This is a genomic window from Micropruina sp. (assembly GCF_047606365.1).
Lineage (GTDB): Bacteria > Actinomycetota > Actinomycetes > Propionibacteriales > Propionibacteriaceae > Micropruina.
In genome coordinates this window covers 1-50612 of record NZ_JASGEN010000126.1, presented here as the reverse complement: position 1 = coordinate 50612, position 50612 = coordinate 1, and the positions used below count along the sequence as shown (strand labels likewise).

The window sequence follows — 50612 nt, the reverse complement described above, 5'->3', positions numbered from 1 at the left end:
GCTGGCCGCACTCGGCACCGAACTCGCTCGCGGGCGTCGGGAACGCCGGCTTGCCGCCGAACATGACGGCTCGCTGCCCGACGACACCGCGACGGGCGAGTCCGCTGTCCCCGACAACACGATCAACAAGGAGCACTGATGGATATCGACAGCCAGGTTGCCGGCGTGGAGCGCGCGGTGAGCAGCACCGAACAGGACGGCATCGCGGTCCGCGTCCAGAGCCTCGCGCAGCGCTACCCCTCGCCACTCGACGACGTCTGGGACGCCGTCACGTCCGCCGACCGGATCGGGCGCTGGTTCCTGCCGGTGGAGGGTGACCTTGCCCTGGGCGGGCGGTATCAACTGCAGGGCAACGCCGGCGGCACCGTGCTGGAATGCGAGCCGCCCGGCACCGAACGCGCCCACTTCCGGGTCACCTGGGAGTTCGGCGGCGGGGTCAGCTGGCTGACCGTCCGGCTGCACGCCGAGGACGCGGACTCGACCCGGCTGGAGCTCGAGCATGTTGCGCCCGCCGACTCAGTACCCGAGGAACTTTGGAACCGGTTCGGCCCGGGCGCCACCGGTCTCGGCTGGGACGGCGCGTTGCTCGGCCTCAGCCTGCACTTGACCGCGCCCGAGCAGCGTCCCGAGGACCCGATGGCGTGGCAGCTCGGGCCGGAGGGGAAGCGGTTCAACCGGCTCGCGGCCGACCGCTGGGCACTCGCCCACGCCGCCGACGGCGCCGATCCCGAGGTCGCCCGGGCCGCCGCGGACGCCGTCTATGCGGTTTATGTCGGTGAGGCTCCCTTCGAGATGTGAGCGACGCCCGCGCCGTCCGGACCCGGACGGCGCGGGCGGATGATCGGCGGCGATTCTTGTCGGTGGCGCGACCTATGCTGGCCGCCATGGCTGATCCGGAGTCCTACCGCCCGGCGACCGGCACCATTCCCACCCAGCCGGGCGTCTATCGGTTCAGCGACGCCGCGGGCCGGGTGATCTACGTCGGCAAGGCGGTCAACCTGCGGCAGCGGCTGACCTCCTACTTCGCCGATCCTGCGTTGCTGCATTTCCGCACCCGCACCATGGTGCGCACCGCGGCCAAGGTGGAGTGGACGGTGGTGCGCAACGAACTCGAGGCGTTGCAGCTGGAGTACACCTGGATCAAGCAGCACGACCCGCGGTTCAACGTGAAGTACCGCGACGACAAGTCCTATCCGTGGATGGCGGTGACCTGGTCGGAGGAGTTCCCGCGGGTGTTCGTGGGCCGCGGCAAGAAGCGCAAGGGCACCCGCTATTTCGGCCCCTACGCGCACGCCTGGGCGATCCGCGAAACGCTCGACCCGCTGCTGCGGGCGTTCCCGATGCGGTCCTGCACCAACGGCGTCTTCCGGTCGGCGGCGGCGTCCGGACGGCCCTGTCTGCTCGGCTACATCGGCAAATGCGCCGCACCGTGTGTCGGCCGGATCGGTCCGGACGAGCACCGCGCGCTCGCCCAGGACGTCTGCGATTTCCTCGCCGGCCGCACCAACGTGTTGCTGAAGCGGCTGGAGCGGCAGATGCAGGAGGCGTCCGACAACCTCGAGTTCGAGAAGGCGGCGGTGCTGCGCGACCAGCTGCATGCGTTGCGCCAGGCCACCGACTCGAACGCGATCGTGCTCGGCGACGGCACCGACGCCGATGTGATCGCGCTCGCCGAGGACCCGCTCGAGGTCGCGGTGCAGATCTTCCACGTCCGCGACGGACGGGTCCGCGGCCAGCGCGCCTGGGTGGCCGACCGCACCGACGACACCGAGACCCCCGGGCTGATCGAAACCTTCCTGCTGCAGCTGTACTCCGACGTCGACGGCACCGAGGTGCCGCCGGAGATCCTGGTCCCCGAGGTGCCGTCCACCGCAGGCCTGATCGCCGAGCTGCTGACCGAGTCGCGGGGCTCGCGGGTGATCATCCGCACCCCGCGGCGCGGCGACAAGAAGACCCTGATGGAGACGGTGGCCCGCAATGCGGCCGAGGCGTTGGCGCTGCACAAGACGCGGCGGGCCAGCGACCTGTCCACCCGCAACCAGGCCCTGGAAGAGATCCAGCAGGCACTCGCACTGCCCACCGTGCCGTTGCGGATCGAGTGCTACGACGTGTCGCACCTGCAGGGCACCGAGATCGTGGCGTCCATGGTGGTCTTCGAGGACGGACTGGCCCGCAAGAGCGACTACCGGCGGTTCGTGATCCGCGGCATCGACGGCTCCAACGACGTGGCGGCGATCCACGAAGTGATCACCCGGCGGTTCCGTCGCTACCTCGACGAGCAGACCCCGCCGTCCGAGGAGGGCCCGCTGCTGGTCGACCCGACCACGGGGGCGGCCCGCAAATTCGCCTACGCGCCGGGCCTGGTGGTGGTCGACGGCGGCGCCCCGCAGGTCGCCGCCGCCGTCCGGGCGCTGAATGAACTCGGCATCGACGACGTGGCGGTGATCGGGCTGGCGAAGCGGCTCGAAGAGGTGTGGGTGCCCGACGACGAGTTCCCGCTCATCCTGCCGCGGACCAGCGAGGGCCTCTACCTGCTGCAGCGGGTCCGGGACGAGGCGCACCGGTTCGCCATCACCCACCATCGCGGACGCCGCAGCGCCTCGATGGTCGAGTCGGTGCTGGACGCCGTCCCGGGCCTGGGGGAGGTGCGGCGCAAGACGCTGCTGAAGCACTTCGGTTCGCTGCGGAAGCTGCGTGCGGCGACACCCGAGGAACTGGCGGTGGTTCCGGGCATCGGGCCCCGCCTCGCCGCCGCGATCTTCGAGGCGCTCGCCGGCCCGGTTCCCGAGGCGGTGAACCTCACCACGGGCGAGGTGCTGGACTCAGAACCCGCTGCGGCGCCGTCCGCGGATCGGGGATAATCTCCCACCATGAGCACACCCGCCTCCGCGCTCCGCTTCGTGATCGTCACCGGCATGTCCGGCGCCGGTCGCCGCACGGCGTGCCACACCCTGGAGGATCTGGGCTGGTACGTGGTCGACAACCTGCCGCCCCAGCTGCTGCCCGGCATGGTGCAGATCGCCAAGGAACGCGACTTCACCAAGGTGGCGGTCGGCCTCGACGTGCGCACCAGGTCGGCCTTCCAGCAGATCCCGTCCGTCTTCGACGCCCTGGGTCAGGCGGGTGTGGTGCCTCAGATCCTGTTCCTGGACGCCGACGACGCGGCCATCGTCCGGCGCCAGGAGTCGGTGCGCCGGCCGTTGCCGCTGCAGGGCGAGGGCGGGCTGCTCGACGGTGCCCACAAGGAGCGGCAGCTACTGGCCAGCCTGCGGGCCTCGGCCGACATGGTGATCGACACCTCGAACCTGAACGTGCACCAGCTGTCCGACCGGGTGGCGCACGCGTTCGGTTCCGACGAGAACGCCGACCTGCTGGTCACCGTCATGTCGTTCGGCTTCAAGAACGGCATCCCGATCGACGCCGACATGGTGTTCGACGTGCGCTTCCTACCGAACCCGCATTGGGTGCCCGACCTGCGGCCGCAGACCGGCCTGTCGCAGGCGGTCTCGAGCTACGTGCTCGGCCAGGACGGCGCCGACGACTTCCTCGGCCACGTCACCGACCTGTTGGCCCTGGTGAAGCCCGGTTATCTGCGCGAGGGTAAGCGGCTCGCCACGGTCGGCGTGGGCTGCACCGGCGGCAAGCACCGCAGCACCGCGATGGCCGTGGAACTGTCCCAGCGGCTGCAGCAGCGCGGTGTGGCGAGCCAGGTCATCCACCGAGATCTGGGCAAGGAATGAGCGGCCTGAGGCGGGCGCCGTCCGTGGTCGCCTTCGGCGGCGGGCACGGACTGTACGGCGCACTGAGCGCATTGCGGTACGTGACGCCGCACCTGACCGCGGTGGTCACCGTCGCCGACGACGGCGGCTCGTCCGGACGGCTGCGCGCCGAGTTCGACATCCTGCCGCCGGGCGACCTGCGGATGGCGCTGGCCGCGCTGTGCGCCGACGACGACCTGGGCCGCACTTGGGCCGACGTGCTGCAGTCCCGGTTCAGCGGGGAGGGGCCGCTGGCCGGGCACGCCATCGGCAACCTGCTGATCGCCGGGCTCTGGCAGCGGCTGGAAGACCCGGTCGCCGGCCTCGACATGGTGGGCGCACTGCTGCGGATCCAGGGCCGGGTGCTGCCGATGGCCGCGGTTCCGCTGATGATCGAGGCCGACGTGGTGGGCTCCGACCCCGAGCGTCCGGACGACCTCGCCGTGCTCCGCGGGCAGGCGACGGTGGCCAAGACCCGCGGCGACGTCCGTGCCGTGCGGCTGGTGCCGTCCGATCCGCCGGCCCGGCGGGAATCGGTGCAGAGCGTGCTGGAGGCCGACCACATCGTGCTCGGCCCAGGCTCCTGGTTCACCTCGGTGATTCCGCACCTGCTGGTGCCCGAGCTGGCCGACGCCATCACCTCCACCAGGGCGCAGCGCATCCTGACCATGAATCTGGTGCCCGCCGACGAAACCGACGGCTTCCCCGCGTCCCGGCACCTGGAGGTGCTCGCCGACCACTGCCCGGCGCTGCGGCTCGACGCGGTGATCGTCGACCCGACCTTCGCCGCCGACGATCCGCCGCTGGAACGCTTCGCCCGGTCCCTCGGTGCCCGTCTCGTGGTGGAGAATGTACGGATGCGCGACGGCTCCCCGAGGCACGATCACCATCGGCTGGCCGCCGTCTACGCCGAACTCATGCAGTAGCGACCGACCCGGTCGCACCACCACCCCCGAACCTCAAAGGACGAATCCATGGCAATGACGCAGCAGGTCAAGGCGGAGCTGGCCACGGTGCCGGTGACCAAGCCGGCCTGCCGCCGCGCCGAGGTGGCGGCCATCCTGCGTTTCGCCGGCGGTCTGCACCTGGCCGGCGGCCGGATCGTGGTCGAGGCGGAACTCGACACCGGTGGTGCCGCGCGCCGGCTGCGGACGGCGATCGCCGAGCTGTTCGGTTTCAACTCCGAGTTCGTGGTGGTCACCTCGTCGGGGCTGCGGCGCGGCACCCGCTACATCGTCCGGCTGATCCGTGACGGCGAATCGCTGGCCCGGCAGACCGGCCTGATCGACAATCGCGGACGCCCGGTGCGCGGCCTGCCCGCGGCCATCGTCAGCGGCGGCCTGGACGTCTCGGTGGCCGGCTGGCGCGGCGCCTTCCTGGCCCACGGCTCGCTGACCGAGCCCGGCCGTTCGATGGCGATGGAGATCACCTGCCCCGGCTCGGAGGCGGCGCTGGCACTGGTCGGTGCCGCGCGCAGGCTCGGCATCTCGGCCAAGGCCCGGGAAGTGCGCGGGGTCGACCGGGTGGTGATCCGCGACGGCGACGCGATCGCGGCCATGCTGACCCGGCTGGGTGCCCACCAGTCACTGCTGGCCTGGGAAGAGCGTCGGATCCGGCGCGAGGTGCGGGCCTCTGCCAACCGGCTGGCCAACTTCGACGATGCCAATCTGCGCCGTTCCGCGCGCGCCGCGGTGGCCGCCGGCGCCCGGGTGGAGCGTGCCCTGGAGATTCTCGGCGACGACATTCCGGAGCACCTGAAGGTGGCCGGCCTGCTGCGCCTGGAGAACAAGCAGGCGTCGCTGGAGGAGCTCGGCCAGCTGCATCAGCCACCGCTCACCAAGGACGCGGTCGCCGGCCGCATCCGGCGGCTGCTGGCGACCGCCGACAAGCGCGCCGCTGAACTGGGGATCCCCGGCACCGAGGCCAATCTGTCCCGGGAGATGCTCGAGGACAACGACTGAGTCCACCTCCGGCGCGGCGCGGTCCTGCGTTGAGCGCGACCGGCGTCGGAGATGCGCCCCCATGGGTCCGCGCGCTGGGTGCGGATCGCTGGGGCACACCCTGCGTTCATCCTCCGTTCATATGCTTTGTTCAGCCTCCGATACCCGGTTTCCGGAACTCCTTCCCACGGAGGCCTTTTTCTATAGAGTGGGCCCCGTCCACCCTTGCCTGTGCCTGAGAAGCGGGCAAAAACTCAACGAAGGGGAACCATCACATGACGGTGAAGGTTGGTATCAACGGTTTCGGTCGCATCGGCCGGAACTTCTTCCGTGCGCTGACGGCGTCCGGAGCCGACATCGAGGTCGTCGGCGTCAACGACCTGACCGACAACAAGACGCTGGCCCACCTGCTGAAGTACGACTCGATCCTGGGCCGCTTCCCCGGCGAGATCAGCTACGACGACGAGTCGATCACGGTCGACGGCCACAAGATCATGGCCTACGCCGAGCGTGACCCGAAGAACCTGCCCTGGGGCGCGATCGGCGCCGACGTGGTGATCGAGTCCACCGGCTTCTTCACCGACGCGACCAAGGCGAAGGCGCACATCGAGGCGGGTGCCAAGAAGGTCATCATCTCCGCTCCGGCGAAGAACGAGGACATCACGGTGGTCGTCGGTGTCAACGAGGGTGACTACAACCCCGAGACCGACAACGTCATCTCCAACGCGTCCTGCACCACCAACTGCCTGGCCCCGATGGCCAAGGTGCTGAACGACACCGTCGGCATCGTCCGTGGCCTGATGACCACGGTGCACGCCTACACCGCCGATCAGAACCTGCAGGACGGCCCGCACAGCGACCTGCGTCGCTCGCGCAACGCCGCCCTGAACATCGTGCCGACCAAGACCGGTGCCGCTGCCGCCGTTGCGCTGGTGCTGCCCGAGCTCAAGGGCAAGTTCGACGGCTACGCGCTGCGCGTTCCGACCCCCACCGGCTCGGCCACCGACCTGACCTTCCAGGCCGGCAAGGAGACCTCCGTCGAGGAGATCAACGCCGCCATCAAGGCCGCCGCCGAGGGCCCGCTGAAGGGCATCCTGGCCTACACCGAGGATCCGATCGTGTCCAAGGACATCGAGACCGATCCGCACTCCTGCATCTTCGATGCCGGTCTGACCAAGGTGATCGGCGACCAGGTCAAGGTCGTCGGCTGGTACGACAACGAGTGGGGCTACTCCAACCGCCTCGTCGACCTGACCGTCCTGGTCGGCTCGAAGCTCTGAGTCCGGTAATCACCCGATAGATAGTCACAGGAGAGGCCGAAGGTGAAGTCAGTACAGGATCTTGGTGATCTGAAGGGCAAGCGGGTACTCATCCGCTGCGACTTCAACGTCCCGCTCGACGGCGACACGATCACCGACGACGGTCGGATCCGGGCGGCGCTGCCGACCCTGACCCAACTGAAGGACGCCGGCGCGAAGGTCATCGTGCTGGCTCACCTCGGCCGACCCAAGGGTGCCCCCGAGCCGAAGTACTCGGTGGCCCCCGCGGCGAAGCGGCTCGGCGAGCTGATCGGAGCCGAGGTCAAACTCGCCTCCGACACCGCCGGGCCGGGCGCCGAAGCAACCGTCGCCGGCCTGGCCGACGGCGAGATCGCACTGCTCGAGAACGTCCGCTTCGAGCCGGGGGAGACCTCCAAGGTCGACGCCGAGCGGGAGGCGCTGGCGCAGAAGTGGGCCGCGCTGGCCGACGTCTTCGTCTCCGACGGCTTCGGCGTGGTGCATCGCAAGCAGGCCAGCGTCTACGACGTGGCCAAGCTGCTGCCGCACGCCGCCGGCACCCTGGTGAAGAAGGAGGTCGACGTCTTCTCCAAGGTGCTCTCCGACCCCGACCGGCCGTTCGTGGTCGTGCTGGGCGGCGCGAAGGTGGCCGACAAGCTGGCGGTCATCGAGAACTTGCTGAAGCTGGCCGACACCCTGGTGATCGGCGGCGGCATGGCCTACACGTTCCTGGCGGCCAAGGGCTACCAGATCGGTAAGTCGTTGCTCGACGAGGCCAGCATCGAGACCTGCAAGGGCTACCTGGCCACCGCTGAGGCCGAGGGCAAGCAGATCCTGCTGCCGGTCGACGTCCGGGTGGCCTCCGGCATGGACTTCGCGGCCCGCACCGTCGACGGTGCGGTCGAGGTGGTCGCCGCCGACGCGATCCCCGCAGACAAGATGGGCCTGGACATCGGCCACGAATCCGAGAAGCTGTTCGCCGACGCGATCAAGGCGGCGAAGACGGTGGTCTGGAACGGCCCGATGGGCGTGTTCGAGATCGCCGAACTGGCCGGCGGCACCGCAGCCGTGGCGCAGGCGCTCACCGAGGTCGACGGCCTGAGCGTCGTCGGCGGTGGCGATTCCGCCGCCGCGGTGCGTGAACTCGGTCACGACGACAGTGCCTTCGGGCACATCTCCACGGGCGGTGGCGCTTCGCTGGAGTACCTGGAAGGCAAAGAACTGCCGGGCATCGCGGTGCTCGAGGAAGGCAACTGACATGGCGCGCACGCCCATCATGGCCGGCAACTGGAAGATGAACCTCGACCACGTCGAGGCCACCGGCCTGGTCCAGAAACTCGCTTGGACGCTGGATGACCTGAAGTACGACGCGAGCAAGTCGGAGGCGGCCGTGATCGTGCCGTTCACCGATCTGCGCACCGTGCAGACGCTGATCGAGGGCGACAAGCTGCCGCTGAAGTTCGGCGCCCAGGACGTCTCGGTGCACGCCTCCGGCGCCTACACCGGTGAGATCTCGGCGGCCATGCTGGCCAAGCTGAACTGTGGCTACGTCGTGATCGGGCATTCCGAGCGTCGCGACTACCACGGCGAGACCGACGAGTTGATCAACGAGAAGACCAAGGTCGTGCAGGCCGCCGGGATGACCCCGATCGTCTGCGTCGGCGAGAAGCTCGACGTTCGCAAAGAGGGCAACCAGGTTCCGTTCGTGCTGGCCCAGGTCGACAAGTGCCTGGCCGGGCTGTCCGGCGACGAGGTCGGCGCCCTGGTGATCGCCTACGAGCCGGTCTGGGCGATCGGCACCGGCGAGGTGGCCACCCCTGAGGACGCCCAGGAGGTCTGTGGCGCGATCCGCGTCCGGGTGGCCGAACTGGTCGGCCAGGCCGCAGCGGACGCCGTCCGGATCCAGTACGGCGGCTCGGTCAAGTCGGGCAACACCGTCGACATCATGGCCCAGCCCGATGTGGACGGCGCCCTGGTCGGTGGCGCCAGCCTGGACGCCGCCGAGTTCGCGAAGATCATCACCTTCTACCAGCGGGCCTGATCGCCGATTCGGCGGTGGCCGAGGCGCTCGCGTGGTTAGGTTAGGATTCACCCTGTGATTGTTGTGCCCATGTTGACGTGGCCGATTCTGACCCTGTCGATCGTGCTGATCCTCACCAGCGTCGTGTTGGCCCTGTTCGTGCTGCTGCACAAGGGCCGCGGCGGTGGCATGTCGGATCTGTTCGGCGGTGGCATGTCCACGTCGATGGGTGGCGCGTCGGCCGCCGAGCGCACGCTCGACCGGCTGACGGTGATCATCGGTCTGGTCTGGCTGGCCACGATCTTCGGACTGCTGGTGCTGTACCGGTTCTTCCCGGATTACGGCACGCTCTGATCTTCCCCTGCCCTCGACGTAGGGCTATTCGACAAGGAGAAACACGTGGTTGGTGGTAGCGCGATCCGGGGCAGCCGGGTTGGTGCGGGGCCGATGGGCGAGGCCGAGCGGGGCGATTCCGCGCCGCGGTTGTACGTCTCGTACTTCTGCTCGAACCAGCATGAGACCCGCCCCGCCTTCGCCGCCGATGCGGTCGTCCCCGAGACCTGGGACTGCCCGCGCTGCGGACTCCCGGCGAACCTGGATTCCGAGAACCCGCCGCCTCCGCCGAAGATCCAGCCGTACAAGACGCACCTCGCCTACGTGAAGGAGCGTCGCAGCGACGCCGAGGCGGCAGCGATCCTCACCGAGGCGCTCGAGGGCCTGCGGGCCCGCCGGGCCGCCGGCGAGGTCATCTACTGACCGAACGCTGAACCGAAAAGGAACCGTCCCCGAACTTTCGGGGACGGTTCTTTCGCGTGTGATTTTCGCACGTTGGGGGACGGTTCTTCCAGGTGCGATTTTCGACGATCTGGGGACGGTTCTTCGGAGTGCGAGTTTCGAATGCCGAAGAACCGTCCCCGGAGGTGCGAATTTCGAACGTCGGAGAACCGTCCCCGGAGGTGCGACGACGGCTGGTGGTCGGGCTTGGTGAGAACTGTGCCGGCCGCGTGCCTACAGGGCGCAGCGGAACCAGGGGAGTCCGGCGGCGGCATCGCGGTCGATGAACCACAGGGTGTCGTCGGTGCCCCGGACGACGCCCGCGGGGATCTCCGTGGAGCCGGCGATGGCGCTGGCGGCGACGTCGGCCTTGTCCAGGCCGCTGAGCAGGAACCAGACCTCGTGCGACCGGTTGAGCGCCGGCACGGTCAGCGAGATCCGGTCGTCCTCGCCCTTGGGAGAGTTGGTCAGCCCGATCACGGTTTGGCTGCTCTGCGTGTCGAAGGACGGATGGTCGGGGAAGATGCTGGCCACATGGCCCTCGGGGCCGATACTCAGCAGGCAGATGTCGAAGACGACGTCGCCCAGCTCCTTGGTGTAGGTGGCGGCCGCGGCGTCGGCGTCCGCCACCCCGTCGGCGGCCGGCATCGGGTGCGTCCGGGCCGGGTCGAGGGCGAACTGACCGGCCATCATGGCCAGCGCCACACCGGCATGGCGCGCCGGGTCGTCGGTCGAGGTGAACCGCTCATCGGTCCACCACAGCTCCAGCCGTCCCGGATCGACCCCGGAGCCGTCGACGCGGCGTCCGAAGCCCTCATAGATGCGCTGCGCGATCCGGCCGCCGGTGAGGCACAGCTGGACGACCCGTTCGGGATCGGCCTGGATCGTGACGATCCGCGCGACCAGGAGGGCCGCCGCCTGTTCGGCGAGGTCCTCGGCTCCGGAGAACCGCAGAACCTGATCGTTCACGCGCTCGTCGCCTTCTCCGCATCGCGTCGTTCGCAGCGCTCGACCAGCACCCGCATCGCGGAGGCGAAGATGTCGTCGACATCGAGTCGCCGCAGTTCCTCGGTGATCAATGCGTCGATGTCGCGGCGCCGCAGCGCCACCTGCCGGCGGGGCAGGCCGGGTGCCGAGAAGGTGGCCATCCGGCCGTCCTCGCGGGCGATCACGATGTCGCCCTTGCTGGTGTGCAGGGTGACATTGGTGATGCCGACGCCCTTGCCGCCCTCGCTGCTCTCGACCTTCACCTTCAGCCGATCCTCCAGCCATGCCGCCAGCAGCATGCTGGCCGCATTGTTGGGGCCGGCCTCCACCGACACCGCGGTGATCTTCGCCGGGTAGGAGTCCAGTGCGGACGCCAGCAGCGCCCGCCAGGGGGTCAGCCGGGTCCAGGTCAGGTCGGTGTCGCCGGGGGAGTAGTTGCGGGCCCGCCGCTCGATGGCTGCCAACGGACGGGAGGATCCCATCGCGTCGGTGATCCGGCGGGCGGCCAGCTTGCCCAGCGGGTCCTGTCCGGGCTTGGCCGGGGCACTACCGGGCCACCACGCCACCACCGGCGAGTCGGGCAGCAGCAGCGCCAGCACCACCGACGCGCGATGCTCGGTCAGCTGGCCGTGGAAGCGCAGCGAGATGATCTCGCCCGGCACCTCCTCGCCGAGCCGGATCTCGGCGTCCACATGGTCGCCGTCGGCGTCGCCGTTGGTGACCAGGATGATCCGGGACGGGTGCTCGCGGCCGGCGTCCTCGCACGCCTTCAGGGCGCGGTCGTAGTGGCGTCCGTCGGCGATCACGATCATGGTGAAGACCATGGACGAGGCGACGCCGATGTTGTGCCTGGCCTCGACCAGCGCCATGTGGATGCCGGTGGCGGTGGTGTCGGGAACGTTGATGATCATCGGTCCTCCTAGGGCCGGCGCCAGACGAAGCCGTCGCGGGCGAGCATGGCCTTGCCGCAGGGCGGACCCCACGAGCCGGACTGGTAGCCCTCCGGCTGGGTGTCCTGCTCGGCCCAGAAATCCAGGATCGGATCGAGGATCTTCCACGCCAGTTCGACCTCCTCGTGCTGCGGGAACAGCGGTGGATCGCCCAGCAGGACGTCCAGGATCAGCCGCTCATAGGCTTCCGGGCTGGACTCGGCGAACGAGGTGCCGTAGGCGAAGTCCATGGTGACGTCGCGGATCTCCATCAGCGTGGCCGGCACCTTGGCGCCGAACCGCAGCGTGATGCCCTCGTCGGGCTGGATCCGCATCACCAGGGCGTTGCTGCCGAGCGCCTCGGTGTCGGTGTGGCTGAACGGCAGGTGCGGCGCCGGACGCAGGTTCAACGCGATCTCGGTCACCCGCCGCGGCATCCGCTTGGCTGAGCGCAGATAGAACGGGACGCCGGCCCAGCGCCGGTTGTCGATGTCGACCCGGATCGCCGCATAGGTCTCGGTCTGCGATTTGGGGTCGATGCCGTCCTCTTCGAGGTAGCCCTTGACCAGCTGGCCGCCGGCCCAGCCGCCGAGGTACTGACCCCGGGCGGTGTGCGCGGCGATGTCCCTGGGCGGACGGGCCGCCGCCAACACCTTCTTCTTCTCGGCCCGCAGTTGCTCGGCGTCGAACGAGGTCGGCTCTTCCATCGCGGTCAGCGCCAACAGCTGCAGCAGATGGTTCTGGATCACGTCGCGGGCCGCGCCGACACCGTCGTAGTAGCCCGCCCGGCCGCCGATGCCGATGTCCTCGGCCATTGTGATCTGCACATGGTCGATGTAGTTGCGGTTCCAGATCGGCTCGAACAGCTGGTTGGCGAAACGCAACGCCAGCATGTTCTGCACGGTTTCCTTGCCCAGATAGTGGTCGATCCGGAACACCGACTGGGAGTGGAAGACCGATGAGACCCGCCGCTCCAGCTCGATCGCGCTGGCCAGGTCGTGGCCGAACGGCTTCTCGATCACCACCCGGCTCCAGGCGTCCTTGGTGTCGCGCTTGGCCAGCCCGTGCTTGGACAGCATCGAGACCACCTGGTCGAACGCCTTCGGCGGGATCGACAGGTAGAAGGCGTGGTTGCCGCCAGTGCCCTGGCTCTCGTCGAGCTCCTTCAGGGTCTCCTTCAGCAGCAGGAACGACTCGTCGCTGTCGAAGGTGCCCGAGACGAAGCGGATGCCCTCCAGGAGCTGCTTCCAGACCTCTTCGCGGAACGGCGTCCGGGCCCGCTCCTTGACGGAGTCGTGGACGATCTTGGCGAAGTCCTCGCCGTCCCAGTCACGACGGGCGAAGCCGATCAGGCCGAAGCCGGGCGGCAACAGGCCACGGTTGGCCAGATCATAGACCGCCGGCATCAGCTTCTTGCGAGCCAGGTCGCCGGTCACCCCGAACAGCACCAGGGCACAAGGCCCGGCGATGCGGGGCAACCGGCGATCCTGCGGATCGCGAAGGGGATTGGCGGACGTTGTCGGTTCGCTCACCGGCCCATCGTGGCGCGAATCACTTGACGGAGGCAATTGCCTTCTCGACCGATGCGACGAGTTCGTGCCAGGAAACGATGAACTTCTCCACGCCTTCGTCTTCCAACACCTGGTAGACGTCGTCGAGGTCGACACCGGCGGCGGTGACCTCGTCGAGGACGGCCTGGCCGGCGGCGGCCTGGCCGACGATCGAGGCGCCGAGCTCGCCGTGGTCGCCGAAGGCGTCCATGGTCTTCTCGGGCATGGTGTTGACCACGCCGTCGGCGATCAGGTTGGTGACGTAGAGGGTGTCGGGCAGGTTCGGGTCCTTGGTGCCGGTGGAGGCCCACAACGGCCGCTGCACATTGGCTCCCTTGGCCTGCAACGCCTTGAACCGGTCGGAGCCGAACACCTCTTCGAAGGCGCCGTAGGCGACCAGAGCGTTGGCGATCGCGGTCTTGGACTGCAGATCGGCACGGCCGGCGGCAGCCAGCCGCTTGTCGACCTCGGCGTCCACCCGGGACACGAAGAACGACGCCACCGAATGAATCTTGGACAGATCCTTGCCGGCCTCGGCGGCTTGCTCCAGGCCGGACAGGTAGGCGTCCATCACCTCGCGGTAGCGGGCCTCGGAGAAGATCAGCGTCACGTTGACCGAGATACCGGCCGCGATGGAGGCCTGGATCGCGGGCAGACCCGGCTTGGTGGCCGGAATCTTGATCAGCACGTTCTCCCGACCCACCAGGTCGTGCAACTCGGCAGCCTGGGCGATGGTGCCGTCGGTGTCGTTGGCCAACGTCGGCGCGACCTCGATCGAGACCCGGCCGTCGTAGCCGTTCGAAGCGGCGTACACGTCGGCGAACAGATCGCAGGCGTTACGCACATCGGTGGAACACAGCTGCTTGATCGCGGTGTCGGTGTCGACTTCACCCAGCGAGCGCAACTGCTCGGCGTAGTCGGCGCCGTTGGTCAAAGCGGCGGCAAAGATCGTCGGGTTGGTGGTCACGCCGGACACGGAATCATCGGCGATCTTCTGCGCCAGATTCCCGCTGGTCAGCCGTGCCCGCGAGAGGTCGTCGAGCCAGATGCTCACCCCCGCGTCCGCCAAAGCCTTCAGACGATCATTCATTGTCGATCAACTCCTGTTCGTAGGGTTGTCCCCGGATGCGGTGACGGTTCAGGGGCACTCTAGTCGTGGCCGTGTTCCTGCATGGCGGGGAAGGGCTAGACTGCTCGCGATCCGAGCGAGGAGGAGACGACGGGGATGCACTCATCGGCGCCGACGGTTACAGCCACGGCTTCGGGCTCCCTGCGGGCCTATGTCGCGCTCACCAAACCACGGATCATCGAGCTACTGCTGGTCACCACAGTACCCGCCATGTTCCTGGCCGCAGGCGGTGTGCCGGAATGGCAGAAGGTGGTCTGGACTCTGGTCGGCGGCACTTTGGCTGCCGGTTCCGCGAACGTCTTCAACTCGGTGCTGGACGCCGACATCGATTCGGAGATGCGGCGTACCCGGCGGCGTCCGATGGCGTTGCACAGCGTGCCCCCGGCGCGCGCCTACGTCTTCGGTGCGGTGCTGGGCGTGCTGGCCGCCGTGACGCTCGGGTTCGGAGCGAACTGGCTGTCGGCGTCCCTGGCCATGACGGCCAACGCCTACTACGTGTTCGTCTACACGATGGGCCTGAAGCGGCGCACCTCGCAGAACATCGTCTGGGGCGGGATCGCCGGCTGCTTCCCTCCGTTGATCGGCTGGACGGCGGTGACCGGCAGCATCGACTGGCCGCCGCTGGTGCTGTTCGCGATCGTTTTCTTCTGGACGCCGCCGCACACCTGGGCGCTCGCTTTCCGCTACCAGGAGGACTACCGGCAGGCGCATGTGCCGATGCTGCCGGTGGTGATGGCGCCGCCGGCAGTGGCCTGGCGCATCCTGGTCTACACGGTGATCACCGTGGCCGTCAGCCTGGTGCTCTGGCCCGTGGCGCACACCGGTTGGCTGTACCCGACGGTGGCGCTGATCGGCGGCGTGCTGATGATCATCGAGTCGATCCAGCTACTGCGCCGGGCGCGAGCCGGCATGACGGAGGCCGCGTTGAAGCCGATGCGGCTGTTCCACCTGTCGAACTCCTACCTGGCCATCGTCTTCCTGGCTGCCGCGGTCGATCCGCTGTTCTTCTAGGGGTTATACCCACCCACTCGACGTCACCGTCATCCCGGGCTTGGCCCCGGGACCTCTTCGGCGCGCTCGGTATCATCGTCATCCCGGGCTTGCCTCGGGATCTCCGCAGAGCGCACTCGGTCGGGACGGAGATCCCAGCGTTCGCCGGGATGACGAATTCGGCTCGCCGGAACCCCGGGTCATCCGGTCTCGACAAGCTCGACCAACGGTTCTCGGGTCTCGACCGAGGGGGCGGACTCAACCGGCGGAACTCAGCGAAGCTCTGGCTCCGAGGTGGCGGAGAGCCACAGGTGGCTGATCGCCACCGTGTACAGCGTGGTGCCGATCATGTGGGCGAACACGACGCCCATCGGTAGGTGGTTGAAGTACTGGGTGTAGCCGATGATCGCCTGCAGCACGGCGGTGCCGATCACCCCGAGGGCAGCCCGCTGGAGCCTCCTGACGCCGCGCGCGGCGTAGGCCAGCCAGAGCGTGATCGCCAGGGTGATCCACATCGTCACCGAGTGCAGGCGGGCCACCTCGCTCAGGTCGAAGCCGTTGCGCTGGGCCGCGCCGTCGCCGGAATGCGGTCCGGCGCCGGTGACCACGGTGCCCAGGTACATCATCGCCAGGGACAGCCAGAACACCGCCTGGGTGGGAAGCCGCAACCGCGGGACGGAGACCGGGCGCAGCTCGAAGGCATCGTGCACGACGGTCACGCAGGCCACGATCAGGCCGACCGAGAGCACCATGTGCAACCCGACCACCCATGGGTTGAGTTCGGTGAGCACGGTGATTCCGCCGATCACGCCCTGGAATCCGATGCCCAGGCCGATCACGATTGTCAGCACCCTGATCCGCCGTTCCCTGACCGTGCGGAACGCGGTGATCGCGGTGCCGAGCGCGATGATGATCAGCACGAAGGTGAGGGTCCGGTTGCCGAACTCGATGAACGCGTGCCATTCGGCCTCGGGCTGCGGCACGTACGAGCCGGCGTCGCACTCGGGCCAGGTCGAGCAGCCCAGCCCCGACTTGGTCAGCCGGACCAGCGCGCCCGTCCAGACGATCACCATGTTGGCGATCAGGTTGGCCACCGCCCAACGACGCAGACTCCGCCAGCCGGTCAGGAGGTCCATCGGAACACCTTTCGTGCGATCAGGGTGAGTGCTGCCGCCCAGACGGCCAGGGCCAGCAGTGCGAGCGGGGCGAGGGCGCCCTCGGACGCCGCACGCAGGGCGGTGCCCAGCGCCGCGGTCGGCAACCAGGGTGGCTGGTCGACGATCAGTCCGCCGAGCGCCAGCCCGGCCAGATAGACCAGGTTGGCCAAGGCCAGGGTGACCTCGGCCTTGAGCGTGCCGGCCAGCAGCAACCCGAGCCCGGCGAAGGCGGCGATGGCGAGCACGGTGGCCAGCACCGCGCTCAGCGTGCCGGCCGCCGTCCAGACCGGACGCCAGCCGCAGGCCACCGCGACGACCACCAGCAGTGCTGCCTGGATAGCGACCAGCGCGATGGCTGCCAGCGACTTGCCGGCGATCAGGTCGGCGCGGGTGAGCGGGGTGGCGACCAGCCGTTCCAGGACGCCGTAGCGGCGCTCGAAGCCGGTGGCGACCGCAAGCGACGTGAACGCCGTCGACCAGGTGGCGACCGCCACCACCGAGGCCGGGAACACACCGGCGTCGAGGCCGAAACCACGGCCCCAGGCCAGCCCGCCGAGCAGCAGGCCCAGCGGAATGGCGAAGGCCAGCAGCAGTTGTTCGCCGTTGCGCAGCAGCATCCGCAGCTCCATCGCCGCATGGCGCAGCACCCGGGTCGGGTTCACACTGCACCCCCGGTGTGGCGCAGGAAAACATCCTCCAGGGACGCCTCGGCGGTGAGTTCGGCGACGGTGCCCGAGATGGTGACGCGGCCGGCGTCCATGATCCAGACCCGGTCGGCCAGCCGGGCCGCCTCGTTCATGTCGTGGGTGGTGAGCAGCACCGAGACGCCGCGCTCACGCAGGCCGGCGATGACCTCCCAGGTGCGCCGCCGGGCATGCGGATCCATGCCGGATGTCGGTTCGTCCAGCAGCACCAGGTCGGGGCGTCCGACCAGTGCGCCGGCCAGGTTCACCGCCTGTTGTTCGCCGCCGGAGAGTCGTCGGTACGGACGGTTCAGCAGCGACCCGAGGGCGAGCGCCTCGATGAGTTCGTCCACCGGCACCGGATCGGGGTAGAGGCCGGCCAGGTAGCGCAGCAGTTCGCCGGGCCGCACCGCGGACCAGGCGCCGACCGACTGCGGCATCAGACCCAGCCGTTCGTTGGCGCCGCCGGGCGGCCCGCCCAGCACCCGGACGCGGCCGGCGTCCGGGCGCAGCATGCCGGTGAGACATCGCAGGGTGGTGGTCTTGCCGGCCCCGTTGGGGCCCAGCAGGGCGGTCACCTCGTCGGTCGCCGCCGTCCAGCTCAGCGCGTCGAGCACCCGCCGTCCGCCCAAGCTGACGGTGACCCCGTCCAGCTCCAGGGCGTACGAGGGGATCACCGGGTCAGCATATGCCGCCACGCCGACCGCTACCGCCCGGTTCCCAGCTAGTAGTTGTCGCGTTCGATGCCGACCATCACCGCATGTGAGCCGAGGTTCCGGCCGGAGTCGAGCGCGGCCGGGAGATCGTCGGCGGAAACGCCGTCGACCTCGGGTTCCGCGCCGTCCGGCTGGGCGAGCTCGGCGGCGGTCGGCAGTTCGCGGTCGATCAGCATGGCGTAGAACGACCGCCAGACCATGACGCACAGCGCGACGAAGAAGACCGCGGCCAGCGTCCAGGTGAGCGCCTGGTAGCCCTGGGCGTTCAGGCTGACCGCCAACTCGACGGCCAGCAGACCGAACAGCGTGGTGAATTTGATCACCGGGTTGAGCGCCACCGACGAGGTGTCCTTGTACGGGTCGCCCACCGTGTCGCCAATCACGGACGCGTCATGCAGGGCGGTGCCCTTGGCGGCCAGGTCGGTCTCGACGATCTTCTTGGCGTTGTCCCAGGCGCCGCCGGCGTTGGCCATGAAGATCGCCTGGTACAGCCCGAACAGGGCGATCGAGACCAGGTAGCCGATGAAGAAGTACGGCTCGACGAAGGCGAACGCCAGCGCGGCGAAGAAGATGCCCAGGAAGATGTTCAGCATGCCCTTCTGGGCGTACTGGGTGCAGATCTCGACGACCTTGCGCGAATCGTCCACCGAGGCCTGTGAGGCGCCGTCCAGCTTGATCGTGTCCTTGATGAACTCGACGGCCCGGAACGCGCCGGTGGTGACGGCCTGGATGGACGCCCCGGTGAACCAGTAGATGACCGCGCCGCCGGTGATCAGGCCGAGCAGGAAGGGTGCGTGCAGCAGCGACAACTTGTCCAGGTTGGCGGTCATGCCGTGGGTCAGGCCCATGATGATCGAGAAGATCATGGTGGTCGCGCCGACCACCGCGGTGCCGATCAGCACCGGCTTGGCGGTCGCCTTGAAGGTGTTGCCGGCGCTGTCATTGGCCTCTAGCAGTGCCTTGGCGCGGCCCCAGTGGGGGGTGAAGCCGTGGTCGGCGCGGATCTCATCGGCCGCTCCGGGGCGTTCCTCGATCACGCTGAGTTCGTAGACCGACTGGGCGTTGTCGGTGACCGGGCCGTAGGAGTCGACCGCGATGGTGACCGGGCCCATGCCGAGGAAGCCGAAGGCGACCAGGCCGAACGCGAACACCGCGGGAGCCACCATCAGCGCGCCGATGCCCAGCCCGGAGATCAGGAAAGCCACCGTCATCAGCGCGATGATCGCGATCCCGAGCCAGTAGGCCGAGAAGTTGCCGGCGACCAGCCCGGACAGGATGGTCAACGAGGCGCCGCCCTGGTGCGAACTCTTCACCACCTCTTCGGTGTGCACCGAGTTGGTGGAGGTGAACACCTTGACCAGTTCGGGGATCAGCGCGCCGGCCAGGGTGCCGCACGAGACGATGCTGGCCAGCTTCCACCACAGGGTGCCGTCGCCGAGGTCGGCGATCAGCAGGTACGAGGTCAGGTAGGTGGCGGCGATGGAGGCCACCGAGGTGATCCAGACCAGGTTGGTCAGCGGACGCTCGAAGTCCATCGTGCGCAGATGCCGGTACTTCGCGGTGGTGATCACCGCGTTCACCTCGTACGACGCCGCGGACGCCAACACCATGATCGCCCGGACGAAGAACACCCAGCAGAGCAGCTGCACCTGCACCAGCGGTTCGTGCACCGCCAGCAGGATGAAGGTGACCAGGGCGACGCCGGTGACGCCGTAGGTCTCGAACCCGTCGGCGGACGGACCGACCGAGTCGCCGGCGTTGTCACCGGCACAGTCGGCGATCACGCCCGGGTTGCGGGCGTCGTCCTCTTTGATCCGGAAGACGATCTTCATCAGGTCCGAGCCGACGTCGGCGATCTTGGTGAAGATGCCGCCGGCGATCCGCAGCGCGGAGGCGCCCAGCGACTCGCCGATGGCGAAGCCGATGAAGCACGAGCCGGCGATCTCGCGGGGCAGGAACAGCATGATCGCGAGCATCATGAACAGCTCCACGCTGATCAGCACCATGCCGATGCTCATCCCGGCCTTCATCGGGATCTGATGCAGCGGCAGCGGACGTCCGCGCAGCGCGGCGAACGCCGTCCGGCTGTTGGCGTAGGTGTTCAGCCGGATGCCGAACCAGGCGATGCCGTAGGAACCGGCCATGCCGACGATGCTGAACGCCAGCACGATCGCCACCCGGCCCCAGCTCAGGTCGGCCAGGAACTTGAAGTAGGCCAGGATCACAGCGCCGATGAAGGCCCACAGCACCAGCAGGAATTTGCCCTGCTGGATCAGGTAGGCCTTGCAGGTCTCGTAGATGAGTTCCGAAACCTCGCGCATCGCGGTGTGCACCGGCAGCCGCCGCACCTGGACGAACCGGACGAGGCCGAAGGCCAGGCCGGCCAGCGCGATCAGCAGGCCCAGGCCGAGCAGTTGCTTGCCGGTGATCAGGCCGAGGAAGGTGGCCTGGTCGAGGTCGGGCAGGCTCAGGTTGGCTTCACCGCCGCCTGCCGGCGGGGGAGGCGCGGTGGCGCTGCCGGAGCAGCCGGCCAGGGCCAGGCCGAGCAGTGCGCTGAGCGAGAGCAGAGCGGCGCGCGTCCGCTCGGAAACAGGGTGCGAAGCCGCGGTCACGAGAGATCCTCACGAGATGTCACGGGCGGCCGGCGTTGGCCGTCTACCCGATTCAAACTACTACCGTGCGTCGTAGACGTCCGGGGCTTCGCCGGAAGGGTCACAGGGCGGTCAACGACGTCTCACCGGCCGGGCCTCAACACAGCCCGAGTTCCAGAGCCTTGATGGCCAGGGTCACCCGGTTGGTCGCGCCGAGCTTCTCCATCAGCGCGGCGACGTGATACTTCACCGTCGACGGCGACAGATACACCTCGCGGGCGATCTGCTCGGTGGTGCGGCCCTCGCGGATCAGCAGCAGAATCGTCCGCTCGGTGGGGCTGAGAAGTTCGGCCAGGTCGGTACTGGGCCGCCGGTCCACCAGGCCGGCACCGGCCCCACCGAGCACGGCCAGCCCGTGCCTCGCCGACTGCACCGCGTGGATGATCGCCTCCGGCGCCAGATCCTTGGGCAGGAAGCCGAGGGCTCCGGCGTTGAGCATCGCCGCGGCGGCCTGCGGATCGGTCAATGAGGTGAGCGCCAGCACCTGGGTGCGCGGGGACGCCGCGCGCAGCAGCCGGGTGGTCTCAGGCCCGTCCGGGTCGGGCATGATGATGTCGACCAGTGCGACGTGCGGCTGATCGACGGGCACAGCGGCGACCGCGTCGGTTCCCGACCCATAGGAGCCGCGGACGACCAGGCCGGGTGCCGCGTCCAGGCAGTTGGTCAGCATGGTGCGCACCAGCGGGTCGTCGTCGACCAGGATGACCCGGGTCATGTCCGGCCCGCGATCGGGATCATCACCCGGGTGATCCAGTGGGTGCCTTCCTGGCGGGCCTCCAGTTGGCCGCCGACCAGCGCCAACCGTTCCGCGGCACCGAGCAGTCCCAGCGGACGCGCTGAGCCGTCCGGGCTGCCCGACTCGCGCACCTCATTGATGAACGCGAGATCGACCGCGGTGTCGTCGATGCAGACGGTCAGCACGCACGGCCGGTCGGTCGCACCGTGCCGCTCGACGTTGGCCGTCGCCTCCTGCACGATCTCGCCGAGCACCCGGCCCGGTTCCGGGGGCACGGCGTCCAGGCTGCCGTCGATCGACGTGCTCACCTGGAAGCCATGCGATTGCAGGTGCGCCACGCTGTCGCGAACGGTGCCGGCCAGGGAACTCTGCGCGCCGGTCAGCAGCTCGGCCTCGGAATCGGAGTCGCGTAGGGCGCCGAGCATCCATCGGAGTTGCCCGGCGGTCTCGCTGACCTGGTCGGCGACCGACCGGAGCTGGGTCGGGTCACCCGAGGCCGCCGCCTGATGGATCTGCCGGGAGACCCGGGCGAGGCTGCGGGCCACCGTGTCGTGGAGTTCGCGGGCCAGCACGAGGCGCTGCTGCGCCAGTGCGGCGAGCCGGGCCTGCTCCTGAGCCTTGTCGAACGCCGCGATCGCACTTCCGATCAGCCACATGACCGCGAAGAGGGCAGCCCAGGCCAGGCTGCTCAGGAACGGCTGCACGCCGGTCTGGTAGAGCTGGAACTGCCGAATGACAAGGATCGTCAGGTAGCCGGCGGTGAGCATCGCCCGGGTGCGCCGCTGGCTGCGGATGCCGGTGCCGAGCACCACGATGAGGGCGGCATAGTCGCCCATCTCGGTGAAATCGTACGGCGCTACCAGATAGGTCGTCAGGACCACGCCGAGCGCGGCGCCGGCGACCCGCGGCCAGCGCAGGGTCAGCGCGGCAGCCACGCAGGCCGCCAGATCGACCACCAGGCTCAGCGGATTGCGGGAGTTCAGCCCGATCAACACCGTCAAGACGGCCAGGATGCCCAGCAACGCGAGGTCGAGAGTTCCACCGAGGAGCAGTCGATGTGTTCGCGTGGGCCGCATGTGCCATATCAAACCCTGTCTGTCGGCTCGGGCCAAGCGCGAGGAGAGCGGTGCCCGCCGTCGGACCTTGGTCTGATGGGGTTCCAATCGCTTCGGACAAAAGGTCAGTCGTCGTCTATTTGGACGGCGTGTCGCAGATGGCGGGTGTCATCGTCGGACATGCCAAGAACACCGCTGCGTCACCCCCGCAGCCGCCGCGTGCTTGTCCCACACGTCGTCGCGGCCGTGCTGGTGGCAACGGTGGTGGTGGGATTCGCGTCGAGCCAGTCCACTGATGTGGGCTGGTGCGAGGTCTTCCCGCATTGGCCGGGCTGCCCGCTGGCTAGCCCGGCCAGGCAGTAACGAAGTCGCGATGGCGCCACCAGCGGCATCGGTCGTCCAGGAGGGAAGATGACTGACGCCTGGTTTCTGGCCGGCGCCATCGCGCTCGGCCTCGTCCTGCTGCTGGTCAAAGCAGCGCGTTGCGCACGCTCCGGAGCATTCACGGCGTCCGCACGCTCGTCCGGCATCGCACACCACCCCACGACGCGGACGGGCCGGCGCCGAGGCTGACCCGATGGTCACGCCCGGCGAGGGGCTCGACAGGCTCGACGGCGACGGCTGGCCAGGCTCAACCAAGGGCCCCGTATCACCGTGCGGGACGCGAAACCAGCCCTGCCGCCGTGGCCAGGGTTAGGCGATCCTAAGAAGTTTGACCCTGGCGCGGATTCGACAAGAATGTTCTTGTGAAAAAGGAAGCGGTCACCAAATCCGGCGTTCCGACGCCGGTGGCCGAGTCCGACGCGTCCACCCGGGCTCGCGTCGCCCGGTCCATCCTGCAGCACGGCCCGTCGACGGCGTCCGAACTGGCCCAGCGGCTGCATCTCACTCCCGCGGCCGTCCGGCGGCACCTGTCGGTGCTGATCGGTGTCGGCCACCTGAGTTCCCGCCAGCAGCGGGTCTATGGTGCCCGCGGCCGGGGCCGTCCGGCCATGGTGTTCGAACTCACCGATGCCGGGCGGGCCGAGTTCCCGCACGCCTACGACACGCTGGCCATCGATGCGCTCAACTTCGTCCGCGACTCTCTCGGCCCGGACGGCGTCCAGCGGTTCGCCGAAGAGTTCGTCACCGGCATCGAGACCAGATTCAACGAGCTGCGTGGGGAATACGACAATCCCACCGACGCGTTGGTGAAGGCGTTGAACGATGCCGGCTACGTGGCCTCGGCTCATCCCGTGGCCAGCGGCAAACAGCTGTGCCAGCATCACTGTCCGGTCGCCCTGGTGGCGGCCGAGTTCCCCGAGTTGTGCGAGGCCGAGACCCGTGTCTTCGCCCAACTCCTGGATAGCCATGTCCAGCGGCTGGCGACCATCGCCCACGGCGACGGGGTGTGCACCACCCACGTGCCGCGGCCGGTGAAGCCGTCCGACCATCCGAATAGAAAGGCCGCCTCATGACGACCACTGCACCGCAGGCCCCCGGCCTGGGGGCAACCCAGGAAGAGCACCTGCAGGCGCTCGGCAACTACCAGTGGGGCTGGCACGACTCCGACGTCGCCGGCGCCGCCGCGCAGCGCGGGCTCAACGAAGCCGTCGTGCGCAACATCTCCGCGCTGAAGAACGAGCCCGAGTGGATGCTGAACACCCGGCTGCGCGGGCTGAAGTTGTTCGACCGCAAGCCGATGCCCACCTGGGGTGCCGACCTGAACGAGATCGACTTCGAGAACATCAAGTACTTCGTCCGGTCGACCGAGAAGCAGGCCCAGACCTGGGACGACCTGCCGTCCGACATCAAGGACACCTACGACCGGCTCGGGATTCCCGAGGCCGAGAAGGCCAGGCTGGTGGCCGGCGTGGCCGCTCAGTACGAGTCCGAGGTGGTCTACCACAAGATCAACGAAGAGCTCGAGCGTCAGGGCGTCATCTTCCTCGACACCGACACCGGCCTGAAGGAGTACCCGGAGCTGTTCCAGGAGTACTTCGCCACGGTCATTCCGGTGGGAGACAACAAATTCGCCTCGCTGAACACCGCGGTGTGGTCGGGCGGCTCGTTCGTCTACGTGCCGAAGGGCGTCCACGTCACCATTCCGCTGCAGGCCTACTTCCGGATCAACACCGAGAACATGGGCCAGTTCGAGCGGACGCTGATCATCGCCGACGAGGGCTCCTACGTGCATTACGTCGAGGGCTGCACCGCGCCGATCTACTCCTCGGATTCGCTGCATTCCGCGGTGGTCGAGATCATCGTCAAGAAGAACGCCCGGGTGCGTTACACGACCATTCAGAACTGGTCGAACAACGTGTACAACCTGGTCACCAAGCGCGCCACCTGCGAAGAGGGCGCGACCATGGAGTGGATCGACGGCAACATCGGTTCCAAGGTCACCATGAAGTACCCGGCCGTCTACCTGATGGGCGAGCACTCCCGCGGCGAGACTCTGTCCATCGCCTTCGCCGGCGAGGGTCAGCACCAGGACGCCGGCTCGAAGATGGTGCACTGCGCACCGCACACTTCGAGCTCGATCATCTCCAAGTCGGTGGCCCGCGGCGGCGGACGCTCGTCCTACCGCGGCCTGCTGCAGGTGCAGGAGGGCGCCCACCACTCGGCGTCCTCGGTGAAGTGTGACGCGCTGCTGGTCGACACCATCAGCCGCTCCGACACCTACCCCTACGTCGACGTCCGCGAGGACGACGTGTCGCTGGCCCATGAGGCCACCGTGTCCAAGGTGAGCGACGACCAGCTGTTCTACCTGATGCAGCGCGGGATGGGCGAGGACGAGGCGATGGCGATGATCGTCCGTGGCTTCGTCGAGCCGATCGCCCGCGAGCTGCCGATGGAATACGCGCTGGAACTGAACCGCCTGATCGAACTGCAGATGGAAGGAGCCGTCGGCTGATGGCCGCACCCGTGATGGAGGCCGTGGAGGCCCTGGAATCTCACCTCCACCCGACCCCGTCGTTCACGATCGAGGATCACCCCTACCCGAAGGGTCAGGAGGAGATCTGGCGGTTCAGCCCGCTGCGTGCACTCAAGCCGCTGCTGACCGACGAGCCCAGCGACGCCCACCTGCAGTGGGACGAGTCTCTGCCGGCCGGCTCCAGCAGCCGGACGGTGAGCACCGACGAAGCCCGCGCGCTGGTCGCCGAGGCCCCGATCGACCGGGTCTCGGTGTTGGCCGCGGCCCGTTCCGGCGGTGCCCAGCTGATCGAGATCGCTCCCGGCGCCGAGCTGACCGAGCCGGTCAGCATCACCCTGACCGGCACCGGACAGCACGTCTGGGGCCATCTCGTCTTCAAGGTGGGCGCCCACGCCAAGGGCACCATCCTGCTGCGCCACGAGGGTTCGGCCAGCTACGCGACCAAGGTGGACGTCCTGGTCGGTGACGGCGCGAAGATCAACTTCGTGTCCATCCAGGACTGGGCCGATGACGCCGTGCACGGCGGTCACCACAGCGTCCTGGTCGGCCGGGACGCCGAGGTGCGCACCGTGACCGTCAGCCTGGGCGGCAAGGTCGTCCGGCTCGCCGAGACCGCGCGGTTCGCCGGCCCCGGCGGTTCGCTGGAGCAGTTCGGGCTGTACTTCGTCGACGCCGGGCAGCACATCGAGCACCGGCTGTTCGTCGACCACAACGCCCCGCACACCCACTCCAACGTGGACTACCGCGGTGCGCTGCAGGGTGAGGGTGCCCGCTCGGTCTGGATCGGCGACGTGCTGATCCGCAAGGTGGCCGAAGGCATCTCCACCTACGAGTCGAACAAGAACCTGGTGCTCACCGACGGCTGCCGCGCCGACTCGGTGCCGAACCTGGAGATCGAGACCGGCGAGATCGAGGGTGCCGGGCACTCCTCGACCACCGGTCGGTTCGACGACGAGCAGCTGTTCTACCTGCGCTCGCGCGGCATTCCCGAGGCCGAGGCCCGCCGGCTGGTGGTGCGCGGCTTCTTCGCCGACATCGTCCGCCGGATCGGCGTGCCCGAGGTCGAAGAGCACATGATGGCGGCCGTGGAGCGCGAGCTCTCGGTCACCATGGGGGCCTACGCATGACCTTTCGGCATGCCGCCACCATCGACGAGATCCCTGTCGGTTCCGCCATCGCGGTCGACCTCGGCGGCGACGCCGAGGTGGCCGTGGTGAACACCGACGAGGGCGTCTTCGCGATCCAGGACGTCTGCAGTCATGCCGAGGTCCCGCTCAGCGAGGGTGACGTCGACGGCTGCACGCTGGAGTGCTATATGCACGGTTCCCGCTTCGATCTGCGCACCGGCGTCCCGCTGGAGCTGCCTGCCACCGCACCCGTGCCCGTCTATCCCGTGCGGCTGGACGGCACCGACATCTACGTCGACATCGACAACCCGATCAATCAGGAGAACTGAAACCGAATGTCCACTCTGTCCATCACCGATTTGCGCGTCGACGTCCAGACCGAGTCCGGCCCCAAGGAGATCCTCAAGGGGGTCAACCTCACCGTTCGCTCCGGTGAGGTGCACGCCATCATGGGCCCCAACGGCTCCGGCAAGTCGACCCTGGCCTACGCCATCGCGGGTCACCCGAAGTACACCATCACCGGCGGTTCGGTGAAGCTCGACGACGTCGAGCTGACCGAGCTCACCGTCGACGAGCGGGCCCGCGCCGGCCTGTTCCTGGCCATGCAGTACCCGATCGAGGTGCCCGGCGTCTCGGTGACCAACTTCCTGCGCACCGCCAAGACCGCCCTGGACGGCGAGGCGCCCAAGGTGCGCACCTGGGTCAAGGACGTCAACGCCGCGCTCGACCGGCTCGGCCTCGACCAGACCTTCGCGGCCCGTTCGCTCAACGAGGGCTTCTCCGGTGGCGAGAAGAAGCGCAACGAGATCGTCCAGCTGGAGCTGCTCAACCCCGGCTTCGCGATCCTCGACGAGACCGACTCCGGCCTCGACATCGACGCGCTGCGGATCGTCTCCGAGGGGGTCAACCGGTACCACGCCCAGGGCGACCGCGGCGTGCTGCTGATCACCCACTACACGCGGATCCTGAACTACATCAAGCCCGACTTCGTGCACGTCTTCGTGGACGGCCGGATCGCCGAGGAGGGCGGCCCCGAGCTGGCCGAGAACCTCGAGGTCGAGGGCTACGAGCGGTTCGTCAAGGCCGCGGCCGCCGCCAACTGAGGCGGCTCGGCGTAGCGCCGAGACAGGAGAGAGTCGTGAGCTACGACGTCGAACTGATTCGCGGAGACTTCCCCATCCTGGACCGTCGGGTGGGGGAGTACCCGCTGGCCTACCTCGACTCGGCCAACACCTCGCAGAAACCGCAGGTGGTGATCGACGCGCTGGTCGATCACTACGAGCGGCACAACGCGAACGTGGCCCGGGCCATGCACGTGCTGGGCGCCGAGGCGTCCGCCGCGTACGAGGGCGGCCGCGAGAAGGTGGCCGCGTTCATCGGTGCCGCCCGCGCCGAGGAGGTGGTGTTCACCAAGAACGCCTCCGAGGCGCTCAACCTGGCCGCCCACTCGCTGGGCGCCGGGTTGAAGCCCGGTGACGAGGTGGTCATCTCGGTGATGGAGCACCACTCCAACATCGTGCCCTGGCAGCTGCTCTGCGCCCGCACCGGGGCGACGCTGCGCTGGTTCGACATCACCGACGACGGACGGCTCGACCTGGCCAAGGCGTCCGCCGAGAACCTGATCAACGGCAACACCAGGATCGTCTCGCTGACCTGGGCCTCGAACGTGCTGGGCACCATCAACCCGATCAGCCAGATCGCCGCGCAGGCGCACGCAGTCGGTGCGGTGATGGTGGTGGACGGCTCGCAGGCCGTGCCGCAGCTCACCACGTCGGTGGCGGAACTGGGTGCCGACCTGGTCGCCTTCACCGGGCACAAGATGGTCGGGCCGACCGGCATCGGCGCGCTGTGGGGCCGCTACGACCTGCTCGCCGAGATGCCGCCGTTCCTCGGCGGCGGCGAGATGATCGAGATCGTGAAGATGACCGGCTCGACCTACGCCCCGCCGCCGTACCGGTTCGAGGCCGGCACCCCGCCGATCGCCGAAGCGGTGGCGCTCGGCGTCGCGGCCGACTACCTGCACGAGTTGGGCATGGCCGACGTCGCCGCGCACGAGCGCGACATCACCGGTTACGCGCTGGAGTCGCTGGGCCAGATTGAAGGGGTCCGCATTCTCGGCACCACCTCCATCGGTCCGGAGGGACGTGGCGGAGCGGTCTCGTTCACGCTGCGCACCGCCGACGGGCTGGACATCCATCCGCACGACGTGATGACGTTCCTCGACTCGCGCGGCGTCGCCGTCCGGGGCGGTCATCATTGCGCCCGTCCGCTGCACGAGCGGCTGGGAATAACCGCCTCCACCCGGGCGTCGTTCTACCTGTACACCCTGCGGTCCGAGATCGATCAGCTGGTCGACGCGCTGGACTACACCAGGGACTTCTTCGGGAGGGTGGCGTGAGCGTCGAGGCGATGTACCAGGAGATCATCCTGGACCACTACCGCGAGAAGCATCACAGCGGCCTGCGCGAGCCGTACGGGGCGCAGGTGACGCACGTGAACCCGTCCTGCGGCGACGAGGTGATGATGCGGGTCGCGCTGGACGGCGACCGGATCACCGACGTCTCCTACGAGGGCGTCGGCTGCTCGATCTCGCAGGCGTCCACCTCGGTGATGTCCGACCTGGTGATCGGCCGCACGGTCGACGAGGCCCTGGCGTTGCACGAGGACTTCACCGAGATGATGCACAGCCGCGGCGAGATGGAGCCGGACGAGGACCGTCTCGAGGACGCGATCGCGTTCATCGGGGTGGCCAAATTCCCGGCCCGGGTGAAATGTGCCCTGCTGGGCTGGTCGGCGTTCAAGGACGCCGCCGCTCAGGCGTTGGCGAACGAAAAGGAGTCATGATGACCGAAATGCGTCCGTCCGACCTGGTGGACGACACCTTCCCGGACAGCACCGCGCCCCCGTCGGCCAGCCCGACTCTGGAGGACCTCACCGAGGCGATGCGCGATGTGGTCGACCCCGAGCTGATGGTGAACGTGGTCGATCTGGGGCTGGTGTACGGCATCCACCTCGACGACGACAACAACTGCACCATCGACATGACGCTCACCTCGCCCACCTGCCCGCTCACCGACCGGCTCGAGTTCGATACCGAGATGGCGCTCGACGGCCTGGTCAACTCGGTGGCGATCAACTGGGTGTGGCTGCCGCCGTGGACCCTGGAGAACATCACCGAAGAGGGACGCGAGCAGCTGCGCGCGATCGGTTACAACGTCTGAGTATCAACCCTGGCCCTCCGACCCTCTAATCTGATATCAATTAGATATCGGATTAGAGGAGGTGTCGGCGATGCGTGAATATGACGAAGACCCGATGATGGGCAGGGGTGAACAGGCGGCTCCGGACGTCGAGCCCGCCGGAGTGCCGGTCGGGCATGCCGGGGCACGGGTCGATGTGGCTGAGCGACGGGCCTGGTCGGTCAGCGGGCTGATCGGGCTGGCCGTGGTGCTGGCCCTGGCCCTGGCCGGTGCGTTCTCTGCGATGACCGTCGGCTGGGCACTGGCCGAGGAGCGGGAGAACCCGGCTGGGGTGGTCCTCGCCGTTGTGCTCTGGTTCCTCGCCGCGGTGCTCGGCAGCGCGCTCACGGTCGTCGGGCCGGGCGAGACCCGGGTGGTGCAGCTCTTCGGACGCTACATCGGCACCCTGCGCTCCGACGGCCTGCAGATGACGCTTCCGCTGGTCACCCGGCGCAAGGTGTCGGTGAAGGTGCGCAACTTCGAGACCAACGAACTCAAGGTCAACGACGCCGACGGCAACCCGGTCAACATCGCCGGAATCATCGTCTGGCAGGTGGCGGACACGGCCAAGGCGGTCTTCGCGGTCGAGGAGTTCACCGCCTTCGTCGCCGTCCAGTCCGAGGCTGCGCTGCGGCACGTGGCCAGCAGCCACCCCTACGACAACGCCGCACCCGGCGAGGAGTCGCTGCGCGGCTCCACCGACGTGGTCGCCAAGGAACTTGCCGAAGAGGTGGCGGCGCGGATCGCGATCGCCGGCCTCGAGGTCGTCGAGGCCCGGATCTCCAGCCTGGCCTACGCCCCGGAGATCGCCCACGCGATGCTGCAGCGGCAGCAGGCGGCGGCGGTGGTCGCGGCCCGCGAGCAGATCGTCGAGGGCGCGGTCAGCATGGTCCAGGGCGCACTGCGGCAGCTGGAGATGCAGGACGTCGTGGTGCTGGACGAGGAGCGCAAGGCGGCGATGGTGTCCAACCTGCTGGTGGTGCTGTGCGGCTCCAGTTCGGCCACCCCCGTGGTGAATGCCGGATCGCTGTATACCTGAGGCGATGTCCGAGCCGATCGACGAGACCGCGTCAGCGGGCGGCCGCGGCAGGCGGGCGGAGCGAAAGCCCGTCCTGCTGCGGCTGGACCCTGCCGTCCACGAGGCGCTCGCCCGGTGGGCGGCCGACGATCTGCGCTCGCTGAACGCTCACGTCGAGATGCTGCTCCGCGAGGCGTTGAAGCGGAGCGGACGGCTGCCCCGCGACGCCGGGCCGCTGCCGCGCCGAGGGCGTCCGGTCAAGGAGGACTGAGCCTGCCTGATCAGCCCGGTGACCGGGATGGCTCTGGGGGAGGAAGGGTCCGGTGGCCTACGATCTCGGCTGTGGATGATGTGCGTTGGCTGTCCCAGGATGAGCAAGCCCTGTGGCAGAACTTCATCCTGGCCCAGCAGGACCTCGACCGGGTGATCTCGGCCGACCTCGCCGGTTGCGCCCTCTCGCATGCCGACTACGCGGTGCTGGTCGGCCTGAGCGGCGGTGACGGCAGCGGTGTCCGGGTCGGCAGGCTGCGGGAGTGGATCGGCTGGGAGAGCAGCCGGCTGGCGCACCAGTTGCGCCGGATGGAGAGCCGCGGACTGGTCACCCGAAGCCCGGCCGCCGACGACGGACGCGGCACCCTGGTGGCGATCACCGAAGAGGGGATGGCCCGCATCCGCGAGGCTGCCCCCGGCCACGTCCGCACCGTCCGCGCCAACTTCCTCGACCTGATGACCGCCGACGAGCAGGCCGTGCTGCGCACCGTGTTCGAAAGGGTCACGCGGACAATCACCCCGGACCGTCCGCCGCTGTCCGGCCTCTCCTGAACCCGGCTCGAACTCGTCAGCCCGGCTCTTCCGTCATCCCGGCGAACGCCGGGATCTCTGCAGTCGTGCGGCACTCGGAGATCCCGGGGCGAGCCCGGGATGACGAAAAGTCGCGCCCCGGATGACGAAGAACCGCTGCGCAATTGTGCGTAGGGCCCGGCCGAAGTGAACCGTTGACCCGGGACACAGCGGGCACACAGGATGACCACGGGGCCTGGAGGAGGCTCAGCGGGCGGCCGGCGTGACGTGGGGGACTTCGCCGCCGCGCGTCCGATTCGGCCCGGGTCAGCCGGGCACAAAGGGGGAAGCATGCGCACCCGTACGTTCGTGATGGCCGTCGGCGGTGTGTCGGCGAGTCTGCTGCTGGTGGTTCCGGGCGTCGCGACCGCCGGACCTGAGCCCGCCGCGAAGCCGGTGATCAAATCGTCGGCGCTGGCCGCGCCGTTCAACCTGGACATCCGGGGGCACACCGTCCGGGTCGCGGACGGCGGTCTCAACCTGGTCGGACGGCTGAAGAAGGACGGCTCGATCGCCACCATCGCCGCCAAACAGCCGGGGGCGTCCGGCGTCGCCACCTCTCGGAACGGCCGATGGCTCGCCTTCACCACCACGGTGACCAACGAGGAGACCTTCGAGAACACCGCGAGCGGCCTGCATCTGTGGGGGCCGATGGGCACCCGGATCTACGCCAACACCCACGCCTACGAGGCCAAATACAACCCGGACAAGGTCTATCAGTACGGGGTGAAGAACCCGAGCAAGTGCGTCTCGGACACCCTCAAGGCCATGCAGTTCCCGGTCAGCTACAAGGGTGAGGTCGACTCCCACGCCTACTCGGTCGCCGCGTTGAAGAACCACTGGGTAGTCGCCGACGCCGGCGCCAACGCGGTGTTCTCGGTGTCCTCGAAAGGCAAGGTCAGCACCCTGGCGGTCTTGCCGCCGCAGCCGTTCACCTTCGACAAGGCCAGCGCCGCGGCGCTGGGCCTGCCGGACTGCTTCCTGGGCGTCACCTACGCGTTCGAGTCGGTGCCGACCGATGTCGAGGTCGGCCGGGACGGCTACCTCTACGTCACCACCCTGCCGGGCGGCCCGGAAACCCCGGCGCTCGGTGCCCGGGGCAAGGTGTATCGGGTCAATCCGCGCACCGGCAGGGCGACCGTGGTCGCGTCCGGCTTCCTGGGCGCCACCAACCTGGCGATCGGCAAGCGCGGTGAGCTGTATGTCGCGGAGTTCTTCGGTGGCAAGATCACCAAGATCAGCCACGGCAAGCGCTCCACGCTGGTCTCGTTGCCCGGTGTCGTCGCCGTCGAGACCGGACCGGGCGGCAGCGTCTGGGCCGCCACGATGGGAGACCCGGACTCGCACGCACCCGGCACGATCGTGAAGATCGTCAAGGGCAAGGCGCAGCAGCAGTCCCGCGTGTAGCGTCCACCGCTGGTTGAGCTTGTCGAAACCGGTCGTTGGTTGGGCTTGTCGAAACCCCTTGTCAGCAACCGCGAATCTGGGGTCTCGACAAGCTCGACCAGCGAAGTCTGTGATTCCGTGAGTCGCGACCCCGCCCGGTAGAGTGGTCCCTCGTGCTAGTTGCGAGGGAAGTCGAAGTCCGGGCGGGCGCCAGGCTGCTGTTGGCGCCGTCGTCGTTCCAGGTCTCAGCCGGCGACAAAGTCGGGCTGGTCGGCCGCAACGGTGCCGGCAAGACCACGCTGACCAAGATCCTGGCCGGCGAAGCACTGCCCGCGGCGGGCCAGATCACCCGGTCGGGACAGATCGGCTACCTGCCGCAGGATCCGCGCACCGGTGACCTGGACACTCTCGCCAAGGACCGCATCCTGTCTGCACGGGGGCTCGACTCGGTGCTGGCCCGGCTGGCTCGCTATTCGATGGAGATGGCCACCGAGACCGGCGAGGCCCAGGACGCCGCCATGCGGTCGTACACCCGGGCCGAGGCGGAGCTGGCTGCCGCGGGCGGCTATGCAGCCGAGTCCGAGGCGGCCCGGATCGCCGCCAACCTGGGGCTGCCCGACCGGGTCCTCGGCCAACCGCTGCGCACCCTCTCCGGCGGTCAGCGGCGACGCGTCGAACTGGCCCGGATCCTGTTCTCGGGCGCCGACAACCTGCTGCTCGACGAGCCGACCAACCACCTGGACGCCGACTCGATCGTCTGGCTGCGTGACTATCTGAAGGCCTACCCCGGCGGGGTGATCCTGATTTCCCACGATGTCGGATTGCTCGAGGCGATCGTCACCAAGGTGTTCCACCTGGACGCCAACCGCGCCGAACTCGACCAGTACGCGATGGACTGGAAGCGCTACCTGCTGCAGCGCGAGACCGACGAGAAGCGCCGCAAGCGGGAACGGCTCAATGCCGAACGGAAGGCCGAGCAGCTGCTGGCCCAGGCCGACAAGATGCGGGCCAAGGCCACCAAGGCGGTCGCCGCGCAGAACATGGCCAAGCGGGCGCAGAAACTACTGGCGTCCGTGGAGGGCGAACGGGCGTCCGATCGGGTGGCGAAGATCCGCTTCCCGACCCCGGCGCCGTGCGGCAAGGTGCCGCTGCGCGGTGAGGAGCTGTCCAAGAGCTATGGGTCGCTGGAGGTGTTCACCGACGTCAACCTGGCCATCGACAAGGGCTCTCGGGTGGTCATCCTGGGCTTGAACGGTGCCGGCAAGACCACGCTGCTGCGCATCCTGGCCGGCATGGAGCCGTCCGACACCGGCGAGGTGCAGCCGGGTCACGGGCTGCGGTTGGGCTACTACGCGCAGGAGCACGAGACCCTGGACGTCTCGCGCAGCGTGCTGGAGAACATGATGACCGCGGCGCCCGAGGACATGACGCCGACCGATGCCCGCAAGATTCTCGGCTCGTTCCTGTTCACCGGCGACGACGTCGACAAGCCGGCCCGGGTGCTCTCGGGCGGTGAGAAGACCCGGCTGGCGCTGGCCATGCTGGTGGTCTCGGCGGCCAACGTGCTGCTGCTCGACGAGCCGACCAACAACCTCGACCCGGCATCCCGCGCCGAGGTGCTGGCCGCGATCCACTCCTTCGCCGGCGCCATCGTCCTGGTCACCCACGACGAGGGCGCCGTCGAGGCCCTCGAACCCGACCGGGTGGTGCTGCTGCCCGACGGCGACGAAGACCTCTGGAACCCCGACTACGCCGACCTGATCTCGCTGGCCTAACCCGGTGAACCCCTCCCTAACTAGTTCTGCCCTCCCGTCGACGGGAGGGCAGAACTAGTTAGGCAGGGCTCTACGGGTGCCGGGTGGTCGTCGGGTCAGAGGGCGCCGGCCAGGCGGGCGCCGGCGAGGTAGCCGGAGGCCAGGGCGATCGCCACGGTGCGGATGGTGTCCTCGTCGGGCAGGTAGCGGGCGTGGTGCAGGCCGGTGTCGTGCCGCGTGCCGGAATCCTCGCCGGTGCCGACGAACATCATGACGATCGGCACGTGCTGGCCGAAGTGGCTGAAGTCGTCGGCGCCGAGCGAACGGAACGGGTCGGCAGCCACCTGCAGGCCGGCGGCGTGCAGGACAGGGTCGAGGGTCTTCACCAGGTCGTGGTCGTTGGCCAGCACCGGGTCGCCGCGCAGCAGGGTCACCTCGGCGGTAGTTCCGCGGGCTGCGGCGGTGTGCTCGGCGAACCGGCGTATCTCGGCGTGCAGCACCCGGCGGTCGGCTTCGTGCATGGTGCGGATGATGCCCTGCAGCTTCGCCGAGTCCGGAATGATGTTGTGCGTCGCGCCGGCCTCGATCCGGCCGATGCTGATCAGTGCCGCGTGGGTCGGGTCGATCAGCCGTCCGACAAGCTCATACAGCCCGGACGCGATGTTGGCCAGCACCGGCACCGGATCGATGGTGACGTGCGGGTAGGCGCCGTGTCCACCGTGGCCGCGGACGATGATGTCGAAGGCGTCCGCGGCCGCGTTGACGCCGCCGATCCCGGTGCTCACCAGCCCTTCCGGCACGCGCGGCTGGACGTGGGCGCCGACCACCGAGCGGACGTCCTGGTCGTCGAGCAGGCCGGTCTTCAGCACGTCCGGCGCCCCGGAGGGGTTGCACTCCTCGCGGGGCTGGTAGATGCCGAGCAGGCCGACCGGCAGGTCCATCTTCTCCGCGGCCTTGATCACCGACCACACCGCAGCCATGTGGACGTCGTGTCCGCAGGCGTGCATCGCACCGTTTGTGGAGGCCCAGTCGACGCCGGTGTCCTCGGTGAGCGGCAGGGCGTCCAGCTCACTGCGCACTGCCACGGACGGGCCGTCCGGACCCAGCCTGGTCCAGAAGCCGGTGTCGGCCACCGGCGTGGTGGGCCGGGTGAGTGCCGAGCGCAGCAGATCGGCGGTGGGCTGCTCGGCGCCCCCGATGTACGGGTCGGAGTGGATGGCGCGACGCAGCGCCTTGGCCTGGGGGAGAACCTCGTCGATCCCGGCGATGAACTGGCGGACCAGGGAGCGGGTACGGGAATCGGGCCAGGCAGACGTCACGGAGCGGCAGTTTACGGCCTCCGCAACCGTTTGCCGGGAGGCGGTCAGGAACGCGGCCCTCTTATCCGCTCGCCGAACTATTGAGAACTCGCTGAGTTCAGCGAGCGCTAGGTAGTTCGGCGAGCGGTTGGGGTCAGCGGAGTCGGAACACGGTGAGTTGGACGGCGAGCTGAACCTGCTGGTCGGCGTCCGGGAGGCGCGGGGCGTGGTGGGCGTTCGGGCCCATCCGGACCAGGTCGGCCAGCACATCGGCGGGCAAGGCGGTGGATACACGCAGGCCGAGCGTCCGCTCATGGGCCAGATGTTCGCCGAGTCGGGCCAACAGCCGGTCGTGCTTCTCGTCCTCAAGACCCAGCAGCCCGTACGCCTGCCGCAGCTCGCGCAGGTGCTCGGGTGCCGGGGTGACCACGATCACCCGGCCGTCCGGACGCAGCACCCGGGCGAACTCCACCGGGTTGCGGGGAGCGAAGATGCACAGCAGCACGTCGATCGTGTCGTCGAGCAGCGGCAGCCCGCGCCACACGTCGGCGACCACGGAAGCCACCCGATGGTGTGCCTTTGCCGCTCGCCGCGCCGCCGTCCGGGAGACGTCGAGGGCCAGCCCGCGGGCCGGTGGCCGGTCCTCGACGAGCCGAGCCAGGTAGTGCCCGGTGCCGGCACCGACCTCCAGCACGGTCTGCACGCCGGTGAGCGGCACCACCTCGTCCAGCCCACGGCTGACGAAGTCGAACACCCCCGCCGACTGCACCCGCGTCCGGGCATCCAGCATCTCGACGGTGTCGGCGTTGGCCGGTTCGGGTCCGTTCGACAGGTTCAGGTAGCCCTGGCGGGCCACATCGAAGGAGTGCCCGGACGGGCAGACCCAGCGCCGCTCCAGGGGCGTCAACGCCTGGCCGCAGTGTGGGCAGGCGAGCAGATCGTGCGCGACGTGCAGGTTCACAGCGCCCGCAGTGCGCCGCCGTCGACGGGAATCACCGAGCCGGTGACATAGGAGGCTGCCGGCGACAACAGGAACGCCGCCACCCTGCCGAACTCGGCCGGATCACCCAGCCGCCGCAACGGAATGAGGGCCTCGGCGTCCTTGCGGGCCGCCGCAGGATCGTCGCTGCGGCCGTGCAGGAAGCGGATCCGTTCGGTGAGCACCGTCCCCGGCATCAGCCCGAACACCCGGTGGCCGTCCGGCCCGACCTCGTCCGCCAGCTGCTTGATCAGCATCGCCAGGCCCGGCCGCAACCCGTTCGAGATGGCCAGGCCCGGAATCGGCACCTTCACCGAAGTGGACAACACCACTCCGATCGACGCCGGGCCGGACGCCGCAGCGAGCACCGCGCGAACCGTGCGCAGGGCAGCGAGGAAGACCGAATCGAAGGCGGCCAGCCACTGCTCGTCGGAGTTGGCCAGGGCGGTGCCGGGCGGGGGACCGCCGACGCTGATCAGCGCGCCGTCCAACCGTCCGAACGTGCGGATCGCCAGCTGCGCGGCGGCCTGCGCCGTCCCCGGATCGGCCAGATCGGACGCCAGCGCGACCGCGTTCGCGCTGCCCAGGTCGGCGACGACATCGTCGAGGACGTCTGCCCGCCGGGCCACCAGCACCACTCGGGCACCCTCGGCCACCAGCTGTTCGGCACTCGCCCGCCCCAGGCCGGCGCTGGCCGCGGTCACCAGGAACACCCGGTCGGTCAGTCCCAGATCCATGCCGGCAGCCTAGAGCTTTGATCGTCCGGTTGGTGCCGGAGGAATAGCTACCCACCGATCTCCATTTGACGAGAACGATTCTCAGTATCTATCGTGGTTTGGCGGCCCGACGGGCGCCGGGGTCGGAACGGCGTGCCGGCGGCGGGCCGCACCATCCGTCCCCCTGCGAGGAGTTTCACCCGATGGCCAAGAAGAGCAAGATCGCCAAGGACGCCCAGCGCCGGCGGATCGTCGCCCGCTACGCGGAACGTCGCGCCGACCTCAAGCGGCGCAGCGTCGACTTCTCGCTGCCCGACGCGGAGCGCGAAGCGGCGATGGCCGCCCTGCATGCGCTGCCGCGCGACGCCAGCCCCGTCCGGCTGCGCAATCGCGACGCGATCGACGGACGTCCGCGCGGCCACCTGCGCCAGTTCGGGCTGTCCCGGATCCGGCTGCGCGAACTCGCCCATCGCGGTGAACTGCCCGGCGTCACCAAGTCGAGCTGGTGACCGAACCAAGAGCGGGAGGAATCCGATGAAGGTCCGTGCTTCGCTTCGCGCGCTGAAGCTGAAGGAGGGCTCCATGGTGGTGCGCCGCCGAGGAAAGACCTATGTGATCAACAAGCGCAATCCGCGCTGGAAGGCGAGGCAGGGCTGATGGCCGTCCCCAAGCGCAAGAAGTCCCGCAGCCGGACCCGCTCGCGTCGGGCTCAGTGGAAGGCGGAGGCGGTCGACCTGGTGCCGATCCGTGTGGAAGGCGCGACGGTCAAGGTGCCGCGCCGGCTCGTACGCGCCGTCCAGCGTGGGCTGATTCAGCCCTGAGCAGGCGGCCTGTTCAGGCGTCTGTGCGGGTGGCGTCCGGTGTCGGCGCCGGCGTGGACGCCGCAGCCTTGGCTGCCCGGCGCCGATCGCGCAGATCGGAGCGGATCAGCACCACCAACCCGACGCCGGCGATGATCGCGAACGAGAACCACTGCAGCGCGTAGGAGAAGTGGTTGCCCTCGGTGAGCTCCGGCGGGTCGACCGGCACCAGGCCGTCAGTGGCCGGCGGGGTCAGCTCGGTGGCGCCGATGTAGCCGTTGACCAGGGGGTAGGGCAGCGTGCTGGCGACCGCGTCGGAGTTGATCAGCCGCATCTGGCCGTCCGCCGGCGTGATCGCCTCGGTGTTGCCCTGCTCGTTGCGCCGGACGTAACCCACCACGGCCACCTCGCCGGCAGGTGGCGGGGGCGCGACCCGCGGGAAATCCTGGTTGGCCGGACGCGCCGCGAAACCGCGGCTGATCAGCACATTGCCGTCCGGCGTGCGCAGGGGGGTGACGATCTCCCAGCCGGTCTGGTTGTCGTTGGAGCGGTAGCGGACGACGTAGGAATGCTCGGCGTCGAAGGTGCCCCGCACCTGCACCCGCTGCCACTGATCGGCATCGGTGATCGGGTGGTTGAAGATCGTCCGCCAGTCGACGATCGGGGCATTCTCATGTGCCACGACCACGCCGTTGTTGTCCCGCCGTTGCTGCAGCCGGTCGAGCTGCCAGCGGCCGAGGTTGACGAAGGCCACCGCGAGGCAGACCACCGCGATGCCCATCACCACCCAGCGCAGCCACAGCCGTCGACCTTGGGGGGCCTGGCCCATCGTGCCCAGCTTCGGCACGTCAGCGGTCCTCCGCCGGGTCGTCCTCGACCGAGCCGGGCACCACGGTGTCCGGGGCCAGTTCTTTGAGTTCGGCCGGGGCGTCGTCGGCGACATCGGGGGTGCGGCGCAGATCGACGGCGTTGGCCAGCGCCACCGCGATGGGCGGAATCACCGCCGCGCCGACGAACAGCACCCAATTCCACGGAGTGGGCGACAGCACCCCGCCCAGGAAGCAGGCGACGCGCAGCGCCATCGTCCACAGGTAGCGCTTGTTGCGCTCATTGGCGTCCAGCGAACGGGCGGGACGGGCACTGGTGATGAGGGCCGGCCGGCCCTGTGCGTGTGCCCGAGTATTCACCCGGCCACTCTAGTCCGGACGGCCCGCCCCGGACCGCCTCGGTCGGCATGCCGGTCGCTGCGTGGTCACCCGCCCGCGCCGCGACGACATGCTGGTGGAAAGTTCACTAATCTCCGGCTGCATGGAACGTCGAACCGCTCTGATCACCGGCGCGACCCGCGGACTGGGGCTCGCCATCGCCGAGGCGCTCGCCGCTGACTACGACCTGCTCATCGGTGGACGCGACCCCGCCACCACGCAGCAGATTGCGGACGGCTTCGGCTCGGCGCGTCCGTTCGCCTGCGACCTGTCCGACCCGGCCGCCACCGAGCAGGCCGTCGCACAGCTCGACTCGGTGGACATCGTCGTCCACTCGGCCGGCGTCACCAACCGTGACCGGGTCGAGGACCTGACGGCGCAGGAGTGGTTCCGGGTCCTCAACGTGAACCTGGTCGGCGTGGCGGAACTCACCCGGCTGTTGTTGCCGCGGCTGCGGGCGAACCGTGGTCATGTGATCACGATCAACGGCGGCCTCGGTCTGCATTCGGGCGCGGGCTGGGCGGTGTATGCGGCATCCAAATTCGGGCTGCGGGCGTTCACCGACGCCCTGCGCGAAGAGGAGCGCGGCGCGATCAAGGTGACCTCCATCCATCCCGGCCGGATCGACACCGAGATGCAGCGGCAGATCTACCAGGCGGACGGACGCGCGTACGACCCGTCCGATCACCTCGCCCCGGTCTCGGTCGCGAGAGCCGTCAAGTACGCGTTGGAGGCCGGCGACGAGGCGATGGTCGAGATGCTGCAGATCCGCCCGCTCGGCTGACAGATCGGCCCCGGCGACAGCGGGTCGGGGCGGCGCCGTCCGGACGCCTGCACTAGGTTGTCCACCGTGACGGATACGGAACGCGTGGACGGCCGCAGCGCCGTCGTCACCGGCGGGAACAAGGGCATCGGCGCCGCCATCGTCGCCGCGCTGCTGGAACAGGGTCACCGGGTGGCCAGCTTCTCCCGGGGCGGGGACGCCCCCGAGGGCGCGCTCGGCATCGCCTGCGACGTGACCGACCCCGCCCAGGTCGACGCCGCGTTCAAGCAGGCCGAGGAGGCCCACGGCCCGACCGAGATCCTGGTGGCCAACTCCGGGGTGACCCGCGACACCCTGGTGCTGCGGATGAGCGAGGACGACTTCGACCTGGTGCTGGAGACCAACCTCAAGGGCGCCTTCCGCTGCGCCAAGCGGGCCAGCCGTTCCATGCTGCGCCGGCGCTGGGGCCGGATCATCTTCACCGGCTCGGTGGTCGGCCTGTACGGCTCGCCCGGCCAGGTGAACTATTCGGCGTCCAAGGCGGCGCTGGTCGGGGTGGCGCGCTCGTTGACCCGCGAGATCGGCGCCCGCGGCATCACCGCGAACGTGGTCGCGCCCGGCTTCATCGAGACCGACATGACCGCCACGCTGCCCGACGACGTGGTGGCCGGCTACAAGGCGTCCATTCCGGCGGCCCGGCTGGGCGCCACCAGTGAGGTGGCCGCCACGGTCGCCTTCCTGGCCAGTGAGGGCGCCGGCTACATCTCCGGCGCGGTGATCCCGGTCGACGGCGGCCTGGGCATGGGCCACTGAGCACCAGCACCGCGCATCAGGCACTGAGGAAGGAAACGGAATTGGGAATCCTGGAAGGCAAGAACATCCTGGTCGCGGGCGTGACCATGAACACCTCGATCGCTTATCGAGTGGCCGAGATCGCGCAGCGTGAGGGCGCCACCGTCCTGGTGTCGAACTTCGGCCGGGCACTCAGCCTCACCCGGCGGATCATCAAGCGACTCGACCCCGAGCCGCCGCTGCTCGAGTTGGACGTCACCAACGAGGAGCACCTGGCCGGCCTGGCCGATCAGGTCCGCCAGCATGTCGATCATCTGGACGGCGTGGTGCATTCGATCGCCTTCGCCAACCCCGAGACCGCGCTGGGCGGCAAATTCCTCACCACGCCCGCCGAGGACGTGAAGACGGCGATCCATGTGTCGGCGTATTCGCTGGCCAGCCTGACCATGGCCTGCAAGCCGCTGATGAGCAGCGGCGGTTCGGTGGTCGGCATGACCTTCGACGCCCGGCAGTCCTGGCCGACCTACGACTGGATGGGTGTGGCCAAGTCGGCGCTGGAGAGCACGTCGCGCTACCTGGCCCGTTACCTGGGACCGGACGGCATCCGCTGCAACGTGGTCGCAGCCGGCCCGCTGTCGACGATCGCCAAGAAGGCCATTCCCGGCGCCGACACCTTCGACGAGATCTGGGCCGAGCGGGCTCCGCTGGGCTGGGATCCGAAGGACCTCGACCCGACCGCCCGCGCCGTAGTGGCGCTGCTGTCGGACTGGTTCCCGGCCACCACCGGCGAGATGGTGCACGTGGACGGCGGACTGCACTCGACCGGCGCCTGAGTCAGGGCCGGGACGCCGCGCGTCCCGGCTCATCGCGCCGCCGTCAGCCGGTAGGTTGGCACCCATGGCGGCTGTTGTTGAGTTGACCGACGTGTCGATCGTGCGTGGCGAGGCCATCCTGCTCGACCGGGTGAACTGGCGGATCGAAGAATCCGAGCGTTGGGTGATCATCGGTCCGAACGGGGCCGGCAAAACCACGATGCTGCAGATCCTGGCCGCCCAGCTGCACCCGTCGTCCGGGACGGCCGAGATTCTCGGCGAGCGCCTGGGACGGGTGGACGTCTTCGAGTTGCGTCCCCGGATCGGTGTCGCCTCGGCCGCGCTGGCCGACCGGATCCCGCGCCACGAACGGGTCGCCGACGTGGTGGTGTCCGCCGCGTACGCGGTGATGGGCCGCTGGCGCGAGAGCTACGAGCAGGCCGACTTCGAACGTGCCGTGTCGCTGATGGCGCAGCTGCATGTCGGGCATCTCGCGTACCGCACCTTCGGCACGCTCAGCGAGGGCGAGCGCAAGCGGGTGCAGATCGCCCGGGCCCTGATGACCGATCCGGAGTTGCTGCTGCTCGACGAACCGGCCGCCGGTCTCGACCTGGCCGGACGCGAGGGCCTGGTCAGCACCCTCAGTGAACTCTGTGCCGACGAGTTCGCGCCGGCCACCGTGCTGGTCACCCATCACGTCGAGGAGATCCCGACCGGGATCACCCACGCCCTGCTGCTGAAAAAGGGCGCGATCCTGGCCGCCGGGCCGGTCGACGAGGTGCTGACCGACGAGCGGCTCAGCGAGACTTTCGACTTCGCCCTTGAAGTCACCCATACGAACGGACGATGGAGCGCCCGCGCCCGGGCATGATGGATGCATGTGGGAGTGGCTGAGTGACAACTGGTGGGCGGCCTGGCTGGTCGCCGCCGCATTGTTGGCGCTCACCGAATCGCTCACACTCGATTTCACCCTGCTGATGCTGGCCGCCGGCGCCCTTGCCGGCGCGGGGGTCGCACTGCTCTTCCCGGGCATGATCCTGGTTCAGGTGATCGTGGCGGTCGCGGTGGCGTTCGCGCTGCTCTTCCTGCTGCGGCCCACGCTGCTCGAGAAGGTGCGCTCCGCGCCCGGCTACCGCTCGGCGTTGCAGCGCATGGTCGGCAGCACCGGCCAGGCGACGACCGCGATCACCGGCAATTCCGGCGAGGTCAAGGTGAACGGCGAAGTGTGGCGGGCCCGCAGTTTCGGAGATGTCGAGATCGAGGCCGGTGCCTCGGTGGAGGTCTTCGAGGTCGACGGGATCACCGTCGTTGTCTACCCCAAGGAGCCGTGACAGGCATGGAATTCATCGCCCCCATCGTCATCCTGGTGCTGGCGGTCGCATTGCTGACCCAAGCCCTGAAGGTGGTCCGGCAGCAACAGGTGGGGATCGTCGAGCGGCTGGGCAAGTTCCGCCGCACCCTCGATCCCGGTCCGCACCTGCTGGTGCCGCTGATCGACAACGTCCGCTACACGATGGACATGCGTGAGGCGGTCGTCCCGTTCCCGCCCCAGGGCGTGATCACCGAGGACAACCTGATGGTGAGCATCGACTCGGTGATCTACTTCCAGGTCGTCGACCCGGTCCGGGCCGCCTACGAGGCCCAGAACTACATTCAGGCCATCGAGCAGCTCACCATGACCACGCTGCGCAACATCATCGGCGGGCTCGACCTGGAGCAGACGCTGACCTCGCGCGAAGAGATCAACGCCAAGCTGCGCGCCGTCCTTGATGAGGCCACCGGCAAGTGGGGCATCAAGGTCAACCGGGTCGAGCTGCGCTCGATCGAACCGCCGGCCACCATCCGCGACGCGATGGAGAAGGGCGCCCGGGCCGAGCGCGACAAGCGCGCCGCGATCCTGCTGGCCGAGGGCCAGCGGCAGTCCCAGATCCTGTCGGCGTCCGGTGACCGGGAGGCGTCCATCCTCCGCGCGCAGGGCGAGCGGGAGTCGGCGGTGCTGCGGGCGCAGGCCGACCGGCAGGCGCAGATGCTGCGGGCCGAGGGCGAGGCGCAGGCGATCACCACGGTGTTCGGCGCGATCCATGCCGGCAAGCCCGACCAGTCGCTGCTGGCCTACCAGTACCTGCAGATGCTGCCGAACCTGGCCAAGGGCGACGCCAACAAGGTGTGGGTGGTGCCGTCCGAACTCAACGATGCGCTGAAGGGCCTCGGACGGGCGGCCGGCAACATGCTGTCCGGCTACGGCGAGGCTGAGGCCGGTGAGTTCGAAGCGCCGGAGAAGATCGACGTGTTCGCCGAGATCGCCCAGCAGAAGGTCGAGGCCGAGGGCGAAGCCGGACGTGCCGTCGAGCAGGCGATCGCCGAGGCGCAGCAGATGGAGAACAGCCGCGCCGCGCGCCGGGCCAGCATCAACACCCCGCCGGCCGAGCTGAACCCGGGGACCCCGGACGTCGCCGCGTCCGCGCCGCAGGAAGTCCCCGAACCGCAGGCCGAACCGGAGCAGTAGGCCCGACCTCTCGCCGACAAAGGGTTTCGACAAGCTCAACCAGCGGTGGTGCTGACCGCCGCTGGTCGAGCTTATCGAGGCCCTTCTGGCTACTTCGCACATCCGGGGACGGTTCTTTCACGTTCGAAAATCGCACGTGAAAGAACCGTCCCCCGATGTTCGTTGGTCGAGCTTGTCGAGACCGCTCAGTGCGGGGGGCCTAGTCGAGCTGCTTGGCGTAGCGGGCGGCCAGCGATCCGCAGGCCATCAACTGGGCCTGGTGGAACAGCATCAGCGGCAACACCAGCAGGCCGATCGGCGAACCCGCGAACAGCACGTTCGCCATCGGCAGGCCGGTGGCCAGGGACTTCTTGGTGCCGCAGAACTGGATGGCGATGACGTCCGCGCGGTTGAAGCCGAGCCGCTGCGCGAGCCAACGGCTGAACCAGAGCATCGCCGCGAGCAGCACCAGGCAGACGGCGAGCAGGGTGATCAGGTCGGTGGCGTTGACCTGCTGCCACATGTGCTCGCGCATGCCGGCCGAGAACGCGGAATAGACCACCAGCACCACCACACCCTGGTCGAACAGCTTCAGCCGCGGGTGAGCGGCGACCCAGTCCGCCGTCCAGCGCCGGGACAGCTGGCCGAGCACGAACGGCACCAGCAACTGCCCGATGATGTCGAGAATCGATGACGGGTCGATCGTGATGCCGCCCGAGGTGGTCATCAGCGCCCAGCACAGCAGCGGGGTCAGGAACACTCCGAGCATGTTGGACGCGGACGCGCTGACGATCGCGCCGGCAACGTTTCCCTTCGCGATCGAGGTGAAGTTGATCGAGCTCTGCACCGTGGAGGGCAGCAGCGTCAGATAGAGGACGCCGGCGTACAGCGCGGGACTGAGCGGCCATGGCGACAGCACCTGCAGTGCCCAGCCGATCAGCGGGAACAGCAGATAGGTCAGCGACAGGATGGTCAGGTGCAGCCGCCAGTGGGTCAGGCCCGCGAGCGCCTGCTCGGGCTTGAGCCGGACGCCGTAGACGAAGAACAGCACAGCGACCGCGACCTTGGTCGCCCAGTCCACGACGGTGACTGCGGCACCCTGAGCGGGCAGCACGCTGGCGATCAGCGCGGCACCGACGATGGCCAGCAGGAACCGATCGATCCGCTTCAGCCAGCCCATGATGAAAACCCTAGTGCCTGGCGCACCGCCGAATGGTTCATGGGCGAAGGCGCAGTGCCGGCAACCAGACGACGGCATCACTGCCCGCACGCCCACCGGCGTACGTGCGGCGGTCAGGGATGCGTCAGACTGTGGCGGTGCCCGATCCGATCGACATCGACGACCCGAACGATCCCCGGCTGGCCGACTATGTGGCGCTGCGGGATTCGTCGTTGCGCCGTCACCTGGAGAGTGAGCAGGGGCTGTTCATCGCCGAGGGCGAGAAGGTGATCCGGCGGGCGCTCGAGGCCGGGTATCGGCCGCGGTCGTTCATGCTGGCGGATCGCTGGTTGCCCTCGCTGCGGGACGTGATCGGCGACGCTCCCGTCTACCGGGTGAGCGAGCAGACCGCCGAACTGGTCAGCGGCTTCCACGTCCACCGGGGCGCGCTGGCGTCGCTGCACCGGGAGACCCGGCACACCATGGCCGACCTGCTCACCGCCCGGCGGCTGATGGTCTGTGAGGACATCGTCGACCACACCAATGTGGGCGCCATTCTGCGCAACGCCGCCGGTCTGGGCTGGGACGGGGTGCTGCTCGCCCCGCGCTGCGCCGATCCGCTGTACCGGCGGGCGATCAAGACCTCGATGGGTGCGGTGTTCTCGCTGCCCTGGGCCAGGGTCGACGACTGGGGGAGCGCGGTGCCGGCGCTGCAGGCGTCCGGCTTCACCGTGATCGCGCTGGCGCTCAGCGACGACGCCGTCGAACTGGACGCCGCCGCCGCGGCACTGCCCTCGGACGCCCGGGTCGCGGTGCTGCTCGGAACCGAGGGTGCCGGATTGTCCGCACGCTGGGTCGAGCAGGCGGACGTGGTGGCGACGATCCCGATGCGCGCCGGCATCGACTCGCTCAACGTCGCAGCCGCCAGCGCCATCGCCGGCTACGTGCTGCGCTGACGTCCCCCGGGCCCCACGGGCCAGCCCGACGTTGCCCCACTTTCAGGTCATTGCACCGGTTCAAACAGGGGCAATGACGCCAAAGGGGTGCGACGTCGGCCAGCGGTGACCGGTCGGACGGCGGGGCCCGAGTACGGTCGGGCCATGACGTGGAGTGCTGACCTGGTCGACCAGCTGGACTTCTACTGGAACGTGCATTTCCGGCCGCGGCTGGCCGGTCTCACCGACGAGGAGTACCTGTGGGAGCCGGTGCCGGGCATGTGGAGTGTCCGCCCGGACCCCGCCGGCCGGGTGCGGGTCGACTTCCTGGCGCCCGAGCCGCCGATACCGCCGGTGACGACGATCGCCTGGCGGCTCGATCACGTCACCCGCGAGGTGCTCGGCAAACGGGCCCGGGCGCTGTTCGGCGGCTCACCGGCCGGGGACGCCGACGACATCGACATGTACGACGACCGGCACTGGCCCGAACCGGTTCCCGGCACCGCGGCGGATGCGCTGACCGACCTCGATCTCGCCTATGGACTATGGCGCGACGGTGTGACTGCCCGTGACGATGCCGCCATGGGGCGGCCGCTGGGACCCCGCGGGGCTGCGTACGCCACCGACTCACTGGCACAGCTCGTGCTGCACATCAACCGCGAGGTGATGGCGCACGGCGCCGAGATCTGCCTGCTGCGCGACCTCTACTGGGCCGATCAGCAGGTACGTGATCCGCTGGTCGCCGCCGCCCTGCGTGGGGATGCCGAGGCGGTGCGAAGCTTCGATGTGAGCGCAGCGCGTCCGACACTGGCTGCCGAGGCGGCCGGGTTGCGGCACTGGGAGGCGGTCCGGGCGCTCGTCGAGGGCGGTGCGCCGATCGAGGGGGCGCTGCACTACGCGGCAGGAGCCGGGGCCCGCGAGATTGCCGAGTGGCTGGTCGAGCACGGCGCCGACGTGGACGCCGTCGACGACCGGTTCGGGCTGACCCCGGCCGGCTGGGCCGGCTACTTCGGTCACTCCGAGCTGGCCGCCTGGCTCAAGGACAAGCAGCGACACTAGGTTGGCGGCATGACGATGCCACGCAGCACGCCCGCGTCCGAAGGTGTCGACGGACGGCGTCTGCTCGGCCTGCTGGACGCCATGGAGACCGACGGTCACGGCTTCCACTCGCTGATGATCGCTCGGCACGGACGGGTGATCGCCGAGGGCTGGTGGGCGCCGTACGCCCGGGACCGGATGCATCTGGGCTATTCGCTGACCAAGAGCTTCACCGCGACGGTGCTGGGTGACCTGGTCGGCCGCGGGCTGATCGACCTGGACGCGCCGGTGCTGTCGTATCTCGGGGCGTGGGAGTCCGCCTCGCCGAAATGGCGGCGAGTCACCGTCCGGCACTGCATCACGATGACCGTGGGTCACACCGCCGACGCCTGGGAGTGGCGCGGCGATGCGACACCGGCGGTGCCGGCCACCGACGGCGACCCGCTGCTGGCGCTCATCCTGGCTCGCGACCCGGACGGCGAACCCGGCGAGGTGTGGGCCTACAACCAGGTGGCCACCTACCTGGTCGCCCAGGCGATCGCCGCGGCCAGCGGTGAACCGCTGTCGACACACCTGCGGCGGCTGCTGCTCGACCCGTTCGGCGGCGGCGCCGCGGCCGTCCAGCGCACCCCGCAGGGACGCGACCTGGGGTTCAGCGGGCTGCAGCTGACCACACCGACGATCCTGGCGTTGGCGCAGACCTGGCTGGACGGCGGCGTCTGGCAGGGAACCCGGCTGGTGTCCGCCGACTACGCGCAATGGGCGCCGCAGCCCACCCCGGCGTCGCTGACAGCCGAGGGTGACGGCGACTGGGGGTGCGGCTACGGCGGTTCGTTCTGGGGTGCCCGGCACGGGTATCGCGGCGACGGTGCCTTCGGCCAGTTCGCAGTGGTGCTGCCCGAGCAGAACGTGGCGGTCGCAATCACCTCCGAGGTGGAAGTGATGCAGGACGTGCTCGACCGACTCTGGGAGCATCTGCTGCCGGCGATCGACGGCGAACCGGACGCGCACGCCGACGAGCAACTGGCCCACCGGCTGGCGGAACTGGCGCATCGGCCCTTGTCGGGGCCGGAGCGTCGAGAACCGGTGCGAGCCGTCCGGGACGAGTCGTCCCAACTGCCCCCGAGCTACCGGGCGGTGCACCTGACGGACACCCCGGGCGGCCATCACCTGCTGACCATCGACCACCCCGGCGGCGAGTTGGTCACCGTGGTGGGCGACGGTCAGTGGCTGGAGTCACGCTGGGCGACCCCGTCCGGCCCGGAACTCGCGATCATGGCGAGCGGTGCGTGGCAACACGGGGTCTTCCGCGCGCAGCTGCGGCTGGTCGAGACCCCGCACATGATCCTGTTGGAACTCGACCCGGAGGCGGGCACCGTCCGGATGGACTGGCGGTTGGTGACTCTCAGTGGGGCCGATCCGCTGGCCCTGGCGGCCTTTCCGATCTGAGCGGGTCTCGACAAGCTCGACCAGAGGGCGGCAGGTCCGACCGACAAGCCCTACTCTTCCCCGGCGTTGAACCAGTCCTTCGACTCGGGGAACTGCTCGGTCAGGTACTCGTACATCTGGCCGGAGGTGCCGACCATGCAGCGCACCTGCTGGCGCAGGAAGTCGTCGTTCACCCCGGTCTCGATGTCGATCACCAGGTCGCCGAAGACACCGAGGTGCTCCTCGCCGCGCACCACGCTCGCCTTGGGCCAGAAGTGGTCGCGGTTCCAGCTGTTCACCGCCTCCAGCACGAAGTCGTAGGCGGTGACCGGGGGACGGACGTCCCACATCGAGCGCATCGCCATCAGATCGTTGTTGTTGCCCTCGACCAGGAACCACAGCCGCATGGTCTCCCAGTCGGCGAACCGGTCGCCGTCGTCGTCCTGGCCGAATTTGATCTCCAGGCTGTTCAGCACGGCGTCCCAGCGTTCCCGGTTGAACGGTTGCGGCCCCTGCGGTTCGTTCGGCGGCTGGGTGGGACCCCAGTTGAACATGGTCATCGGCTGTCCTTTCGAGTGGCCTGCGCCGGTTCGTAGCCTCCACCCAACCAGGCTCGGGTGGGCATCACAAACCCTACGTGCTGAACTGGATCGACCGGCCAGGATGGGTCTCGCCAAGCTCGACCAACGGTGGTCAGGATTGCGAGGGCCGAAGCGTACGCAGCACGTCCACGGTCGCCGACCACGGCCGGTTCGCCGCCTGAGCGACGGACGCCTGCAGCACCTCGGCGTCCGAACCCGCGGCCGCCCGGCGTTTGAGCGACCGGGCCCGGTCGTCGAGCGGACGGCCCGGGGAGCCCAGCGGCACGATCACCGTCGCGGACGCGGTCTCGCCATCGGGGTAGTGGACGACGACCTCGGTCCACCGATCACGGCCCGCCGACGGCGGCGACGCCGGCACCTCCTCGCGAACCACCTGCTGGGCCAGCGCGACGGCGTCCGGACGGGCCGGCCCGGTGCCGAGGGTGCTCAGGTCGAGCGGGGCGTCGAGCAGGGTCAACGCCACCAGGTACTCCAGGCTGAACCGGCCCTGCTCGCCGGTCGCCGGCACCCGGTGGATGAGTGCCATATCGGCCCCCGGACGCAGCCGGACCACCACCCGCTCGGGGACTCCGCGGCCGGGACTGACAAGCCGCCGGGCCGCCTGCACCGGAGCCATCGCCGCCGAGCAGTACGGCCCATCCTTGACCCACAGGCCGTCGGTCAGCAGCGACCATGACTCGCCGAAGCCGTCCAGCAGAATGGCGCCGGCGGTATCGCGGTCGGCGCGGTGCACCGCCAGCCAGCCGGCCGGTCCGGCCAACACATCGGACGCGGCGCTCAACCCGGCAGTTGCCCAGCGGACGGCGTCCACCGCGCTGCGAGCCGCCAGGCCGGCGGCCAGCGGCTTGGCCTCGGTGCCGAACTGGACGCGCAATGCGGCCGACGACTGGGCCGCGATCGCCATGGCCCGGGCCGTGGTAGGCGCGTCCGCCCTTGCCAGCCGGGCACCGGCCAGGGCAGCGGCCAG

At 69.0% G+C, this 50612-nt stretch carries 55 protein-coding genes; 37 read left to right on the top strand and 18 right to left on the bottom strand.

The features are described 5' to 3' along the window. Window positions 1-138 precede the first annotated feature (138 nt). The 10 genes from QM624_RS14610 to QM624_RS14565 all read left to right on the top strand — a co-directional run bounded on the left by QM624_RS14610 (window position 139) and on the right by QM624_RS14565 (window position 9751). Window positions 139-798, top strand: a complete 660-nt coding sequence (locus QM624_RS14610) for an SRPBCC family protein (RefSeq protein ID WP_415093054.1) — start codon at window positions 139-141, stop codon at window positions 796-798. A gap of 86 nt (window positions 799-884) precedes the next feature. Continuing rightward, window positions 885-2861: an excinuclease ABC subunit UvrC gene (uvrC, locus tag QM624_RS14605; RefSeq protein ID WP_415093052.1), complete on the top strand. Its 1977-nt coding sequence runs from the start codon at window positions 885-887 to the stop codon at window positions 2859-2861. A gap of 9 nt (window positions 2862-2870) precedes the next feature. After that, window positions 2871-3740 carry an RNase adapter RapZ gene (gene rapZ / locus QM624_RS14600; protein ID WP_415093050.1) on the top strand — a complete coding sequence of 290 codons (870 nt, stop codon included), beginning with the start codon at window positions 2871-2873 and terminating at the stop codon, window positions 3738-3740. Then, the gene (locus QM624_RS14595) at window positions 3737-4684 is read left to right on the top strand and encodes a gluconeogenesis factor YvcK family protein (RefSeq protein ID WP_415093048.1); all 948 of its coding nucleotides are present in this window, start codon (window positions 3737-3739) and stop codon (window positions 4682-4684) included. Before rapZ ends, QM624_RS14595 begins: the two co-directional genes overlap by 4 nt. 48 nt (window positions 4685-4732) lie before the next feature. Next, window positions 4733-5719, top strand: a complete 987-nt coding sequence (whiA, locus tag QM624_RS14590; RefSeq protein ID WP_298131509.1) for a DNA-binding protein WhiA — start codon at window positions 4733-4735, stop codon at window positions 5717-5719. Window positions 5720-5973: 254 nt separating this feature from the next. After that, the gene (gene gap / locus QM624_RS14585) at window positions 5974-6978 is read left to right on the top strand and encodes a type I glyceraldehyde-3-phosphate dehydrogenase (RefSeq protein ID WP_415093046.1); all 1005 of its coding nucleotides are present in this window, start codon (window positions 5974-5976) and stop codon (window positions 6976-6978) included. Window positions 6979-7020: 42 nt separating this feature from the next. Further along, entirely contained in the window at window positions 7021-8232 is a 1212-nt protein-coding gene (locus tag QM624_RS14580; protein ID WP_415093044.1) for a phosphoglycerate kinase, read from the top strand. A 1-nt stretch (window position 8233) separates the two neighbouring features. Further along, the gene (tpiA, locus tag QM624_RS14575; protein ID WP_415093042.1) at window positions 8234-9016 is read left to right on the top strand and encodes a triose-phosphate isomerase; all 783 of its coding nucleotides are present in this window, start codon (window positions 8234-8236) and stop codon (window positions 9014-9016) included. Between the two features lie 69 nt (window positions 9017-9085). Beyond that, window positions 9086-9349 carry a preprotein translocase subunit SecG gene (secG, locus tag QM624_RS14570; protein WP_298131504.1) on the top strand — a complete coding sequence of 88 codons (264 nt, stop codon included), beginning with the start codon at window positions 9086-9088 and terminating at the stop codon, window positions 9347-9349. Window positions 9350-9394: 45 nt separating this feature from the next. Beyond that, window positions 9395-9751 (top strand): RNA polymerase-binding protein RbpA, encoded by a 357-nt coding sequence (locus QM624_RS14565; RefSeq protein ID WP_298131501.1) that lies wholly within the window; start codon window positions 9395-9397, stop codon window positions 9749-9751. 252 nt (window positions 9752-10003) lie between these two features. Here QM624_RS14565 and pgl read toward each other — a convergent pair whose 3' ends face one another. The 4 genes from pgl to tal all read right to left on the bottom strand — a co-directional run bounded on the left by pgl (window position 10004) and on the right by tal (window position 14325). Continuing rightward, a complete protein-coding gene (gene pgl, locus QM624_RS14560) occupies window positions 10004-10738 on the bottom strand; it encodes a 6-phosphogluconolactonase (protein ID WP_415093039.1) in 735 nt (244 codons plus the stop codon). After that, window positions 10735-11667: a glucose-6-phosphate dehydrogenase assembly protein OpcA gene (locus QM624_RS14555; protein WP_415093037.1), complete on the bottom strand. Its 933-nt coding sequence runs from the start codon at window positions 11665-11667 to the stop codon at window positions 10735-10737. Before QM624_RS14555 ends, pgl begins: the two co-directional genes overlap by 4 nt. Before the next feature lie 8 nt (window positions 11668-11675). After that, entirely contained in the window at window positions 11676-13154 is a 1479-nt protein-coding gene (gene zwf / locus QM624_RS14550; protein WP_415093058.1) for a glucose-6-phosphate dehydrogenase, read from the bottom strand. 82 nt (window positions 13155-13236) lie between these two features. After that, window positions 13237-14325 carry a transaldolase gene (gene tal / locus QM624_RS14545; protein ID WP_415093035.1) on the bottom strand — a complete coding sequence of 363 codons (1089 nt, stop codon included), beginning with the start codon at window positions 14323-14325 and terminating at the stop codon, window positions 13237-13239. Window positions 14326-14460: 135 nt separating this feature from the next. On the opposite strand from tal, the gene QM624_RS14540 reads away from it, so the two are divergent. Next, window positions 14461-15375 (top strand): heme o synthase, encoded by a 915-nt coding sequence (locus QM624_RS14540; protein WP_415093033.1) that lies wholly within the window; start codon window positions 14461-14463, stop codon window positions 15373-15375. 251 nt (window positions 15376-15626) lie between these two features. Here the strand turns inward: QM624_RS14540 and QM624_RS14535 are convergent, their stop codons facing one another. From QM624_RS14535 to QM624_RS14510, 6 genes are all read right to left on the bottom strand, one after another. Beyond that, the gene (locus tag QM624_RS14535; RefSeq protein WP_415093031.1) at window positions 15627-16490 is read right to left on the bottom strand and encodes a COX15/CtaA family protein; all 864 of its coding nucleotides are present in this window, start codon (window positions 16488-16490) and stop codon (window positions 15627-15629) included. Beyond that, entirely contained in the window at window positions 16478-17173 is a 696-nt protein-coding gene (locus QM624_RS14530) for an ABC transporter permease (RefSeq protein ID WP_415093029.1), read from the bottom strand. The genes QM624_RS14535 and QM624_RS14530 overlap by 13 nt, the downstream gene beginning before the upstream one ends. Further along, complete coding sequence (locus QM624_RS14525) at window positions 17170-17892, bottom strand: ABC transporter ATP-binding protein (protein ID WP_415093027.1); 723 nt, start codon at window positions 17890-17892, stop codon at window positions 17170-17172. The genes QM624_RS14530 and QM624_RS14525 overlap by 4 nt, the downstream gene beginning before the upstream one ends. 26 nt (window positions 17893-17918) lie before the next feature. Further along, window positions 17919-20522 (bottom strand): sodium-translocating pyrophosphatase, encoded by a 2604-nt coding sequence (locus QM624_RS14520; protein WP_415093025.1) that lies wholly within the window; start codon window positions 20520-20522, stop codon window positions 17919-17921. A 136-nt stretch (window positions 20523-20658) separates the two neighbouring features. Further along, the gene (locus QM624_RS14515) at window positions 20659-21276 is read right to left on the bottom strand and encodes a response regulator transcription factor (RefSeq protein WP_415093023.1); all 618 of its coding nucleotides are present in this window, start codon (window positions 21274-21276) and stop codon (window positions 20659-20661) included. Further along, window positions 21273-22373, bottom strand: a complete 1101-nt coding sequence (locus QM624_RS14510; protein WP_415093021.1) for a sensor histidine kinase — start codon at window positions 22371-22373, stop codon at window positions 21273-21275. The genes QM624_RS14515 and QM624_RS14510 overlap by 4 nt, the downstream gene beginning before the upstream one ends. 390 nt (window positions 22374-22763) lie before the next feature. Between QM624_RS14510 and QM624_RS14505 the strand changes: the two genes are divergently transcribed. From QM624_RS14505 to abc-f, 14 genes are all read left to right on the top strand, one after another. Continuing rightward, window positions 22764-22925, top strand: coding sequence for a hypothetical protein (locus QM624_RS14505; RefSeq protein WP_415093019.1), 162 nt, complete (start codon window positions 22764-22766; stop codon window positions 22923-22925). Window positions 22926-23098: 173 nt separating this feature from the next. After that, entirely contained in the window at window positions 23099-23809 is a 711-nt protein-coding gene (locus QM624_RS14500) for a helix-turn-helix transcriptional regulator (RefSeq protein WP_415093017.1), read from the top strand. After that, window positions 23806-25248, top strand: a complete 1443-nt coding sequence (gene sufB, locus QM624_RS14495; protein ID WP_415093015.1) for a Fe-S cluster assembly protein SufB — start codon at window positions 23806-23808, stop codon at window positions 25246-25248. Before QM624_RS14500 ends, sufB begins: the two co-directional genes overlap by 4 nt. After that, window positions 25248-26396, top strand: a complete 1149-nt coding sequence (sufD, locus tag QM624_RS14490; RefSeq protein WP_415093013.1) for a Fe-S cluster assembly protein SufD — start codon at window positions 25248-25250, stop codon at window positions 26394-26396. The genes sufB and sufD overlap by 1 nt, the downstream gene beginning before the upstream one ends. Next, on the top strand, window positions 26393-26725 hold the full coding sequence (locus tag QM624_RS14485; RefSeq protein ID WP_415093011.1) for a Rieske (2Fe-2S) protein: 333 nt from the start codon (window positions 26393-26395) through the stop codon (window positions 26723-26725). Before sufD ends, QM624_RS14485 begins: the two co-directional genes overlap by 4 nt. 6 nt (window positions 26726-26731) lie before the next feature. Further along, window positions 26732-27499, top strand: a complete 768-nt coding sequence (gene sufC / locus QM624_RS14480; RefSeq protein WP_415093009.1) for a Fe-S cluster assembly ATPase SufC — start codon at window positions 26732-26734, stop codon at window positions 27497-27499. Between the two features lie 35 nt (window positions 27500-27534). Then, complete coding sequence (locus QM624_RS14475) at window positions 27535-28794, top strand: aminotransferase class V-fold PLP-dependent enzyme (RefSeq protein ID WP_415093007.1); 1260 nt, start codon at window positions 27535-27537, stop codon at window positions 28792-28794. Next, window positions 28791-29240 carry a Fe-S cluster assembly sulfur transfer protein SufU gene (gene sufU / locus QM624_RS14470; protein ID WP_415093005.1) on the top strand — a complete coding sequence of 150 codons (450 nt, stop codon included), beginning with the start codon at window positions 28791-28793 and terminating at the stop codon, window positions 29238-29240. Before QM624_RS14475 ends, sufU begins: the two co-directional genes overlap by 4 nt. Before the next feature lie 8 nt (window positions 29241-29248). After that, entirely contained in the window at window positions 29249-29617 is a 369-nt protein-coding gene (locus QM624_RS14465) for a metal-sulfur cluster assembly factor (RefSeq protein WP_415093056.1), read from the top strand. Between the two features lie 70 nt (window positions 29618-29687). Further along, complete coding sequence (locus QM624_RS14460) at window positions 29688-30674, top strand: SPFH domain-containing protein (RefSeq protein ID WP_415093003.1); 987 nt, start codon at window positions 29688-29690, stop codon at window positions 30672-30674. Between the two features lie 4 nt (window positions 30675-30678). After that, window positions 30679-30924, top strand: coding sequence for a hypothetical protein (locus QM624_RS14455; RefSeq protein WP_415093001.1), 246 nt, complete (start codon window positions 30679-30681; stop codon window positions 30922-30924). Between the two features lie 71 nt (window positions 30925-30995). Then, on the top strand, window positions 30996-31475 hold the full coding sequence (locus QM624_RS14450; protein ID WP_415092999.1) for a MarR family winged helix-turn-helix transcriptional regulator: 480 nt from the start codon (window positions 30996-30998) through the stop codon (window positions 31473-31475). Between the two features lie 309 nt (window positions 31476-31784). Further along, window positions 31785-32900 carry a ScyD/ScyE family protein gene (locus QM624_RS14445; protein ID WP_415092997.1) on the top strand — a complete coding sequence of 372 codons (1116 nt, stop codon included), beginning with the start codon at window positions 31785-31787 and terminating at the stop codon, window positions 32898-32900. 152 nt (window positions 32901-33052) lie between these two features. Further along, complete coding sequence (gene abc-f, locus QM624_RS14440) at window positions 33053-34654, top strand: ribosomal protection-like ABC-F family protein (protein WP_415092995.1); 1602 nt, start codon at window positions 33053-33055, stop codon at window positions 34652-34654. Window positions 34655-34749: 95 nt separating this feature from the next. On the opposite strand, the gene QM624_RS14435 is transcribed toward abc-f, so the two are convergent. From QM624_RS14435 to QM624_RS14425, 3 genes are all read right to left on the bottom strand, one after another. Continuing rightward, complete coding sequence (locus QM624_RS14435; RefSeq protein ID WP_415092993.1) at window positions 34750-35952, bottom strand: M20 metallopeptidase family protein; 1203 nt, start codon at window positions 35950-35952, stop codon at window positions 34750-34752. A 133-nt stretch (window positions 35953-36085) separates the two neighbouring features. Beyond that, window positions 36086-36892, bottom strand: a complete 807-nt coding sequence (locus QM624_RS14430; RefSeq protein ID WP_415092991.1) for a putative RNA methyltransferase — start codon at window positions 36890-36892, stop codon at window positions 36086-36088. Beyond that, window positions 36889-37647: an SDR family oxidoreductase gene (locus tag QM624_RS14425; protein WP_415092989.1), complete on the bottom strand. Its 759-nt coding sequence runs from the start codon at window positions 37645-37647 to the stop codon at window positions 36889-36891. The genes QM624_RS14430 and QM624_RS14425 overlap by 4 nt, the downstream gene beginning before the upstream one ends. 182 nt (window positions 37648-37829) lie before the next feature. Here QM624_RS14425 and rpsN point away from each other — a divergent pair, with 182 nt between their 5' ends. From rpsN to rpmF, 3 genes are read left to right on the top strand one after another with little or no spacing between them, the layout of a single operon-like run. Then, window positions 37830-38135: a 30S ribosomal protein S14 gene (rpsN, locus tag QM624_RS14420; RefSeq protein WP_415092987.1), complete on the top strand. Its 306-nt coding sequence runs from the start codon at window positions 37830-37832 to the stop codon at window positions 38133-38135. A gap of 25 nt (window positions 38136-38160) precedes the next feature. Beyond that, the gene (gene ykgO, locus QM624_RS14415; protein ID WP_415092985.1) at window positions 38161-38283 is read left to right on the top strand and encodes a type B 50S ribosomal protein L36; all 123 of its coding nucleotides are present in this window, start codon (window positions 38161-38163) and stop codon (window positions 38281-38283) included. Beyond that, on the top strand, window positions 38283-38447 hold the full coding sequence (gene rpmF / locus QM624_RS14410; protein WP_415092983.1) for a 50S ribosomal protein L32: 165 nt from the start codon (window positions 38283-38285) through the stop codon (window positions 38445-38447). Before ykgO ends, rpmF begins: the two co-directional genes overlap by 1 nt. Before the next feature lie 13 nt (window positions 38448-38460). Here rpmF and QM624_RS14405 read toward each other — a convergent pair whose 3' ends face one another. Both QM624_RS14405 and QM624_RS14400 read right to left on the bottom strand, forming a co-directional pair. Beyond that, window positions 38461-39273 (bottom strand): SURF1 family protein, encoded by an 813-nt coding sequence (locus QM624_RS14405; RefSeq protein ID WP_415092981.1) that lies wholly within the window; start codon window positions 39271-39273, stop codon window positions 38461-38463. Window position 39274: 1 nt separating this feature from the next. Then, complete coding sequence (locus tag QM624_RS14400) at window positions 39275-39613, bottom strand: DUF3099 domain-containing protein (RefSeq protein ID WP_415092979.1); 339 nt, start codon at window positions 39611-39613, stop codon at window positions 39275-39277. A 121-nt stretch (window positions 39614-39734) separates the two neighbouring features. Here QM624_RS14400 and QM624_RS14395 point away from each other — a divergent pair, with 121 nt between their 5' ends. The 6 genes from QM624_RS14395 (at window position 39735) to QM624_RS14370 (ending at window position 44504) form a co-directional block, all read left to right on the top strand. Continuing rightward, window positions 39735-40415 (top strand): SDR family oxidoreductase, encoded by a 681-nt coding sequence (locus tag QM624_RS14395; protein ID WP_415092977.1) that lies wholly within the window; start codon window positions 39735-39737, stop codon window positions 40413-40415. 66 nt (window positions 40416-40481) lie between these two features. Then, on the top strand, window positions 40482-41207 hold the full coding sequence (gene fabG / locus QM624_RS14390) for a 3-oxoacyl-ACP reductase FabG (RefSeq protein WP_298131211.1): 726 nt from the start codon (window positions 40482-40484) through the stop codon (window positions 41205-41207). Between the two features lie 41 nt (window positions 41208-41248). Continuing rightward, entirely contained in the window at window positions 41249-42019 is a 771-nt protein-coding gene (gene fabI, locus QM624_RS14385) for an enoyl-ACP reductase FabI (RefSeq protein ID WP_298131209.1), read from the top strand. Between the two features lie 64 nt (window positions 42020-42083). Continuing rightward, window positions 42084-42869 (top strand): ABC transporter ATP-binding protein, encoded by a 786-nt coding sequence (locus QM624_RS14380; protein WP_415092974.1) that lies wholly within the window; start codon window positions 42084-42086, stop codon window positions 42867-42869. 7 nt (window positions 42870-42876) lie between these two features. After that, on the top strand, window positions 42877-43329 hold the full coding sequence (locus tag QM624_RS14375; RefSeq protein WP_415092972.1) for an NfeD family protein: 453 nt from the start codon (window positions 42877-42879) through the stop codon (window positions 43327-43329). A gap of 5 nt (window positions 43330-43334) precedes the next feature. Next, window positions 43335-44504 (top strand): SPFH domain-containing protein, encoded by a 1170-nt coding sequence (locus QM624_RS14370; RefSeq protein WP_415092970.1) that lies wholly within the window; start codon window positions 43335-43337, stop codon window positions 44502-44504. 199 nt (window positions 44505-44703) lie between these two features. On the opposite strand, the gene QM624_RS14365 is transcribed toward QM624_RS14370, so the two are convergent. Next, complete coding sequence (locus tag QM624_RS14365) at window positions 44704-45663, bottom strand: bile acid:sodium symporter family protein (RefSeq protein WP_415092968.1); 960 nt, start codon at window positions 45661-45663, stop codon at window positions 44704-44706. Window positions 45664-45782: 119 nt separating this feature from the next. Here QM624_RS14365 and QM624_RS14360 point away from each other — a divergent pair, with 119 nt between their 5' ends. The 3 genes from QM624_RS14360 (at window position 45783) to QM624_RS14350 (ending at window position 49064) form a co-directional block, all read left to right on the top strand. Then, window positions 45783-46598: a TrmH family RNA methyltransferase gene (locus QM624_RS14360; protein ID WP_415092966.1), complete on the top strand. Its 816-nt coding sequence runs from the start codon at window positions 45783-45785 to the stop codon at window positions 46596-46598. Window positions 46599-46742: 144 nt separating this feature from the next. Further along, entirely contained in the window at window positions 46743-47636 is an 894-nt protein-coding gene (locus tag QM624_RS14355) for a DinB family protein (protein WP_415092964.1), read from the top strand. A gap of 9 nt (window positions 47637-47645) precedes the next feature. Further along, on the top strand, window positions 47646-49064 hold the full coding sequence (locus tag QM624_RS14350) for a serine hydrolase domain-containing protein (protein ID WP_415092962.1): 1419 nt from the start codon (window positions 47646-47648) through the stop codon (window positions 49062-49064). Window positions 49065-49114: 50 nt separating this feature from the next. Here QM624_RS14350 and QM624_RS14345 read toward each other — a convergent pair whose 3' ends face one another. Both QM624_RS14345 and QM624_RS14340 read right to left on the bottom strand, forming a co-directional pair. Continuing rightward, on the bottom strand, window positions 49115-49603 hold the full coding sequence (locus QM624_RS14345; protein ID WP_415092960.1) for a YbjN domain-containing protein: 489 nt from the start codon (window positions 49601-49603) through the stop codon (window positions 49115-49117). Between the two features lie 133 nt (window positions 49604-49736). Next, the coding region (locus tag QM624_RS14340; RefSeq protein WP_415092958.1) for an MmgE/PrpD family protein at window positions 49737-50612 on the bottom strand (876 nt) is incomplete at its 5' end.

Excerpts from the sequence above, each read along its gene's own strand:
- QM624_RS14375 (WP_415092972.1), top strand. The coding sequence starts at position 42,877 with ATGTGGGAGTGGCTGAGTGACAACTGGTGGGCGGCCTGGCTGGTCGCC.
- QM624_RS14395 (WP_415092977.1), top strand. The coding sequence starts at position 39,735 with ATGGAACGTCGAACCGCTCTGATCACCGGCGCGACCCGCGGACTGGGG.
- QM624_RS14380 (WP_415092974.1), top strand. The coding sequence starts at position 42,084 with ATGGCGGCTGTTGTTGAGTTGACCGACGTGTCGATCGTGCGTGGCGAG.
- tpiA (WP_415093042.1), top strand. The coding sequence starts at position 8,234 with ATGGCGCGCACGCCCATCATGGCCGGCAACTGGAAGATGAACCTCGAC.
- QM624_RS14540 (WP_415093033.1), top strand. The coding sequence starts at position 14,461 with ATGCACTCATCGGCGCCGACGGTTACAGCCACGGCTTCGGGCTCCCTG.
- ykgO (WP_415092985.1), top strand. The coding sequence starts at position 38,161 with ATGAAGGTCCGTGCTTCGCTTCGCGCGCTGAAGCTGAAGGAGGGCTCC.
- sufB (WP_415093015.1), top strand. The coding sequence starts at position 23,806 with ATGACGACCACTGCACCGCAGGCCCCCGGCCTGGGGGCAACCCAGGAA.
- uvrC (WP_415093052.1), top strand. The coding sequence starts at position 885 with ATGGCTGATCCGGAGTCCTACCGCCCGGCGACCGGCACCATTCCCACC.
- QM624_RS14455 (WP_415093001.1), top strand. The coding sequence starts at position 30,679 with ATGTCCGAGCCGATCGACGAGACCGCGTCAGCGGGCGGCCGCGGCAGG.
- QM624_RS14485 (WP_415093011.1), top strand. The coding sequence starts at position 26,393 with ATGACCTTTCGGCATGCCGCCACCATCGACGAGATCCCTGTCGGTTCC.
- QM624_RS14505 (WP_415093019.1), top strand. The coding sequence starts at position 22,764 with ATGACTGACGCCTGGTTTCTGGCCGGCGCCATCGCGCTCGGCCTCGTC.
- QM624_RS14595 (WP_415093048.1), top strand. The coding sequence starts at position 3,737 with ATGAGCGGCCTGAGGCGGGCGCCGTCCGTGGTCGCCTTCGGCGGCGGG.
- QM624_RS14355 (WP_415092964.1), top strand. The coding sequence starts at position 46,743 with ATGACGTGGAGTGCTGACCTGGTCGACCAGCTGGACTTCTACTGGAAC.
- rpmF (WP_415092983.1), top strand. The coding sequence starts at position 38,283 with ATGGCCGTCCCCAAGCGCAAGAAGTCCCGCAGCCGGACCCGCTCGCGT.
- QM624_RS14510 (WP_415093021.1), bottom strand. The coding sequence starts at position 22,373 with ATGCGGCCCACGCGAACACATCGACTGCTCCTCGGTGGAACTCTCGAC.
- QM624_RS14360 (WP_415092966.1), top strand. The coding sequence starts at position 45,783 with ATGCGTCAGACTGTGGCGGTGCCCGATCCGATCGACATCGACGACCCG.
- rpsN (WP_415092987.1), top strand. The coding sequence starts at position 37,830 with ATGGCCAAGAAGAGCAAGATCGCCAAGGACGCCCAGCGCCGGCGGATC.
- sufD (WP_415093013.1), top strand. The coding sequence starts at position 25,248 with ATGGCCGCACCCGTGATGGAGGCCGTGGAGGCCCTGGAATCTCACCTC.
- QM624_RS14365 (WP_415092968.1), bottom strand. The coding sequence starts at position 45,663 with ATGGGCTGGCTGAAGCGGATCGATCGGTTCCTGCTGGCCATCGTCGGT.
- sufC (WP_415093009.1), top strand. The coding sequence starts at position 26,732 with ATGTCCACTCTGTCCATCACCGATTTGCGCGTCGACGTCCAGACCGAG.
- QM624_RS14535 (WP_415093031.1), bottom strand. The coding sequence starts at position 16,490 with ATGGACCTCCTGACCGGCTGGCGGAGTCTGCGTCGTTGGGCGGTGGCC.
- QM624_RS14350 (WP_415092962.1), top strand. The coding sequence starts at position 47,646 with ATGACGATGCCACGCAGCACGCCCGCGTCCGAAGGTGTCGACGGACGG.
- rapZ (WP_415093050.1), top strand. The coding sequence starts at position 2,871 with ATGAGCACACCCGCCTCCGCGCTCCGCTTCGTGATCGTCACCGGCATG.
- QM624_RS14445 (WP_415092997.1), top strand. The coding sequence starts at position 31,785 with ATGCGCACCCGTACGTTCGTGATGGCCGTCGGCGGTGTGTCGGCGAGT.
- tal (WP_415093035.1), bottom strand. The coding sequence starts at position 14,325 with ATGAATGATCGTCTGAAGGCTTTGGCGGACGCGGGGGTGAGCATCTGG.
- QM624_RS14345 (WP_415092960.1), bottom strand. The coding sequence starts at position 49,603 with ATGACCATGTTCAACTGGGGTCCCACCCAGCCGCCGAACGAACCGCAG.
- QM624_RS14555 (WP_415093037.1), bottom strand. The coding sequence starts at position 11,667 with ATGATCATCAACGTTCCCGACACCACCGCCACCGGCATCCACATGGCG.
- QM624_RS14370 (WP_415092970.1), top strand. The coding sequence starts at position 43,335 with ATGGAATTCATCGCCCCCATCGTCATCCTGGTGCTGGCGGTCGCATTG.
- QM624_RS14465 (WP_415093056.1), top strand. The coding sequence starts at position 29,249 with ATGCGTCCGTCCGACCTGGTGGACGACACCTTCCCGGACAGCACCGCG.
- QM624_RS14515 (WP_415093023.1), bottom strand. The coding sequence starts at position 21,276 with ATGACCCGGGTCATCCTGGTCGACGACGACCCGCTGGTGCGCACCATG.
- secG (WP_298131504.1), top strand. The coding sequence starts at position 9,086 with ATGTTGACGTGGCCGATTCTGACCCTGTCGATCGTGCTGATCCTCACC.
- whiA (WP_298131509.1), top strand. The coding sequence starts at position 4,733 with ATGGCAATGACGCAGCAGGTCAAGGCGGAGCTGGCCACGGTGCCGGTG.
- QM624_RS14460 (WP_415093003.1), top strand. The coding sequence starts at position 29,688 with ATGCGTGAATATGACGAAGACCCGATGATGGGCAGGGGTGAACAGGCG.
- QM624_RS14610 (WP_415093054.1), top strand. The coding sequence starts at position 139 with ATGGATATCGACAGCCAGGTTGCCGGCGTGGAGCGCGCGGTGAGCAGC.
- gap (WP_415093046.1), top strand. The coding sequence starts at position 5,974 with ATGACGGTGAAGGTTGGTATCAACGGTTTCGGTCGCATCGGCCGGAAC.
- QM624_RS14425 (WP_415092989.1), bottom strand. The coding sequence starts at position 37,647 with ATGGATCTGGGACTGACCGACCGGGTGTTCCTGGTGACCGCGGCCAGC.